Source organism: Stenotrophomonas sp. 2619 (assembly GCF_040548725.1).
GTDB classification, from domain to species: domain Bacteria; phylum Pseudomonadota; class Gammaproteobacteria; order Xanthomonadales; family Xanthomonadaceae; genus Stenotrophomonas; species Stenotrophomonas maltophilia_AP.
Genome location: NZ_JBEPSF010000014.1, coordinates 55813 through 113143 on the forward strand (window position 1 = coordinate 55813; position 57331 = coordinate 113143).

General features: G+C 67.5%; 50 protein-coding genes, 2 tRNA genes and 1 pseudogene (2 of these 53 running past the window's edge). 22 read left to right on the forward strand and 31 right to left on the reverse strand.

Going from position 1 to position 57331, the window contains the following annotated elements:
• On the forward strand, positions 1–148 hold the 3' end of the coding sequence (locus ABIA71_RS14620; protein WP_070426756.1) for a LysR family transcriptional regulator. The gene continues 746 nt to the left of window position 1, outside the view; the window shows 148 of its 894 coding nt (coding positions 747–894); the start codon falls outside the window, past its left edge; it ends in the stop codon at positions 146–148.
• A gap of 3 nt (positions 149–151) precedes the next feature.
• Here ABIA71_RS14620 and ABIA71_RS14625 read toward each other — a convergent pair whose 3' ends face one another.
• From ABIA71_RS14625 to cydD, 7 genes and pseudogenes are all read right to left on the reverse strand, one after another.
• Positions 152–1162 carry an aldo/keto reductase gene (locus ABIA71_RS14625; RefSeq protein WP_354286226.1) on the reverse strand — a complete coding sequence of 337 codons (1011 nt, stop codon included), beginning with the start codon at positions 1160–1162 and terminating at the stop codon, positions 152–154.
• A gap of 155 nt (positions 1163–1317) precedes the next feature.
• Positions 1318–1890 (reverse strand): carboxymuconolactone decarboxylase family protein, encoded by a 573-nt coding sequence (locus ABIA71_RS20870; protein WP_502961259.1) that lies wholly within the window; start codon positions 1888–1890, stop codon positions 1318–1320.
• Positions 1891–1983: 93 nt separating this feature from the next.
• Positions 1984–2472: pseudogene (locus tag ABIA71_RS20875) on the reverse strand ((R)-mandelonitrile lyase); the annotation flags it as partial.
• Positions 2469–3515, reverse strand: coding sequence for an alpha/beta hydrolase (locus ABIA71_RS14635; protein WP_354286106.1), 1047 nt, complete (start codon positions 3513–3515; stop codon positions 2469–2471). The pseudogene ABIA71_RS20875 and the gene ABIA71_RS14635, both read right to left, overlap by 4 nt.
• A 232-nt stretch (positions 3516–3747) precedes the next feature.
• Entirely contained in the window at positions 3748–4842 is a 1095-nt protein-coding gene (locus tag ABIA71_RS14640) for an alpha/beta hydrolase (protein WP_354286108.1), read from the reverse strand.
• 154 nt (positions 4843–4996) lie between these two features.
• On the reverse strand, positions 4997–6667 hold the full coding sequence (gene cydC / locus ABIA71_RS14645; protein ID WP_354286110.1) for a thiol reductant ABC exporter subunit CydC: 1671 nt from the start codon (positions 6665–6667) through the stop codon (positions 4997–4999).
• A complete protein-coding gene (gene cydD / locus ABIA71_RS14650) occupies positions 6664–8394 on the reverse strand; it encodes a thiol reductant ABC exporter subunit CydD (RefSeq protein ID WP_502961254.1) in 1731 nt (576 codons plus the stop codon). Before cydD ends, cydC begins: the two co-directional genes overlap by 4 nt.
• Before the next feature lie 230 nt (positions 8395–8624).
• Here cydD and ABIA71_RS14655 point away from each other — a divergent pair, with 230 nt between their 5' ends.
• The 10 genes from ABIA71_RS14655 to pgaD all read left to right on the forward strand — a co-directional run bounded on the left by ABIA71_RS14655 (position 8625) and on the right by pgaD (position 19485).
• Positions 8625–10208 carry a cytochrome ubiquinol oxidase subunit I gene (locus tag ABIA71_RS14655; protein WP_354286112.1) on the forward strand — a complete coding sequence of 528 codons (1584 nt, stop codon included), beginning with the start codon at positions 8625–8627 and terminating at the stop codon, positions 10206–10208.
• 15 nt (positions 10209–10223) lie between these two features.
• The gene (cydB, locus tag ABIA71_RS14660) at positions 10224–11378 is read left to right on the forward strand and encodes a cytochrome d ubiquinol oxidase subunit II (protein ID WP_038687450.1); all 1155 of its coding nucleotides are present in this window, start codon (positions 10224–10226) and stop codon (positions 11376–11378) included.
• Positions 11379–11436: 58 nt separating this feature from the next.
• A complete protein-coding gene (gene cydX, locus ABIA71_RS14665) occupies positions 11437–11550 on the forward strand; it encodes a cytochrome bd-I oxidase subunit CydX (RefSeq protein ID WP_038687448.1) in 114 nt (37 codons plus the stop codon).
• 56 nt (positions 11551–11606) lie between these two features.
• Positions 11607–11683 (forward strand) — tRNA-Pro (locus tag ABIA71_RS14670).
• A gap of 138 nt (positions 11684–11821) precedes the next feature.
• Positions 11822–11898: transfer RNA gene (locus ABIA71_RS14675), tRNA-Pro, on the forward strand.
• Between the two features lie 376 nt (positions 11899–12274).
• Positions 12275–13486, forward strand: a complete 1212-nt coding sequence (locus tag ABIA71_RS14680) for a CynX/NimT family MFS transporter (RefSeq protein ID WP_354286115.1) — start codon at positions 12275–12277, stop codon at positions 13484–13486.
• A 334-nt stretch (positions 13487–13820) separates the two neighbouring features.
• Positions 13821–15854 carry a poly-beta-1,6 N-acetyl-D-glucosamine export porin PgaA gene (gene pgaA, locus ABIA71_RS14685; protein ID WP_354286117.1) on the forward strand — a complete coding sequence of 678 codons (2034 nt, stop codon included), beginning with the start codon at positions 13821–13823 and terminating at the stop codon, positions 15852–15854.
• Positions 15855–15864: 10 nt separating this feature from the next.
• Positions 15865–17760, forward strand: coding sequence for a poly-beta-1,6-N-acetyl-D-glucosamine N-deacetylase PgaB (gene pgaB, locus ABIA71_RS14690; protein WP_354286119.1), 1896 nt, complete (start codon positions 15865–15867; stop codon positions 17758–17760).
• Between the two features lie 7 nt (positions 17761–17767).
• Positions 17768–19015: a poly-beta-1,6-N-acetyl-D-glucosamine synthase gene (gene pgaC / locus ABIA71_RS14695; RefSeq protein ID WP_354286121.1), complete on the forward strand. Its 1248-nt coding sequence runs from the start codon at positions 17768–17770 to the stop codon at positions 19013–19015.
• Positions 19012–19485, forward strand: a complete 474-nt coding sequence (gene pgaD / locus ABIA71_RS14700; RefSeq protein WP_354286123.1) for a poly-beta-1,6-N-acetyl-D-glucosamine biosynthesis protein PgaD — start codon at positions 19012–19014, stop codon at positions 19483–19485. Before pgaC ends, pgaD begins: the two co-directional genes overlap by 4 nt.
• Positions 19486–20104: 619 nt before the next feature.
• Here pgaD and ABIA71_RS14705 read toward each other — a convergent pair.
• From ABIA71_RS14705 to ABIA71_RS14755, 11 genes are all read right to left on the reverse strand, one after another.
• Positions 20105–21364, reverse strand: a complete 1260-nt coding sequence (locus ABIA71_RS14705; RefSeq protein ID WP_354286125.1) for a glutamate-5-semialdehyde dehydrogenase — start codon at positions 21362–21364, stop codon at positions 20105–20107.
• 116 nt (positions 21365–21480) lie between these two features.
• Positions 21481–22629: a glutamate 5-kinase gene (gene proB, locus ABIA71_RS14710; protein ID WP_502961255.1), complete on the reverse strand. Its 1149-nt coding sequence runs from the start codon at positions 22627–22629 to the stop codon at positions 21481–21483.
• Positions 22630–22643: 14 nt separating this feature from the next.
• Complete coding sequence (locus ABIA71_RS14715) at positions 22644–22904, reverse strand: YciI family protein (protein WP_354286128.1); 261 nt, start codon at positions 22902–22904, stop codon at positions 22644–22646.
• Between the two features lie 76 nt (positions 22905–22980).
• Positions 22981–24276 carry an argininosuccinate lyase gene (argH, locus tag ABIA71_RS14720; protein WP_354286130.1) on the reverse strand — a complete coding sequence of 432 codons (1296 nt, stop codon included), beginning with the start codon at positions 24274–24276 and terminating at the stop codon, positions 22981–22983.
• A 71-nt stretch (positions 24277–24347) separates the two neighbouring features.
• Entirely contained in the window at positions 24348–25304 is a 957-nt protein-coding gene (argC, locus tag ABIA71_RS14725; RefSeq protein ID WP_354286131.1) for an N-acetyl-gamma-glutamyl-phosphate reductase, read from the reverse strand.
• Positions 25301–25900 (reverse strand): GNAT family N-acetyltransferase, encoded by a 600-nt coding sequence (locus tag ABIA71_RS14730; protein WP_128097838.1) that lies wholly within the window; start codon positions 25898–25900, stop codon positions 25301–25303. Before ABIA71_RS14730 ends, argC begins: the two co-directional genes overlap by 4 nt.
• A gap of 5 nt (positions 25901–25905) precedes the next feature.
• Positions 25906–27231, reverse strand: a complete 1326-nt coding sequence (locus ABIA71_RS14735; protein WP_128097839.1) for an acetylglutamate kinase — start codon at positions 27229–27231, stop codon at positions 25906–25908.
• Positions 27232–27304: 73 nt separating this feature from the next.
• Positions 27305–28393, reverse strand: a complete 1089-nt coding sequence (locus tag ABIA71_RS14740; RefSeq protein ID WP_354286134.1) for an acetylornithine deacetylase — start codon at positions 28391–28393, stop codon at positions 27305–27307.
• Positions 28394–28473: 80 nt separating this feature from the next.
• Entirely contained in the window at positions 28474–29667 is a 1194-nt protein-coding gene (locus tag ABIA71_RS14745; protein WP_354286136.1) for an argininosuccinate synthase, read from the reverse strand.
• Between the two features lie 107 nt (positions 29668–29774).
• The gene (locus ABIA71_RS14750; RefSeq protein WP_038687420.1) at positions 29775–30785 is read right to left on the reverse strand and encodes an N-acetylornithine carbamoyltransferase; all 1011 of its coding nucleotides are present in this window, start codon (positions 30783–30785) and stop codon (positions 29775–29777) included.
• A 395-nt stretch (positions 30786–31180) separates the two neighbouring features.
• Positions 31181–31744 carry a hypothetical protein gene (locus ABIA71_RS14755; RefSeq protein WP_354286138.1) on the reverse strand — a complete coding sequence of 188 codons (564 nt, stop codon included), beginning with the start codon at positions 31742–31744 and terminating at the stop codon, positions 31181–31183.
• 191 nt (positions 31745–31935) lie between these two features.
• On the opposite strand from ABIA71_RS14755, the gene cysS reads away from it, so the two are divergent.
• From cysS to ABIA71_RS14770, 3 genes are all read left to right on the forward strand, one after another.
• On the forward strand, positions 31936–33306 hold the full coding sequence (gene cysS / locus ABIA71_RS14760; RefSeq protein WP_354286140.1) for a cysteine--tRNA ligase: 1371 nt from the start codon (positions 31936–31938) through the stop codon (positions 33304–33306).
• A gap of 121 nt (positions 33307–33427) precedes the next feature.
• Positions 33428–33877 carry a SufE family protein gene (locus ABIA71_RS14765; RefSeq protein ID WP_128096867.1) on the forward strand — a complete coding sequence of 150 codons (450 nt, stop codon included), beginning with the start codon at positions 33428–33430 and terminating at the stop codon, positions 33875–33877.
• Positions 33874–35127, forward strand: a complete 1254-nt coding sequence (locus tag ABIA71_RS14770; RefSeq protein ID WP_354286142.1) for an MFS transporter — start codon at positions 33874–33876, stop codon at positions 35125–35127. Before ABIA71_RS14765 ends, ABIA71_RS14770 begins: the two co-directional genes overlap by 4 nt.
• Positions 35128–35296: 169 nt before the next feature.
• On the opposite strand, the gene dksA is transcribed toward ABIA71_RS14770, so the two are convergent.
• Positions 35297–36535 carry an RNA polymerase-binding protein DksA gene (gene dksA / locus ABIA71_RS14775; RefSeq protein WP_354286143.1) on the reverse strand — a complete coding sequence of 413 codons (1239 nt, stop codon included), beginning with the start codon at positions 36533–36535 and terminating at the stop codon, positions 35297–35299.
• Between the two features lie 272 nt (positions 36536–36807).
• Here dksA and yidD point away from each other — a divergent pair, with 272 nt between their 5' ends.
• The 3 genes from yidD to ABIA71_RS14790 are packed head-to-tail and all read left to right on the forward strand — an operon-like array spanning position 36808 to position 39258.
• A complete protein-coding gene (yidD, locus tag ABIA71_RS14780) occupies positions 36808–37065 on the forward strand; it encodes a membrane protein insertion efficiency factor YidD (RefSeq protein WP_019182827.1) in 258 nt (85 codons plus the stop codon).
• A 1-nt stretch (position 37066) separates the two neighbouring features.
• Entirely contained in the window at positions 37067–38413 is a 1347-nt protein-coding gene (locus ABIA71_RS14785) for a dihydroorotase (protein ID WP_354286145.1), read from the forward strand.
• Positions 38413–39258, forward strand: a complete 846-nt coding sequence (locus ABIA71_RS14790) for a M23 family metallopeptidase (RefSeq protein ID WP_354286147.1) — start codon at positions 38413–38415, stop codon at positions 39256–39258. Before ABIA71_RS14785 ends, ABIA71_RS14790 begins: the two co-directional genes overlap by 1 nt.
• Before the next feature lie 195 nt (positions 39259–39453).
• Here ABIA71_RS14790 and ABIA71_RS14795 read toward each other — a convergent pair whose 3' ends face one another.
• The 5 genes from ABIA71_RS14795 to efp all read right to left on the reverse strand — a co-directional run bounded on the left by ABIA71_RS14795 (position 39454) and on the right by efp (position 43921).
• Complete coding sequence (locus ABIA71_RS14795) at positions 39454–40161, reverse strand: squalene/phytoene synthase family protein (RefSeq protein WP_354286148.1); 708 nt, start codon at positions 40159–40161, stop codon at positions 39454–39456.
• Between the two features lie 125 nt (positions 40162–40286).
• Positions 40287–40976 carry a phosphoglycolate phosphatase gene (locus tag ABIA71_RS14800; RefSeq protein ID WP_128097722.1) on the reverse strand — a complete coding sequence of 230 codons (690 nt, stop codon included), beginning with the start codon at positions 40974–40976 and terminating at the stop codon, positions 40287–40289.
• Positions 40960–41691, reverse strand: coding sequence for a bifunctional 2-polyprenyl-6-hydroxyphenol methylase/3-demethylubiquinol 3-O-methyltransferase UbiG (gene ubiG, locus ABIA71_RS14805; RefSeq protein WP_354286152.1), 732 nt, complete (start codon positions 41689–41691; stop codon positions 40960–40962). Before ubiG ends, ABIA71_RS14800 begins: the two co-directional genes overlap by 17 nt.
• Positions 41692–41707: 16 nt before the next feature.
• The gene (locus ABIA71_RS14810) at positions 41708–43051 is read right to left on the reverse strand and encodes a TRZ/ATZ family hydrolase (RefSeq protein ID WP_038687400.1); all 1344 of its coding nucleotides are present in this window, start codon (positions 43049–43051) and stop codon (positions 41708–41710) included.
• 300 nt (positions 43052–43351) lie between these two features.
• Positions 43352–43921, reverse strand: coding sequence for an elongation factor P (gene efp / locus ABIA71_RS14815; RefSeq protein WP_128097720.1), 570 nt, complete (start codon positions 43919–43921; stop codon positions 43352–43354).
• A gap of 100 nt (positions 43922–44021) precedes the next feature.
• Between efp and epmB the strand changes: the two genes are divergently transcribed.
• Positions 44022–45050, forward strand: coding sequence for an EF-P beta-lysylation protein EpmB (gene epmB / locus ABIA71_RS14820; RefSeq protein ID WP_159497290.1), 1029 nt, complete (start codon positions 44022–44024; stop codon positions 45048–45050).
• Positions 45051–45268: 218 nt separating this feature from the next.
• Here epmB and ABIA71_RS14825 read toward each other — a convergent pair whose 3' ends face one another.
• The 3 genes from ABIA71_RS14825 to ABIA71_RS14835 all read right to left on the reverse strand — a co-directional run bounded on the left by ABIA71_RS14825 (position 45269) and on the right by ABIA71_RS14835 (position 49144).
• Entirely contained in the window at positions 45269–47395 is a 2127-nt protein-coding gene (locus ABIA71_RS14825; RefSeq protein WP_354286154.1) for an EAL domain-containing protein, read from the reverse strand.
• Positions 47392–48315 carry a phosphate/phosphite/phosphonate ABC transporter substrate-binding protein gene (locus ABIA71_RS14830; RefSeq protein ID WP_502961256.1) on the reverse strand — a complete coding sequence of 308 codons (924 nt, stop codon included), beginning with the start codon at positions 48313–48315 and terminating at the stop codon, positions 47392–47394. The genes ABIA71_RS14825 and ABIA71_RS14830 overlap by 4 nt, the downstream gene beginning before the upstream one ends.
• A 61-nt stretch (positions 48316–48376) precedes the next feature.
• Positions 48377–49144 (reverse strand): RNA methyltransferase, encoded by a 768-nt coding sequence (locus ABIA71_RS14835; protein WP_354286157.1) that lies wholly within the window; start codon positions 49142–49144, stop codon positions 48377–48379.
• Positions 49145–49264: 120 nt separating this feature from the next.
• Here ABIA71_RS14835 and ABIA71_RS14840 point away from each other — a divergent pair, with 120 nt between their 5' ends.
• On the forward strand, positions 49265–50092 hold the full coding sequence (locus tag ABIA71_RS14840; RefSeq protein ID WP_038687391.1) for an inositol monophosphatase family protein: 828 nt from the start codon (positions 49265–49267) through the stop codon (positions 50090–50092).
• A 590-nt stretch (positions 50093–50682) separates the two neighbouring features.
• On the opposite strand, the gene htpX is transcribed toward ABIA71_RS14840, so the two are convergent.
• The gene (gene htpX / locus ABIA71_RS14845; RefSeq protein WP_354286159.1) at positions 50683–51549 is read right to left on the reverse strand and encodes a protease HtpX; all 867 of its coding nucleotides are present in this window, start codon (positions 51547–51549) and stop codon (positions 50683–50685) included.
• Positions 51550–51642: 93 nt separating this feature from the next.
• Here htpX and gluQRS point away from each other — a divergent pair, with 93 nt between their 5' ends.
• The 3 genes from gluQRS to phaR all read left to right on the forward strand — a co-directional run bounded on the left by gluQRS (position 51643) and on the right by phaR (position 54093).
• Entirely contained in the window at positions 51643–52527 is an 885-nt protein-coding gene (gene gluQRS, locus ABIA71_RS14850; protein WP_354286161.1) for a tRNA glutamyl-Q(34) synthetase GluQRS, read from the forward strand.
• Between the two features lie 73 nt (positions 52528–52600).
• Positions 52601–53341 carry an acetoacetyl-CoA reductase gene (gene phbB, locus ABIA71_RS14855; protein WP_354286163.1) on the forward strand — a complete coding sequence of 247 codons (741 nt, stop codon included), beginning with the start codon at positions 52601–52603 and terminating at the stop codon, positions 53339–53341.
• A gap of 227 nt (positions 53342–53568) precedes the next feature.
• On the forward strand, positions 53569–54093 hold the full coding sequence (phaR, locus tag ABIA71_RS14860; RefSeq protein ID WP_354286164.1) for a polyhydroxyalkanoate synthesis repressor PhaR: 525 nt from the start codon (positions 53569–53571) through the stop codon (positions 54091–54093).
• A 76-nt stretch (positions 54094–54169) separates the two neighbouring features.
• Here the strand turns inward: phaR and ABIA71_RS14865 are convergent, their stop codons facing one another.
• The 3 genes from ABIA71_RS14865 to mutL all read right to left on the reverse strand — a co-directional run.
• Entirely contained in the window at positions 54170–55054 is an 885-nt protein-coding gene (locus tag ABIA71_RS14865; protein ID WP_502961260.1) for a TraB/GumN family protein, read from the reverse strand.
• Between the two features lie 66 nt (positions 55055–55120).
• Positions 55121–56029: a DUF1684 domain-containing protein gene (locus tag ABIA71_RS14870; protein ID WP_502961261.1), complete on the reverse strand. Its 909-nt coding sequence runs from the start codon at positions 56027–56029 to the stop codon at positions 55121–55123.
• 41 nt (positions 56030–56070) lie between these two features.
• Positions 56071–57331 carry the 3' portion of a DNA mismatch repair endonuclease MutL gene (gene mutL / locus ABIA71_RS14875; protein ID WP_354286170.1) on the reverse strand. It continues 620 nt past the right edge of the window, so the window shows 1261 of its 1881 coding nt (coding positions 621–1881); its start codon lies off the right edge, out of view — the gene reads right to left on this strand; the stop codon is at positions 56071–56073.

Here is a 57331-nt window from a genome sequence, read left to right on the forward strand (position 1 = left end):
GCGCGCCCATGTGCAGGCAGGCACCCTGGTCCATGTTCTGCAGGACTGGTGCCCCTCCTTCCCCGGCTACCACCTGTACTACCCCAGTCGCAGGCAGTCGTCACCAGCGTTCACCGTGCTGCGTGATGCATTGCGCTATCGGGAGTGAGCGTTAGCGCACAGGCGCCTCCACGTCGCTGTAAGCCTGCACCGCTGGCGGAAGGCGCTCGCCCTGCACTGCCACCGCGGCAACTGCGGCATTGAGCTCCCGCAGCTCACCTGCGCTGAAGATCACCTCGCCTGCACCCAGGTTGTCCAGCAGATGCTCCATCTGGGTGGTACCGGGAATCGGCACAATCCAGGGTTGCTGTGCCATCAGCCAGGCCAATGCGATCCGTGCCGGCGTGGCCTGCTTTCGCGCGGCCCAGTCCCTGAGCAGGCGCACCAATGCCAGGTTATGTTCGATGTTCTGCGGGGTGAAGCGCGTTTCGATGCCGCGAATGTCACCTTCGGCAAAGCGTGTCCTGGCGTCTATCGCACCGGTCAGGAAGCCTACGCCCAGTGGGCTCCATGGCACGAATCCGATGCCCAGCTCGGCGCACGCAGCGAGCACCTGCTGTTCCGGTCCTCGCCAGAGCATCGAGTACTCGCTCTGCACAGCGGTCACCGGCAGCGCAGCGTGCGCGCGGCGAAGCGTCTTCAGGCCCATCTCGCACAGGCCCCAATGCAGCACCTTGCCCTCGGTCATCAGGTCCTGGATCGCACCGGCCACGTCTTCGATCGGCACCTGCGGGTCCACGCGATGCTGGTACAGCAGGTCGATGCGGTCGGTACGCAGCCGCGTGAGCATGCCCTCTACCGCCCGCTTGATATGCGCGGGCCTGCTGATCAGGCCCGGGCCACGCGCGCCGGTTTCCAGGTCGATGTTCCAGCCGAACTTGGTGGCGATCACCACCTCGTTGCGGAAGGACGCGACGCCTTCCCCCAGGATGCGTTCCACTTCATGCGGGCCATAGGCCTCGGCTGCGTCGTAGAACGTCATCCCGCGATCGAACGCGGCACGGATGATGCGGTGCATGTCGATGCGCGAGGGGATGGTGGTTTGGTAGGTGCGGCTCATGTTCTGCACGCCCAGCCCGATGCTGGAAACCTGCAGCGTTCCGAGCATGCGGCGGGCGTCCATTTTCTGCGCTGCAGCTGCGGGAGAGGCGTTGGCCGTGGTCCTAGCCAGCGCGCCGGTCAGCGGCAGCGCCGCCAGCGTAGCTGCGCCCTTCAGGATCGAGCGGCGTCGCGGATTGTTGGGCAGGGTGCTCATTGCGGTCTCCATGAACGACATGGTCAGGGCGAAGGCGGTGGGGTCTGTTCCAGCGCCTGCACTGCTCGGGCGGATGCGGCCGCGTAACCGCTATGGGCCAACAGCTGGGCCAGGTGGTGCAACTGTGCGCGGCTGAGGCCCACGCGCTGGCTGGCCGCCATATGCGAGCGCAACTGCGCCTCCACACCAGGCATCGTCGCCAGCGCGCCAACCGTGGCCAGTTCACGGCTCTGCCAATCCAGGTTGTCGCGCTCGAAGATGTCGCCGAACAAATGCGTCTGCAGGTACTGGTTGATGATGGGGGCGAAGTCCATGACCGGGCCGGTCACCGGGGCACCGGAGATCCGGGTCTGGTTGGCGGTGCCCCGAGCGCGCAGCGCATCGCCCACGGGCATCTTTCCGGTGGGCGGTTTTCCGGGTGCGGTGGCGACACCCTGCGCCTCACGTGCGCGTACCACGTTCATCAGCTCGCCCAGGGCATTGAGACTCTTTGGAAACCCCGCATAGGCATACAGCTGCACGAGCACTTCCTTTGTCTCACTCAACGTCAGGCCAGCATCCAGTCCCTGGCTCAACGCGGCATTGAGCTGGGGCATGTCACTGCTGGCCCCAGCGGCCGCAATCAGCGGGATAGCCTGCTGCTTCGGCGAAAGCGGCCCGGCAACGGGAGCGTGGATGCCCGCCGACGCCTCGCGATACTGGTCATCACTGACCTGCTCCAGCCACGCCACCGATTTGCCGTCCACCACCCCGGTCACTGCAAGGTGGGTCATTGCGCTGTGGGGCGCGGCGCCGTGCCAATGCTTGACCCCGGCAGGACACACCACCACATCCCCGACGTGTATCTGCTGCACCGGCTTACCCCATTCCTGGGTCAGCCCAACGCCGGAGGTAACCACCAGTCGCTGACCGGCGGGGTGGGTGTGCCAGGCCGAGCGCGCACCCGGCTCGAAGCTGACGTATGCCGAAGAAGCCTGCACCTCCTCGTCCGCCGGGAACAGCGGATCGACCCGCACCTTGCCGACGAAGGTCGCTGCCGGACCGGCAACGGACGACTGGGTTCCCGCTCGGGTGATCTGCTGCGTGGGTGGGTCGACCGCGCCGGCGAATGGTGCCGCCACGCTCAACGCCGCGCCCAGCAGCGCACTCTGCGCGGTTGATCTGCGAGGCGCGCTCATGGCGCAAGCGTCCGGCTGTAGAACGTGGTCAGCGAGGCGACGGCGGCATCCACGTACTTCGGCACCCAGTAGGTTTCGATATGCGTAGCGCCGTCCAGCAGCACCAGTTGTTTGTCGGAGGTACCGGTCGCCTTGGCGAAAGCGTCCTGGGTCATGTACAGGCTGTCAGCCTTGCTGCCGGCAATCATCAGCAGCGGCTGGTTGATGAGCTCGATCTGGTCGGTGGCGTCCCAACGCATCAGGTCCAGCAGGCTGCTGGTGGTGTAGCGGAAGGTGGCGTTGGGATGGGCGTGCGTCTTCCAGTAGTACGCATAGCCCTGCCGATACAGATCGAAGGGAAGCCTGGCGATCTGTGCGTCGGTGAGATTGGCGTCGCCGGAGTACAGCACTTCGCCGCCGGCAGCTTCCTGTGCCCGCGCATTCGAAGCCTGCTGCAGGCGCTGCTGGACGGTGTCCAGCTGCGAGTCGGCATAGCCGTTGCGGCGTACACGGCCAGAGTTGAACATGCTGATCGTGGCCACAGCCATGAACCGCTTGTCGGTCTGCGCGGCCGCCAGCGAATAGCCGCCGCCACCACAGATACCCAGCAAGCCCAGGCGCGTGGTGTCGACCCAAGGGAATCGACTGATGAAGTCCGCCATGCCGTGGATGTCTTCGATACGGTGGGAGGGCATATCCACGCTGCGGGGCTGGCCGCCGCTCGCACCCTGATAGGCCGCATCGGCGGTGATGGCGATGTAGCCCTGCTCAGCCAAACGCTGCGCGTACAGGCCGGCCACCTGCTCCTTGACCCCACCATTGGGGTGGGCGACGACGATGGTTGGGTATTTCCGCGCGGCATCGAAGTTGGCCGGCGTGTAGAAGTTCGCGGCGATCTCGATTCCATTCAGCGGATAGGACACCGAGTGGACGTTGACCTCGCTGGGCACATTCCGCGTGATCGCACCTTCGTAGGCCAGTGTGAAGGGGTTGAGCGTGTAGTCGGCGGCGGCCGCGTTGCCTGCCGCCAGGCCAAGAGACATCGCCAACAGCGTGGCGTGCACGATGTGCTTCATTCCAGTGCTCCCAGTTCGGACGTTACCCCTGCCGGTGCATGTGGCGCGCCCACGTTGGCGGGGGATCAGGCGTAAAACTAACCGCCGTGCACTCATGGAAAAAGAGCATCAGCCGGATATCACTCATGCATGAATGATATGAATTGTGGATCGGCGAGCGTCGCAGCACCGGCGCGCCACATGCCTTTGATGGCGCGATCACTGCACGACGCATTCCGGCTCAATGATCCAGATTCTTCTTCGCCAGAAACTCACTCACCAGATCGGCGATCTGAACGTTGTTGAGGTCCGAGAACAGGAAGTGGCTGTTGCCACGGATTCCCATGTCCGGCAAATGGATCAACGTCACGTCCCCACCCTGCCGATTGACCGCGTCGCGCCAGGCGCGGGCCATTTCCAGCCGCGCCCGCCAGCTGTCCTGCGCGGGCAGGTCAACGGGCTTGTCAGGGATGTTGTCGCCATACAGCACCAGAATGGGGATCCGCGTCAGCGCCTTGAACGCCTCGGGAGACACTACGGCGGGCGCGACGGTATCGAACGCACTGGGAATCGGTACCGGCGCATCGTCCTTGGCAAACACGAAGCTGCTACCGGGCTCGAAGGCGACGATCGCGCGAACATTCGGGCTCTTTATAGCCGTCATCCAGCCAGGGCCTCCCGCCTGCGAATGGGTGAACAGGATCGCAGGCCCTGTTTTTTGCAGCACAGCAGCTACCCCGTCAGAGACTACCCCGAGGTCGAACGGCCCCGTGTTCGGCGTGACCGAACGGAAAAACTGGTCCAGCGTGGCCTCCCCTGTCGGGAATTGACTGCCGCCGAAGTATGTCGGCCAGAGGCCAATTCGGAACTGGTTGAACCACATCTGATCGTCTGCCACGGGCTTCAGCGTGGACTCGACCATGCTTCGGCCGGCTTTGCCTCGCCGTGGCTGATCGATCAGGTAGGTGGTGAAGCGGCGGCGCAGGAACAGGTTCTGGAAGCCCTCGCGCCCGTCGGCAGTCGTTTCCCAACTTTTGGACGACTGGCCCGCACCGTGCCACATCACGATCGGTAGCGGACGCGCATTCACCGGCTTCTGGTAGAAGGCATAGACGTGATCACCGTGGTAGCTCTGGCCCTCCGGATTGGACGGTTTCAACGGATCGAACGTGCCAGGTTCCGTCTTTTCCATGCCACCTGCGAGGAAACTCCCCTGCGCCTCAATCTGCAGTGGCTCGTTGGCCATGGCGGTCGTGGCGCAGAGGGAAACCGCCATCCAGATCAGCGTGGAGGGGAAGCCAGGCACCATAGTGCGGAGGCGGGTGCGTGTCTGCATGGGTCACTCCGTGACAGATTGTCAGGGGAATCTACCCTCGGGTTCACCCTGGAAGAAGCGCGCACGCGCATATCACTCATGCATGGAGGGTATATATGCCATGTCTACGATATGGCAGTGGCGGTGGCGTGCCACTGCCCTTCGTGCCGCACTTCTACCCCAGCTTCCCGTCGCGCAACCTGTAGCTCCGATGCACGATGCCCTCCGGCAACACATCATGCGTAATCATCACCAGACTACGGCTCCCCAACGCCTCCACCATGTCATGCAGCAACGCATGCGCGGTATCCACGTCCAGCCCTTCCGTAGGTTCGTCCAGCAACAGAATCGGTGAACCGCGCAGCAGCGCCCGCGCCAGCGCCAGGCGCCGCGCCTGCCCGGCCGACATGGTGGCGCCGTTCTCGCCCACCCACGCCTGCAGCCCGCCAATCTGTTCGGCCCAGGCGCGCAGGCGCACATCGGCCAGCACCTGCCACAGCTGCGCATCCGTCGCCTGCGGATCGCCCAGCCGCAGGTTGTCGGCCACGCTGCCCGCAAACACCGGTGCGTTCTGCGGCAGCCAGGCCACCTGGCGGTGCCAGTCGGCCTGGGCGAACTGGCGGATGTCGACGCCGCCGTAGCGCACGTACCCCGCGTCGGGGTCCCACAGGCGCAGCAGCAGCGACGACAGCGTGGTTTTGCCACAGCCGCTGTCGCCCTGGATGGCGATGCGATCGCCCGGGCGCAACTGCAACTGCAGCCCGTCCAGCAATGCCCGCTCCTGTCCCGGCCAGCGGAACGCCACGTGCTCCACACTGAGCGTGGCCGGCTCGACGGGCACCGGCACCGGGTTTGCCGGCTCGGCCACACCGGCGGGCTGGTCGACAATCTGCTCCAGCCGCACCGCCGCCACCCGTCCGGACAACCACGACTGCCATGCCAGCCCGATGGCCGCCCACAGTTCCAGCAGCGCCACGGTGAGGAAGACCAGTCCCGCTGCCATAGCCGCATCGATCGCGCCGCGCTCGAAACCGCGCAGCGCCACCCACACCATGGCCACCAGCCCTGCCGCCGCACACACACCGTGCAGCGCATTGCCGCCGATCAACCGCACCCGGCGACGGCGGTCGCGCGATTTCAGCTGCTTGGCGGCCACCAGCACGCGCAGGTTCCAGTGCTCGCGCGCCTGCAGGGCGGTCAGGTCCGCCGCGCCTTCCAGGCCCTCGAAGGACTGCGCGCGCAGCTGTGCACGATGCAGCGCGCGGTCGCGCTCCTGGTCGCCGGCACCGCGCACGGTCAGCCACGGCACGCCCGCGCCGATCATCAGCGCCAGCACGCCCAGCAGCAGCGCCGCAGGCGGGTAGATGATGCCGGCGGCGATCACGCCCACCAGCGAGATGCCGCCCAGCGCCAGCAGCGGGCCGATGGCGCGCACCAGCAGGCCGTCCACTTCGCCGATGTCCGACATCAGCCGCGCCAGCAACTCCCCGGTGCGCACGCCGGCCAGGCGCGCCGGGGCCAGCGGCAGCGCGCGGCGGAAGAACCACACGCGCAGGTCGCGGGCGATGCGCAGGGTGACGTCGTGACCCACCAGCTTTTCGAAATAGCGTGAGGCGATCCGCGCCATGGTCAACCCGCGGATGCCCGCCGAGGGCGAGAAGAAGTTGAAGCCGCTGCCCAGCCCGGCCGCACCGGCCAGTGCGGCCGCGGTGAGGAAGCCACCGGACAGACCCAGCAATGCGGTGCCGGCCAGCATGGTGGTCCACAGCAGCAGTACGGTCAGTACCAGGCGACCGCGATGGCGGGTAAACACCTGCTTCAACGCGTCGATGTGCGGCGCACTCATGCCGGCACCTGCTGCGTGTTGCGGGTGCCGCTGGCGGTCAGCGTCAGGCGCGTATCGGCCCAGGCCATGGCGGTCTCGCTGTGGGTGGCGATGATGACGCTGCGGCCGCGTGCGAACGCGGCCAGCGTGCGCAGCAGGTCGGCCTCGGTGTCCGGGTCGAGGAAGGCGGTGGGCTCGTCGAGCAGCAACAACTGCGGGTCGCGCAGCAGCAACCGCGCCAGCCCGATGCGGCGCGCCTCGCCCCCGGACAGGCCGAAGCCGCGCTCGCCGATCACCGTATCCAGCCCATCCGGCAGGGCGGACGCGAAGCGCATCACCTGCGCCGCCTCGGCGACGGCGCGCAGGTGCGCGTCGGTGGCGCCCGGGTCGGCCAGGCGCAGGTTGTCGGCGATGCTGCCGTGGAAGAGGTAGGGGCGTTGCCCGGCATAGCCGATTTCCAGCCCGGGGCGCAGCACGATACTGCCCGACTGCGGCGGCAGCCAGCCGGCCAGCGCTTCCAGCAGGGTGCTCTTGCCACTGCCGCTGGGGCCGACCAGCGCCAGCCGCTGGCCGGGCTCGATCTGGAAGGACAGGCCGTTGATCACGTCGTGCTGCGCGCCCAGCGGGCGCAGCACCAGGTCGCGCACCTGCACCGGCGGCGCGTGCTGTTCCAGCAATTCGGGCGCACGCGCAACGGCGGCAGGGGCGTCGCCGCCCTCCTCCGCATCAGGCAGCTCACCAAGCAGGCGCTCCACCTCGGCGGCGGCGGCCAGCGCGTTGGCGCGGTCGTGGTAGTGCGCGGCCAGGCGCCGCAGCGGCGCGTAGAACTCCGGCGCCAGCAACAGGCAGAACATGCCCACGCCCAGTGTGGGCACCTGCGCGTGCAACGACATCAGGCCCAGGTAGCTCAGCCCGAAATACAGCGCGACCATGGCCACGCTGACCGAGGCGAAGAATTCCAGCACGGTGGACGACAGGAAGGCGATGCGCAGCACTTTCATGGTGCGCTCGCGCACGCCTTCGGCCGCGGCGGCCACCCCCTCCAGCTCGGCCTCGCCGCGCCCGTACAGGCGCAGCAGGCCCAGGCCCTTGATGCGGTCGGCGAAATGCCCGCTCATGCGGGCCAGCTCGCCCAGCTGCGCGCGCCCGGCCGCTTCTGCACCCCAGCCCACCAGCATCATGAAGAACGGCACCAGCGGCGCGGTGAACACCAGGATCAACGCGACTACCCAATCGGTCCAGGCCACCGCCAGCGCGATCAGCAGCGGCACCACCACTACTTCGATGCGGACCGGCTGATAACCGGCGTAATAGTTCTCGATTGCATCGGCATGGGCCAGCATCAGCTCGCCCAGCTCGCCGGTACGCTGTTGGCGCAGCCACAACGGCCCGCGCTCCAGCAGGCGCCGGTAGACCCGTTCACGCAGGGCCAGCCGTGCGGCATCGGCCACATCGCCGGCCGCGGCCTGGGTAGCGCTGCCCAGCAACGCGCGCGCGACCAGTACCGCCAGCAGGCCCAGCAGCACGGGGGTGGCATCTTCCAACGGCCGGTGCTGTACCAGCACCGCCTGGATCAACCAGGCGATGGCGGCGGCCTGACCGATCAACAGCGCCCCGGACACGCAGATGCACAGCGCAGCCATGCGCTGGCGCCCCCGCGCGGCCATGCCCAGCCCGCCCAGCCAGTGCAGGCGGCGACGGCGCAGGGCCGTGGTTTCAACAACAGTGGCGTCGGGGGGTATGCTCAAGGCAGATCACGCAGGGACACAGGGAGGTTTCCGTCGATTGTAGTGGGTGCCGGCATGGCCCCCGTGCGGCAAGCGGTCGCAGGCTGCCAGGAACGCATACGATTCCTTGGCAAGACCGCTCGTACATTGATCTGAATCAAGGCTATTTGAAGTTGCAGGTCACAGAATTCATCCCGTAGACCCCCCTTCCCGCCACCTGAAACGCAAACACCCAACGAGGTAGCCAGGCCATGATTGATCAGACAGTCGTAGAACTGTCGCGGCTGCAATTCGCTCTGACCGCGATGTACCACTTCCTATTCGTCCCCCTCACGCTCGGGCTGTCCTTCATGGTGGCCATCATGGAGAGCGTGTACGTCATGACCCGCAAACAGGTCTGGCGGCAGATGACCCTGTTCTGGGGCACGCTGTTCGGCATCAACTTCGCCATCGGCGTGGCCACCGGCCTGGTGATGGAATTCCAGTTCGGCATGAACTGGTCGTACTACAGCCACTACGTGGGTGACATCTTCGGCGCACCGCTGGCCATCGAAGGGCTGATGGCGTTCTTCCTGGAAGCCACCTTCATCGGCCTGTTCTTCTTTGGCTGGAAGCGGTTGAGCGCGGTCAAGCACCTTACCGTGACCTGGCTGATGGCGCTGGGCACCAACCTGTCGGCGGTGTGGATCCTGATCGCCAACGGCTGGATGCAGAACCCGACCGGTGCGGTGTTCAATCCCGAAACGATGCGCATGGAAGTGGTGGACTTCGCCGCGGTGCTGTTCAACCCGGTGGCGCAGGCCAAGTTCGTGCACACCGTCAGTGCCGGCTACGTGACCGGCGCCATCTTCGTGATGTCCATCAGTGCGCTGTACCTGCTGCGGGGCAAGTACAAGGACATGGCCCGCCGTTCGTTCGCGGTGGCGGCGGCCTTCGGCCTGCTGTCGTCGCTGTCGGTGGTAGTGCTGGGTGACGAAAGCGGGTACGCCGCCAGCGAACACCAGAAGATGAAGCTGGCGGCGATTGAAGCGATGTGGGAAACCGAGCGTGCCCCGGCCGACTTCACCGCCTTCGGCATTCCCAACCAGACCACCCACACCAACGATTACGCGATCAAGATTCCGTACCTGATGGGTCTGATCGCCACCCGTTCGCTGGACCAGCCGATCCCGGGCATCCTGGAACTGGTGGGCCGCGCCGAGAACCGCATCCGCGGCGGCCAGCTGGCGTACGGTGCGCTGGAACGCGTGCGCAAGGACAAGAACGACGTCGAAGCGCGCGAGATGTTCGACCGTCATTGGCAGGATCTGGGCCACGGCCTGCTGCTGAAGCGTTACCGCGAGGACATCCTCAACGCCACCCCGGAAGAAATCTCCAAGGCGGCGATGGACACGGTACCGCGCGTGGCACCGCTGTTCTGGACCTTCCGCATCATGGCCGGCCTGGGCTTCTACCTGATCGCCTTCTTCGCCCTGGCGTTCTACTTCTCGTGCCGCAACAGCTTCCAGGACAAGCGCTGGTTCCTGCGCCTGGCCGTGTGGTCGCTGCCGGCCCCGTGGATCGCAATCGAATGCGGTTGGTTCGTGGCCGAATACGGTCGCCAGCCGTGGGCGGTGGATGGCGTGCTGCCCACCTTCTACGCCGCATCGGGCCTGGCCCTGCATGAAATCCTGACCACGCTGGCGGTGTTCACCGCGCTGTACACGGTGCTGCTGGTGATCGAGGTCAAGCTGATGCTGAAGGCGATCCGCAAGGGTCCGGAAGAGATCCTGCCCACGCTGCAGGCCGACATCCGCCCCGTTTCCCACGTTGCCGCCGCCCCCGGCCAAGCCTGAGGCAGGAGAATCCAGATGGAATTCATTGCACTTGATTACACCACGCTCCGCGTGATCTGGTGGCTGCTGCTCGGCATCCTGCTGGTCGGCTGGGCCGTCATGGACGGGTTCGACCTGGGCGTTGGCACCCTGCTGCCGTTCGTGGCCCGTACCGATGACGAACGCCGGCTGGTGATCAACACCGTCGGTCCGGTCTGGGAAGGCAACCAGGTCTGGTTGGTGCTCGGCGGCGGCGCGATCTTCGCCGCGTGGCCGCCGCTGTACGCGGTGAGCTTCTCCGGCTTCTACCTGGCCGTGTTCCTGATGCTGTTCGGGCTGATCCTGCGCCCGGTCGCCTTCAAGTACCGCAGCAAGATGCCCGGCAAGCGCTGGCGCCAGAACTGGGACCGGGCGCTGTTTGTCGGCGGCCTGTTGCCGGCACTGATCGCAGGCGTGGCGGTGGGCAACGTGCTGGTCGGCGTGCCGTTCCACTTCGATGACAGCATGCGCATCTTCTACACCGGCACGCTGATCGGCCTGCTCAACCCGTTCGCCCTGGTGGCGGGCCTGGTCAGCGTGGCGATGGTGGTGTCGCACGGTGCGGCGATGCTGGTGCTCAAGACCGACGGTCCGGTGGCCGAGCGTTCGGCCCGCTATGGCAGCGTGGCTGCACTGGCGAGCTTCGTGTTGTTTGCCGCTGCCGGCGCCTGGGTGGCCTTCGGCCTGCCGGGCTACCAGATCACCTCGCAGGTGGTCACCGACGGTCCGACCAACCCGCTGTTGAAGACCGTAGAACTGGGCAGCGTCGCCGGCGGCTGGCTGCGCAACTACAGCAGCATGCCCGCCACCGTGGTGTTCCCGCTGATCGGCCTGCTCGGTGCCCTGGCCAGTGCAGTGCTGCTGCGTGCCCGCCGTGGCGGCCTGGCCTTCCTCGCCTCGGGTGCGTCCATCGCCGGCATCATCCTCACCGTCGGCTTTGCGATCTTCCCGTTCCTGCTGCCGTCCTCCAGCCAGCCCATCTCCAGCCTGACCGTCTGGGACAGTTCGTCCAGCCATCTCACGCTGTGGATCATGCTGCTGGCCACGGCCATCTTCCTGCCGATCATCATTGCGTATACCAGCTGGGTGTACCGCGTCATGAAGGGCAAGACGACCGCCGAAGAAATGGGCGACAACCCCAACGCGTATTGAGTGGTTTCATGCGTGCCGACCACCGGTCGGCACCACCCCCGAATGAAGGAGAGTGAACATGTGGTATTTCGCCTGGATCCTCGGCGCCGGCCTTGCTTCGGTCGTGGCCATTCTCAACGGCATGTGGTTCGAAGCCCGCGAAACCAGCCGACTGGACAACGAGCAACGCTGAAAGTGTAAAAAAGAGTTGCCGATACGGCCTTCACACCGTATTCTTGGCGGCTCCTTCGGGGTGTAGCTCAGTCTGGTAGAGCGCTACGTTCGGGACGTAGAGGTCGCAGGTTCGAATCCTGTCTCCCCGACCACTCAGGTGGTCGCATTGAAGCCTGGAAGCACGATTTCCAGGCTTTTGTGTCTAAGCCGTGGCAACGCGGCGCCGAAGGAAAGCAACACGGTCCCCCTTGCCGCCGAAGGGCGGGATCGATACAATAGGCGGCTCCTTACGGGGTGTAGCTCAGTCTGGTAGAGCGCTACGTTCGGGACGTAGAGGTCGCAGGTTCGAATCCTGTCTCCCCGACCATTTGATGGTCACATTGAAGCCTGGAAGACACATGTCCTCCGGGCTTTTTTGTGTCTGTTGATTGGGGCACGCCCCAGCCTGGATGGCATCGTCGCGTAGCGCCGGGCTCTGCCCGGCAGAATTGAACGATGGCGGCACTAGCAGCCGGACTAGCAGCCGGGCAGAGCCCGGCGCTACGCGGCCAGCCATTGATTTCCGTCCGGCCCGTTGGCACGACCCATTCATTTGGCGCAGGTACAATGCCCCGCTTCGGGACGCGCGCGGCGCGCGCCATTCCTCTTCGACCCCACGCAGCCCCCGGCCATGTGCCCGTGGCGGCGTTTCCGCACATCCGGCCCCCCACCGTGATCGCGCCACCTGCACGAGATCCACGCCCATGACCCCTACCGACCCACACGCCTCCTCCCTGCTGCGCGGACGCATGCTCGCCTTTGCCGCCATCCTGCTGGCCGCGCTCAACCTGCGCACCGCCGTCACCTCGGTCACCCCCCTGCTCGACCTGCTCGGCCAGACCTTCGGCTTCGGCACCACCATGACCGGCGTGCTCGGCATGCTGCCCACCGCCTCGTTCGCCCTGTTCGGCGTCACCACCCCCATGGTGGCCCGCCGCATCGGCCTGGAACGCACCGCCCTGCTCGCCATGGGCCTGGCCACCGTCGGCCTGCTACTGCGCTCCATGGCTGGCGGCATCGGCAGCCTGCTGTTCGGCTCCATCGTCGCCCTCGCCGGCATGGGCATCGGCAACGTCGTCGTCCCGCCCCTGGTCAAGCGCTACTTCGCCAACCGCGTCGGCACCGTCAGCACCCTCTACATCACCGTCCTGCAGATCGGCACCATGATGCCCGCCCTGCTCGCCGTGCCCCTGGCGCAGAGCGCCGGCTGGCGCGTGTCGCTGGGCATCTGGGCCATCCTCGCCCTGGCCGCCGCGCTGCCCTGGATGGCGCTGGCCCGCCGCCGCCCGCATCCGGACCCGCTCGACACCGCCGCCGACCCGGCCGCCCAGCCGCATGGCAAGGTCTGGCGCACCCCGCTTGGCTGGGGCATGACCCTCATGTTCGGCATGACCTCGCTCATGACCTACTCCATGTTCACCTGGCTGCCGCGCATCGTCGTCGAAGCCGGTGCCACCCCCGCCTTCGGCGGCATCATGGTCGCCATCTTCGCCGCCTGCGGCCTGCTGCCCTCGCTCACCATGCCCGCCTTGGCCGTGCGCCTGCGCAACCCCTTCCCGCTGGTCCTGATCGGCTTCTCGGCCTTCCTCATCGCCTTCGCCGGCCTGCTCTTCGCCCCCATGAAGGCGCCGTGGCTGTGGGCCGTCCTGCTGGGCATCGGGCCGTCCACGTTCCCGCTCGCGCTGACCCTGATCAACCTGCGCACCCGCACGCCCGCCGGCTCGGCGGCCCTGTCCGGCTTCATGCAGGGCGTGGGTTACGCCTTCAGCTGCCTGGGCCCGTTCCTGTTCGGCTGGCTGCACGAAGTGAGCGGTGGCTGGCACCTGCCGTTCGGCTTCCTGGTGATCTGTGCGCTGGTCCTGCTCACCGCGTCGTGGGTGGCCTGCAAGCCGCAGAAACTGGAAGACCAGTGGTAAGCGTCGCTTCTACACACCGCTTGCGCACCTGCTGACGTAGCGTGTCACTCACTGACCTGCCGGCAACGGCAGGCAGTCCGGGCCTGGATCTCTCCAGCGCGTTTCACTGAACGGCTTCAGTACGCAACGACCCCGGGGACATCGCCGTGGCGGCGGCCGGTCGGTCTTTGCATTCAGTACGTTATGACCTGTTTCGAGTCTTCCTCGACAGCTGGATGCCCATACGCCCGATTTAACAATTTGTAAACAATTGCGCAGTCAGGCAGGATTGGCATGTGATGTGCGTCACACTTTTCGCACACCATATTCTTTGAAGGGATGCACTGGGGGTTCCATGTACAACCATCGGCCGCTGGCGCTTTGCGTCGGCCTGGCATGCGCCACACTCTGTCTGACCAGCACCGGCGCACGCGCCGCCGCCACTGCGGATCAACTGGGGCAGATCAGCCAGTTCCGCGACCATGCCCAATGGCTGGATGCGCTGGCCGCGATCGAGCGGGCGCAGCTGCAATCGCCCGACGACGCGCTGCTGTACAAGCTGCAGGTCCTGACCCTGTCCGACATCGGCAATGCGCACCGCGCCTGGCAGCTGTACCAGGCCCGCCCGCAGCTGTTCGATGACGGCCAGAAGCAACGCTTCGAGGCCAACTACCTGGCCAAGCTGGTCGGCTGGAGCCTGGCCTACGGGGCCAGTGAAGACACCCGGCTGGACGAAGCCGAAAGCGCGCTGGCGCAGATGCAGCAGTATCTCGACCGCGACGGCAGCAGCGTGCAGGCCGCGCCGCTGCGCATCCGCTACGACCGCCTGATCCTGCTCAACCGGCTGGGCCGGCACACGCAGGTGCGCGATGAATACCGCAGCCTGCTGGCCGAAGGCCATCCGGTGCCGAACTACCTGATGGCCCCGATCGGCGATTCGCTGATGGCCACCCAGCATCCACAGGAAGCCATCCCCGTGCTCGAAGCGGCCATGAAGGCCGACCCCTCGCAGCCGCAGGTGCGCTCCGAACTGGCCTACGCCTACCTGGAAAGCGAACAGGCCGACACCGCCATCGCGCTGCTGCAGAAGTGGCAGGCCGACGAACCGGCCTGGCGCTGGACCAACGGCGCCAAGGCACCGCACGCCAACTGGCCGCGTTACGAAGCCGACCTCAACCTGGCCATGGTGCGCGCCTACAGCGGCGACCTGCCCGCCGCCCAGCGCGACCTGGAAAAGATGGTCGACATTGGCCCGGGCAACACCGGCACGCAATCTTCGCTGGGCAACGTCTACCTGATGCGCGGTTGGCCGCGCCGGGCGCTGGAGCGCTACAGCATGGCCAACACGCTGGACCCGCGCGATGTCCCGGCCCGCCTGGGCCAGTACGACGCCTACGTGGAACTGCAGCGCGACGACCTCGCCCGCCCGATCCGCGACACCCTGGTGGAACGGTACCCTGGCCAACCGTCAGTGCAGCGCCTGGACCGCAGCTGGCGCGCCCACCGCGGCTGGCAGTTGCATGCCTACGCCGAGGGCGGGCGCAGTTCCGGCGGCGGTGGCGCATCGCCATTGGGCAACGATGACGGCCGTTACGGCGTGGAAGTGCAGTCGCCGATCCTCGACGACCGCTGGCGCGTGGTGGCCTTTGCCGACCGCCGCAACGTCGACTTCCAGGACCAGACCATCAACCCGCTGCGGGTGGGCCTGGGCACGCGCTACCGCTATGGCCGCGCCGATGCCGAAGCCTTCGTCAACCGTGCCAACGACCACATCGGCGATACCGGCCTGAGCGCCGGCCTCGGCTGGCAGTTCAGCGACCAGTGGCACGTGGGCGTCACCGCCGCGCGCAACGACGCCGACGCCTCGCTGCAGGCACGCGTGTCGGGCATCACCGCCGACAGCGTGGCCGTGGCCGCGGACTACCGCCGCAACGAACGCACCCACTGGAGCATTGGCGCCAGCCAGTTCCGCTACGACGATGGCAATCGCCGCGATACCGTCACCACCGCCATCGAGCAGCGCCTGCTGACCCGCCCCACGCTGATCCTGGACGGCCTGGGCAGTCTCTACGCCAGCCAGGGCAGCCGCGACGACGTGCCCTACTTCAACCCGTCCGAGGACCACTCGGTGGAACTGGGCCTGCGCGTGGACCAGCAGTTGTGGCGCCACTACGAACGCCACTTCCGGCACCGCCTGACGGTGTCGGTGGGCCAGTACTGGCAGCAGGGCTTTGGCAGCGCGATCGTGCCGTCGGCCGAGTACCGCCACGAATGGCAGATCGGCGAAGGCCGGATCTTCGAGTACGGCGTGAGCTGGTCGCGACCGGTCTACGACGGACAACGCGAACGACACGTCGGCCTGGATGTCGGCCTGCGCTGGGGAGAATGAGATGGACCATATGGATCTGAAACGCTGGACCCTGGGGCTGCTGCTGGCGATGCTGGCCGTGGTCGCTCCCGCGCACGCGCAACCGCAGCCGGCGGTGCTGGACGCAGCCGACAACGGCCTGCTGGTGCTCAGCTACCACGACATCCGCGATGACGTGGCCACCACCAGCGACCTGGACGCCTATGCGACCAGCACCCAGAATTTCTCCGCCCACCTGGACTGGCTGTCCGCGCACGGCTACCACCCGGTGTCGCTGTCGCAGCTGATCACCGCCTCCCAGGGCGGCGCCCCGCTGCCGCCCAAGCCGGTGCTGCTGACCTTCGATGACGGCCTGCGCAGCGTGTACAGCAAAGTGTTCCCGCTGCTGCGCGCCTACAACTACCCGGCGCTGGTGGCGGTGATCACCGATTACGTGGACATGCCCGCCGGTCGCCAGATCGATTACGGCTACCGCCCCTTCACCCGCGATGATTTCCTCACCTGGGAACAACTGCGCGAGATGCAGAAGAGCGGGTTGATCGAACTGGCCAGCCACACCGACAACCTGCACCACGGCGTGCAGTCCAACCCGCAGGGCAACTCCACCCCGGCGGTGATCACCCGCATCTACGACCCGACCGCCAAGCGCTACGAAACCGCCGCCCAGTACGACGCCCGGCTGCGCGCGGACCTGCAGCTGAGCGTGGACCGCATCCAGAAGAACGTGGGCGTGTCGCCCAAGGCGATCGTGTGGCCGTATGCCGCCTACAACGCGCTGAGCAACGACATCGCCGAGCAGCTTGGCATGCCGGTGTCCTTCGACCTGGAAGGCCGCAGCACGCCGGTCACGCGTGACCTGCATGGCCTGGCCCGGTTGCTGGTGACCAACAACCCGACCGTGGTGCAGCTGGCCTACGAACTGCGCCGCGACGTCGAACGCGACGGCATGCGCGCCCTGCAGATCGACCTGGACGCGGTGTACGACGCCGACCCGGTGCAGCTGGCCAAAAACCTGGATGCGCTGATCGAGCGGGTCAAGAAGATCGGCCCCACCCACGTGTTCCTGCAGGCCTTCGCCGACCCGGACGGCAACGGCTCGGCCGACGCGCTGTACTTCCCCAACCGGCACCTGCCGATGCGCGCGGACCTGTTCAACCGGGTGGCGTGGCAGCTCAAGACGCGCGCCGGGGTGAAGGTGTTCGCATGGCTGCCGGTGCTGGGCTATGAGCTCAAGGACCCGGCCATCCGCAAGGCGCTGGCGATCGAGAGCCCCGAGCGCGACGGCATCTTCCGGCTGGACTTCACCCGCCCGAAGGTGCGCCGGATCATCGATGACATCTACGAAGACCTGGCAATCAACTCCTACTTCGAGGGGCTGCTGTTCCACGACGATGCCTACCTGCGCGACACCGAGCTGAGCCAGCTGCCGCCCGAAGGCGATGACGGTGCGCGCACCCAGGCGCTGATCGACTTCACCCTGGAGCTGCGCACCGCCGCGCAACGCTGGCGGCCCAAGCTGGCCACGGTGCGCAACCTGTACGCGCAACCGGTGCTGCAGCCGCAGAGCGCCAGCTGGTTCGCCCAGCGCCTGGACCTGTTCAACAAGGCCTACGACCACACCGCGTTGATGGCGATGCCGTGGATGGAAGGCAGCCGCAACCCGGAAAAATGGCTGGACAAGCTGGTGGTGGCGGTGCGTGCGCACGACCCGCAGCTGTCCCAGACCATGTTCGAACTGCAGACGGTGGACTGGCGTACCCAGAAACCGATTCCCGGTGAGCGCCTGCGTGCGCAGATCCGTCGCCTGCAGGCGCAGGGCGTGCGTCATTTCGCCTGGTACCCCGACGACTTCATCGCCGGCCGTCCGTCCACTTACGATGCGCGCGCGGCGATGTCCTCGCGCAGCTTCCCGTACGAGGAAAAGTGAGGCTGCCATGCATCCCTTCCTGTTCGCGCTGTTCCAGTTCGCCTTCTTCTATCCGATGGTGATGGCGTTTTTCTGGATGTCCGGCGGCCTGTACTACTTCTTCCGACGTGAGCGGAAGGCGCGCGATCGCAATGATCCGCCGCCGATGGACGCCTACCCGTTCGCGTCGATCCTGATCCCGTGCCACAACGAAGCGGACAACCTGGCCGACACGCTCGGTTCGGCGCTGCGCCAGAACTATCCGGACTTCGAAGTGATCGCCATCAACGATGGCAGCAGCGACGACACCGGTGCCCGTCTGGACGCGATGGCCGCCCTGCATCCGCGGCTGCGCGTGGTGCACCTGGACCGCAACCTGGGCAAGGCCAATGCGCTGCGCATGGGCGCCCTGGCGGCACGGTCGGAATACCTGGTGTGCATTGATGGCGATGCGATGCTGGAGGAGTACGCCACCCACTGGATGGTCTGGCACCTGACCAGTGGCCCGCGCGTGGGGGCGGTGACCGGCAACCCGCGCATCCGCAACCGCTCCACCCTGCTGGGGCGCCTCCAAGTGGCCGAGTTCTCCTCGATCATCGGCATGATCAAGCGCGCCCAGCGCGTGTATGGGCGCATCTTCACCATCTCCGGCGTGATCGCCGCGTTCCGCCGCAGCGCGCTGCACCGCATCGGTTACTGGGCCGACGACATGGTCACCGAGGACATCGACATCAGTTGGCGCCTGCAGCTGGACCACTGGGACATCCGCTACGAACCCAACGCGCTGTGCTTCATCCTGATGCCCGAAACGCTCAAGGGCCTGTGGCGGCAGCGCCTGCGCTGGGCCCAGGGCGGCGTGGAAGTGATGCTGCGGCATGGCAGCTCGCTGTTCCACTGGCGCAAGCGGCGCATGTGGGGCGTGCTGCTGGAGTACCTGCTGAGCGTGCTGTGGGCCTACACCATGCTGGCCATCATCGTGCTCTGGGCGCTGGGCAAGTTCATCCCCCTGCCGCAGGACCTGTACATCGCCACGCTGCTGCCGCAATGGCACGGGGTGATTCTGGCGCTGGTGTGCCTGCTGCAGTTTGCCAGCAGCCTGATCATTGATCGTCGTTACGAAACCCACATTGGACGCAACTACTTCTGGGTGATCTGGTACCCGATGGCGTACTGGCTCATCAGCCTGTTCACGACCCTGGTGGCCCTGCCGAAGACGCTGCTCAAGCGCCGCGGCAAGCGGGCGGTCTGGGTCAGTCCCGACCGGGGAATCCGATGAACACTGTCAAATCCACCCGCCGCTTCGACTCGCGCCTGATCCAGAAACCGCGCCAGCAGCCGCGTCTGCAACGCACCGCCTGGGGGTTTGTGACCCTGGCCTTCTGGGGGTTCTACTTCTACCTGTGGGCGCCGCTGGTGACGCTGATTTCCTGGCTGCTCGGCGGGCGTCTGGCCTGGCTGCAGCTGTACGAGTACAAGCAGACGCTCGATCCCTTCATCATCTTCGCGTTGCCGGTGATGCTGGTCTGCACGGCGGTGCTGCTGATTGCCTGGGCCGAGTACAACCGCATGCGGTTTGCCGGCAAGGAGCGCCGCACGCCGCATGAAGACACCACCCGCGAGGAGATCGCCCGCGACCTGGGCGCCAGCGCCGAACTGGCCGCGCTACTGGCCAGTAGCAAAGCGGTCACGCTGCACATGGACGACCATGCAAGGCCGGTGGGGCTGACGCGCCAGCCGCTGCTGTAAGGGGGGGGTCTCGGCAGGGCTGCGCCCTGCACCTGCCGAAGCTGAAGCCGGAGCCGGAGCCGGAGCCGGAGCCGGAGCCACGTCAACGGCCAATGCGGCTCTGGGTTTCTGCTGGCTGGGCGGGGCGGTGTGGGTGGGCAGGACACGCCGTAAACCCGTCCATGGGGGCTCGGCGGCGCCATCCATGGCGCCGACGGTCCTTCCCACCCACACCGCCCCACCCCCGACAGTTTCCTGGTGACGGTGGGGAGAGCCATGCCATGCGGGGACGAAGTCTTATCGATATTGATATCGATATCGATATCGAATAATTCGAATTGAAATCGAAGAGCATCCACGCATGGCGTGGATCTACTGTCAGATACGGGAATCTGTCGGAGGCGGGGTGGGTCCGGTTGCGGGGGTGTCCGCGGCATGGATGCCGCGGCCAAGCCCCCAGGGACGGGTTTACGGCGTCCCCCGCAACCGGACCCACCCCGCCATCCCACGGATGGCAAGCTTCTGCGGTTGCCGTTGCGGTTGCCGTTGCGGTTGCCGTTGCGGTTGCCGTTGCGGTTGCCGTGGCGGTTGCCGTGGCGGTAGCGGGTGCAGGGCGGCAGCCCTGCAAACAACAACACACCTACCGCGTCTGCCCTTCTCCGCGCACCACGAACCGTTCCACCGTCAGTGCTTCCAGACCCATCGGGCCGTAGGCGTGCAGGCGCGTGGTCGAAATGCCGATCTCCGCGCCCAGGCCCAGCTCGCCGCCGTCGGAGAACCGCGACGATGCGTTGACCATCACCACCGCCGAGCGCAACGCGTGCACGAACTGTTCGGCCGCCTGCGCATCTTCGGTAGCGATCACCTCAGTGTGATCCGAGCTGTACTGCTGGATATGGGCCAGGGCCTGGTCGAGGTCATCGACCACGCGCACGGCGATGATCAGGTCCAGGTATTCGGCGGCGTAGTCGGCGTCGGTAGCCGGCTGCGCATCGGCCAGCCACGCGCGCGCGCGCGCGTCGGCGCGCAGCTGCACCCCGCGCGCGCGCAGAGCCGTGTCGGCCAGTGGCAGGAAGGTGGCCGCGATGTCGGCATGCACCAGCAGCGTTTCCAGCGAATTGCAGGCCGACGGCCGGCTGCACTTGCCGTCCACCAGCAGCGCCAGTGCCCGTTCGAGGTTCGCCGCGCGGTCCACGTACAGGTGGCACACGCCTTTGTAATGCTTGATCACCGGCACCCGCGCATGCTCGGCCACGAAGCGGATCAGGCCTTCGCCGCCGCGCGGGATCGCCAGGTCGACCAAGTCGTTGAGCTGCAGCAGTTCCAGCATGGTCTCGCGGCGCAGGTCCTCGACCAGCGTCAACGCCGCGTCGGCCACGCCTGCCTCGCGCAGCGCGCGCTTGAGCGCGGCGGCAATGGCGGTGTTGGAGTGGATGGCTTCCGAGCCGCCGCGCAGGATCACTCCGTTGCCGGCCTTGATGCACAGCGCGGCAGCGTCGGCGGTCACGTTCGGGCGCGCTTCGTAGATCATCACGATCACACCCAGCGGCACGCGCACTTTCTGCACGCGGATGCCATTGGGGCGCACGTCGTCACGGGTGACCAGGCCCACCGGATCGGGCAGCGCGGCCACTTCACGCAGGGCCGCGGCGATGCCGGCCAGGCGCGTGGAGTCCAGCGCCAGGCGGTCGAGCATGGCGCTGCCGGTGCCTTTGTCGCGCGCGGCGGCCAGGTCGCGTGCATTGGCCGCCAGGATGTGCCCGGCATCGGCCTCCAGCGCGGCGGCCATCGCGTCCAGCAGCGCGGTCTTGGCGCTGGAAGACAGCTGCGCCAGCTGCTGCGCCGCGGTGCGGCAGGCCAGTGCCTGGGCGCGGATGTCGGTGGGGGGGCTGGCAACCATCTCATTATCCTCTGAAGTACAGGGTAGAGCCACGCCATGCGTGGCTGCAGGACGTCAAACGGGCCCAGGCTGCGCAGCCCTGCATGGCGTGGCTCTACCGTGGATGTTCTTACGCGTTACAGCACTACCAGGTCATCGCGGTGGATCACGTTGCCACCGTAGTTGTAACCGAGCACGCGCTCGATGTCGCGCGAGTGGTGGCCGGCGATGCGGCGGATGTCACTGGCCGAGTACTGGCTGACGCCGCGCGCCAGGCATACCTCGCCCTGCTCATTCCGCAGGCGCACTTCAATCATGTCGCCGCGGCGGAAATCGCCCTCGGCACCGCGCACGCCACCGGGCAGCAGCGAGGCCCCCTTGTCGCGCAGCGCGGCGGCCGCACCGTCGTCGATGAGGATCGCGCCGGGTTCCAGCGGGGCATGCCGCAACCAGTACTTGCGGGCGGCCACCCGGGTCTGTCCGGCGTGGATGCGGGTGCCGAACAGCCGACCCTGGGCCAACGCGCGCACCACCTCGCTGTCGCGGCCATTGAACAGGCAGGTGTCGATGCCGACCCGCCCGGCCTTGGCTGCCGCTTCGAGCTTGGTATGCATGCCGCCAGTACCGGCCCCGCTGCCGGCGCCGCCGGCCATGGCCAGCACCTCGCCGGTGAGCTCGGGCACGTCGTGGATCGGGCGGGCCTGCGGGTTACGGCGCGGGTCGGCACTGTACAGGCCATCGATGTCGGTGGCGATGAACAGCACGTCGGCATCGATCAACGCCGCGACCGTGGCGGCCAGGTTGTCGTTGTCGCCCAGCTTGAGCTCGTCCACCGACACGGTGTCGTTTTCGTTCACCACCGGCAACGCGCCCAGGCGCAGCAGCTCGTTGAGGGTGGCGCGCGCGTTGAGGTAGCGGCGGCGGTTGCGCAGGTCGTCGTGGGTGAGCAGCACCTGCGCCACCGGGCGCTCGAAGAAGCGCTGCCACAGGCCAATCAACTGCGCCTGGCCCAGCGCGGCCAGCGCCTGGCGCGCGGCCATCGCCGCACCGGCTTCCAGCGCGCGCGGCACGATCGCGCGGCCCGCGGCCACCGCGCCGGACGACACGATCACCACCTCGCGCCCGGCCAGTACGTTGGCCGAGACGAACTGGGCCAGGCCCAGTGCATGACGCGGCGACAGCCCGCCGCCATCGGCAGCCAGCAGGCTGCTGCCGACCTTGAGCACGGCACGCTTCCACGGCGGCAGCGTCTGTTCGAGAAACGGTGAGTGCACGGTGGGGCTCATCACGGCTGCATGCCTCAGCGGGTGGCCCATTCGTGGATGCTGGCGGTGGCACTGCCGTGCACCAGCAGCGGATCGGTGTCCACCAGCGCCTGCGCGGCGGCCAGGTCGGCCACGTCCTGCAGCACATAGGCGCCGCCGCTCTTGTCGGTGAAGCCGCCGGTGAGCAGCAGCTGGCCGCGCGCGCGCACGTCATCGAGGAAGCGTGCGTGCTCGGCGCCGACCTCGTCGCGGAACGCCGGGGTGCGGGTGACCAGTACCAGGTAGCAGATGTTCATCGGGTGTCCCTTCGGTTGCCGGGCAGCGCCGGGCAGTACAGTTGCAAAAACGGCGACCTTGCGGTCGCCGTCGTGATCACACCAGCGCGGCCCAGCGGGCGCGCAGTTCGTCCAGCCGCAGGTCGGCGGCCGCACCGGGCGACACGCGCGCGGCCAGGCTGCCTTCGGGCGTACGCCCCTGCCCTGCGCTGTCGGCCCCGGCCGCAGCGGCCTTGTAGGCTTCGCGGAACGGAACGCCGGCCACGGCCGCTTCAACCGCCACGTCGGTGGCATACATGCCCGAGTCGATCGCCGCGCGCAGCTTGTCGTCGCGCCATTCCAGGTTGGCCAGCAACGCCGGCAGCAGTTCCAGTGCGGCCAGGCCACGACCGAAGCCGTGGAAGATGGCGCCCTTGCTGCTCTGCAGGTCGCGGTGGTAGCCGGACGGCAGCGACAGCAGCTGCTCGATCTCGGTACGGGCGGCGGCCACGCTGGCGTGGGTGGCGCGCATCAGTTCGATCACGTCCGGGTTGCGCTTGTTGGGCATGATCGAGCTGCCGGTGGTGTACTGCGGCGGCAGCGCCACGAAGCCGAACTCGCCGCTGGTGAACAGCGACAGGTCCCAGGCGATGCGGCGCAGGTCCAGGGTGGCACCGCCCAGCGCTTCCAGCGCGGCCAGTTCGAACTTGCCGCGCGACAGCTGCGCGTAGATCGGCGACACCTGCATGCGCGCAAAACCGAGCGCGGCGGTGGTGTGGGCGCGGTCCAGCGGCAGGTTCACGCCGTACCCGGCGGCGGTGCCAAGCGGGTTGGCGTCGATCAGCGCGAAGGTGTCGTGGGCACGGATCGCGTTGTCGATGAAGGCCTCGGCCCAGCCGGCCCACCACATGCCCGCCGAGGACACCACGGCGCGCTGGATGTGGGTGTAACCCGGTACCGGCAGGTCCTTCTCGGCCTCGGCGCGGTCCAGCGCCACCTTGGCGATCTCCCGGCTCAGGCCGGCCACGTGCAGCAGCTTGTCCTTCAACCACAGGCGGGTGGCCACCAGGATCTGGTCGTTGCGGCTGCGCCCGGTGTGGATCTTGCGGCCGGCATCGCCCAGGCGCTCGGTCAGGCGGGCTTCGATCGCCGAATGGCAATCCTCGAAGCGCTCATCCAGCACGAATGCACCGCTGCGGAAATCGGCGCCCAGCACGTCCAGCTCGCGCAGCAGGCCATCCAGCTCGTCGCTGGACAGGATGCCGATGTGCTGCAGGCCCTGCGCGTGCGCCTTGCTGGCGGCCACGTCATACAGGAAGAACTCGCGATCCAGGATCACGTCATCGCCCGCCAGGAAAGTCTGGATCTTGGCGTCGACGGCGACGCCCGGCTTCTGCCACAGAAGGTCTGCCATGTCTTGCTCCGTTGGCGGAATCGCTCCGCCGGGTTGTGCGCGCACCGCTGCCGGTGTGCGCCGGAAAGGGTTCAGTGCGGGATCGCGGCCAGTTCGTCCAGACCCAGCGCCAGGTTGAGGTTCTGGATGGCCTGGGTGGCCGCGCCCTTGAGCAGGTTGTCCAGGGTGGCGACAACCACGACCCGTTTGCCGCCCGGGGCCACGTCGAAGCCACCGATCTGCACGCCATGACGGCCGGCGATCTGGCTGACCCACGGCGCCTCGTCGATGACCTCGATCAGCGCTTCATTGGCGTAGTACTGCCGGTACTGCGCGATCACGTCCTCGCGCTTGACCGGGGTGTTCAGCCACAGGTTGACGGTCATGGTGATGCCGCGGAAATGCGGTGCCACGTGCGGCATGAACTCCACCGGCACGCGCAGGTGCGCGGTGACTTCGCGCTCGTGCATGTGGTTGGTGAGCGCGTACGGCATCAGGTTGTCACGCAGCAGTTCCGGGTTGTTCTTGTCCGACGGGGTGGTGCCGGCGCCGGAATACCCGGACACGCCGAAGCACTGCGGCGGGCCGGCCAGCTGGGTCAGCAACGGGCTGATCGCCAGCTGCATCGCGGTGGCGTAGCAGCCCGGGTTGCTGATGTGCTTCTGGCCGAGGTAGTCGCCGCGGGTCAGTTCGGGCAGGCCGTAGTACCAGCTCGGCTCGAAGCGGTGGTCGGCCGACAGGTCCACGATCACCGTGTCCGGGCGGGCCGCGTCCAGCGCGGTGACGAACGGCGCGGCCAGCCCGTTGGGCAGCGCCAGGATCACGGCGTCCATGCCCTTGGCGGCGACCGCGTCGGCATCGAGGTTCTCAAAGTGCAGGTCACCCTGCCAGTCGGCGTGGTGATCGCTCACCCGCTGCCCGGCCAGTTCGCGCGAGGACACAAAGCCCAGCTGCAGGTTCGGGTGTGCGGCAATCAGCTTGATCAGCTCGGCGCCGGTATGGCCACGGGCGCCGACGATGCCGACGGTGTACGAGGGGGAACTGCTCATGCGTGTGCGTCCAGGCGGTGCTGCAGATGGCGCTTCACGCCCTGCCATTCCGCGTCGATGATGGAGAAGATGACGGTGTCGCGCGGGGTGCCGTCGGGGTGGCGCTTGTGGTTGCGCAGCACGCCGTCCTGCTTGGCACCCAGCCGCGCGATCGCGGTGCGCGAGGCGAAGTTGAACCAGCTGGTTTCGAACACCACGCTCAGACACGCCAGCCGTTCGAAGGCATGGGTAAGCAGCATCAGCTTGGTCTCGGTGTTGATGCCGGTGCGCTGCGCGTCCTGCCCGTACCAGGTGTAGCCGATGCTCAGGCGCGGCACTTCTTCTTCCATCGCGTAGTAGCGGGTGGTGCCCACGACCTCATCGGCCGCGTTGAGCACCACGAACGGCAACACCTTGCCGTCGGCCTGGGCCTGCAGCGCGGCCTGCACGTAGCCGGTCATGGTCTTGGCGCTGGGCACCTGGGTGTACCAGAGATTGGACAGCGTACCGTCGCCCAGCGCGCCGCGCAGACCGTCGATGTGCGCCATCTGCAGCGGCTCCAGCCGGGCGTGGGTGCCGGCCAGCGTGGGCACCTTGGTCCAATCGGCGTGATTCATCGGGTTCAGCCCTCCAGGCTCGGGGTGCGCAGGGCGCAGTGTTCAACGTAGGTACGGATGCGCTCGAAGCCGTCGGCGCCAAACCAGAACACCTTCCAGGTGCCCTGCTTGTAGCAGCCATCGGACTCGGCGTAGTAGAAGTGGTTGATCGGGTTGCCATTGCGCGAGCGCCAGAACAGCTGCGGGGTTTCCTCCAGCATCACGTTCCACACCGCGCGGCCCAGGCCTTCACCCTGCGCGTCGTCAAGCACCGCGAACTTGTCCAGGTACACGCCTTCGGCCTCGTCGGTGAGGATCACCGCGGCGCGGTAGTTCTCGCTGACATAGGCGCGCAGCAGCTTGGTCTTTTCAAAGTAATCCGGCACCAGGGTGCGGCCGAAGCTGGATTCGATCAGGCCTTTCAGGCGCGGCAGGTCCAGTGCGTCCCACGACGTGGCGCGCAGCACCTTTTCGCCCTTGCGCACCAGCGTGCCCGAGCCCTTGTGGGTGAACAGTTCCTTGGCCAGGTCCGACGGCCGGGTGATGGACACCGACGACTCCAGCGGCAACCGGTCCAGCAGGTCCTTGATCTGTTCGATCTTCACCCGCATGCCGCCGTGGATCCACGGCTGCTGCATCAGCTGGTCGTACTCGGTGGACAGGTTGATCGAGTCGATCACCTTGCCCTCTTCGTCGAGCAGGCCGCCGGTGCCGGTCAGGAAGATGATCTTGTACGGCTGCAGTTCCTGCACCAGTTCGTTGGCGGCAAAATCGGCGTTGACGTTCAGGATCTGCCCGCAGCGGGTTTCGCCCAGGCTGGTGATCACCGGGATCGAGCCGGCGCGCAGGCTGGCTTCGATCGGCGCCAGGTTGACCTTCTTCACCTCGCCCACCAGGCCATAGGTGGCCTGGTCCATGTACTCGGCTTCGAACACGCCACCGGTGATCGAGGTGGCGCGGGCGCCGTTCTGCTGCAGCGCTTCCACCAGTTGCAGGTTGGAGGCCTGGAACACCCGGCGCACGATCGCCAGGCCTTCCGGCGAGGTCACGCGCAGGCCGTTGACGGTTTCCTTGACGATGCCGGCCGCCGACAGTTCGGCGTCCAGCTGCGGGCCGGCGCCGTGCAGCACGATCGGGGTGAGCCCGACTTCCTGCAGGAACGACAGCGAGGAGGTCAGCGCGTCCAGGTCATCGCGCAGCACCGCGCCGCCGACCTTGACCACGGCAAAGCGCTTGGCGTCCAGCTGCGAGAAACGCTTGAGGTACTGGCTGATCTCCTTCGCGCTGGCCATGCTCGAAAGCAGGCGCACGATGGTCTGGCGGGTCTGGCGGTGGGGCTGGGAAGAAGGCATTTCGGTATCGTCACAGGCGGCCGGGGCCGCGATGGGGGTTCCGTCAGTGGGGAGCCACGACGGCGTCATTCGATCAGGCGCCGCGCGCGATGATGCGGTGCACGGATTCGGTGTAACGCTGCAGCTGCTCCAGCGTCACGAACTCATCGGCGGTGTGGGCCTGGGCGATGTCGCCCGGGCCGTACACCAGCGTGGTGTAGCCGCCGGCTGAGAACAGCGAGGCCTCGGTCCAGAAGTCCACCGCGTTGCCGATCGGAATATCCAGCGCATCGGCCACGTCGCGCGCGGCCAGGCGGCGGTTTTCCGCTTCGGCGATGTCGCCGGCCGGGAAACTGGGGCCCCGGAAGGTTTCGGTGAACTGCGCGGCGGCCGGTTCGGCGAACCCGGCGAAGGTGGCCAGCAGTGCATCGATGTCCATCGACGGCAGCGGGCGGAAGCCGAACCGTACTTCGGCGGCGGGCGCGATCATGTTGGCCTTGATACCGCCTTCGACCCGGCCGATGTTGAAGCGCAGGCCGGTCAGCCCACCGAAGCGTGCATGGGCCAGCGATTCCACATGGTCCAGCGCGCGGTTGCCCCAGCGCATGGCCTGGTGAAGCGCGCTGGCCGCCGCATCCTGCTTGCCCGAGGCATGCCCGGCGCGGCCGGTGAACTGCATCAGGACCGAACTGATGCCACGGTGCGCGAGCACCGCTTCGCTCATGGTCGGCTCGGCCACCAGCACCGCTTCATACGGAATGCCACGGGCCAGGAACGCGGCGATGCAGCGTGGATCGTTGGCTTCCTCGTCGCTGGAGAACAGGAACGCGGCATCGCCATCGCTGGCGTTGGCTGCGGCCACCAACGCCGCCGCAGCGCCCTTGATGTCACACACGCCCAGTCCGATCACGCGATCCTCGGCGCGCCGCATCACGTGCGGATCGGCCGTCCAATGCGGCGAGTCCGGCACGGTATCCAGGTGCACGTTGAACAGGTACTTCGGCGTGCCACGCACCGCATACAGGCTGACCGCACCGTCGCCATGGTCGATCACCTCCACGTTGAACCCGGGCAGGTTCGCACGCAGGTAATCGAAGATGCCGCCGGTGGTGATCGCACGCGGCGGGTTGCGCGTGTCGAAGGACACGAGCTGCTGCAGGTGATCGAGTGTCTGTTCAAGCATGTGTCTGAGTACCCGTAGGGTTCAAAATCGGTATCGGCGTTGCGCGGCGCCGGCCAGCGGCCGGCACCCGGTGAATCGCCTTAGCGGTTGACCTGCGCGTACAAGGTCGAGCTCATGCCAAACAGCTTGATGAAGCCTTCGGCTTCTTCCACGCCCCAGTCGGCCGACTGCGCATACGTAGCGCCCTTGGTGTTGAGCAGGTGCGGCGACTTCACCGCGACGGCATCGACGCGACCGCCACGGGTTTCCAGCACCACTTCGCCGTTGACCTTGGCCTGGGAGGACTTCAGGAAGGCCTCGATGTCGGTCTTCAGCGGGTCGTGGTAGAAGCCTTCGTACACCAGCTCCACCCACTTGCGCGCCACGTCCGGCTTGAAGCGGTTCTGCTGCTTGGTCAGCACGGCGTCTTCCAGCGCGCGGTGCGCGGCCAGCAGCGAGACCAGGCCCGGCGCTTCGAACACGATGCGGCCCTTCAGGCCGATCACGGTGTCGCCGGTGTACACGCCACGGCCCACGCCGTACGGGGCGAACAGCTTGTTGAGCTTGGCCAGGATCTGCTCACCCGGCAGCGCCTTGCCGTCCAGCTCGACGGCTTCGCCTTCGACGAACTTCAGGGTGACCGTCAGTGCCTGTTCCGGCCACTCGGCACGCGGTGCGCACCAGCCACGGGCACCCTCGCCCGGCGCTTCCCAACGGTCGATCTCGCCGCCGGACATGGTCAGGCCCAGCAGGTTCTCGTTGATGGTGTAGGCCTGCTGCTTGGCGCGCACGCCGAACCCGCGCTCTTCCAGGTACTTCTGCTCGTAGGCGCGGGTCTGGGTGTGTTCCTTCTGGATTTCGCGGATCGGCGCGACGATCTGGTAGTCGCCGAGCGCCTTCACGGCCAGGTCGAAGCGGACCTGGTCGTTGCCCATGCCGGTGCAGCCGTGGGCGATGATGTTGGTGCCCAGCTCGGCGGCGCGCTTGAGTGCGGCGTCCACGATCAGGTACCGGTCGGAGACCAGCAGCGGGTACTGGCCCTGGTAGCCTTCGCCGGCCCACACGAACGGCTTGACGAAGCCGCTCCAGATCGCCGGACCACCGTCGACGGTGACGTGGCTGGTGACGCCCAGTTCGGCGGCACGCTTCTCGATGAAATCGCGCTCTTCGTCATCCACGCCGCCGGTGTCGGCGAACACGGTGTGCACGTTGTAGCCGCGCTCCTGCAGGTAAGGCACGCAGAAGCTGGTGTCGAGTCCACCGGAGAAAGCCAGGACGATGTCTTTGTTGCTCATGGGGGTCAGGTCCAATTGGGGATAAAGATGCGGTGTAGAGCCGACCGTTGGTCGGCTGAAATATTCGATGCGTTGGTCGGCTGAACTATTCGATGCCCGTGTCGGCTTTACCGGCCGATCAACGCCGACATGATGGCCTTCTGCACATGCAGGCGGTTTTCAGCTTCGTTGATCGCGATGCACTGCGCCGAGTCCATCACGCCGTCGGTGGCCTTCACGTTGCGGCGCAGCGGCAGGCAGTGGCTGAACACGCCGTTGTTGGTCAGCGCCATCTTGGCTTCGTCCACGATGAAGTGCTGGTACTGGTCGCGGATCGGCTTTTCCGGTTCCCAGTTGCCGAAGAACGGCAGCGCGCCCCAGCTCTTGGCGTACACCACGTCGGCGCCGGCATAGGCGCTGGCGATGTCGTGGCTGACCTGCAGCGACCCACCGCTCTCGGCCACGTTCTGCTCGGCCCAGCCCATGTAGCGCTCGTCCAGGATGTAATCCGGGGTCGGGCACAGCAGGGTCACGTCCATGCCCATGCGGGTGGCGATGGTCAGCGCCGAGTTGGCCACCGCGGTGTTCAGCGGCTTGGGGTGGTAGGTCCAGGTCAGCACGTACTTCTTGCCGCGCAGGTCCTGGGTGCCGAAATGCTCCTGCAGCGCCATCACGTGAGCCAGTTCCTGGCACGGATGGGTGATGGTTTCCATGTTGATCACCGGCACCGGCGAGTACTTGGCGAAGCTCTTGAGCACGATGTCTTCGCGGTCCTTGGCCCAGTCGATGAACTTCGGGAAGGCGCGCACGGCGATCAGGTCGCAGTAGCGGCCCAGCACCTTGGCCACTTCGGCGATGTGCTCCTCGGTGTCCCCGTCCATCACCGTGCCCAGGTTGAACTCGATCGGCCATGCGTCCTTGCCCGGCTGCAGCACGATGGCGTGCCCACCCAGCTGGAAGGCGCCCAGCTCGAAGCTGGTGCGGGTGCGCATGGAGGGATTGAAGAACACCAGGGCAATCGACTTGCCCTTGAGCTCGTCGCCCAGCTTGTTGCGCTTGAACAGCGCGGCCTGGGTCAGCAGGGCATCCAGGTCGGTGCGGCTCCAGTCCTGGGTGTTCAGGAAGTGCTTCAGGGACATCGATCGATCCTTTGCGGCTGGTTTTCCACCGTTTCCGGCGGAGGTTGGGGGCGCCGGGGCGCGTTCAGGGCTCAACAAAACGTATACAGATGAAACTTTTCAGATCGTAGAAACGAAAAAACCCAGCGCGGGGGCTGGGTTTTCCGAACAGACAGCACGAAGCTCCGGTTACCCAGCGAAAATGTGGGGTTCCGGTCGGCGGGCACGCGACGTCATGCCCGTAGCCATACGGGCGGCGCTGGTGTCGTGCTGGAAGTCGGTGAGTTTCATGGCCGCCCATCTTTGCATGCACCCCGGGTGGGTGCAAGGCCTGAATGTCAATCGGGGGCACACACCCAGGCGGGGGTACGCCCTGTCACGGGGCCGGACGCCCCTCGCGAGGCCGGTGAGCCGTCTCAGGGATTGGCCGCGCCGCCCTGCTCGGCCCCGATCCACGGGGTGATCGAGACGCGGATCTTGAGCCGGTTGCCCGGATCTTCGGGCAGGCGCGAGCGGTACTTGGTGCCCTTGTAGACGTAATCCACGTCATAGGCGATCGGCCGGCGGAACTCGCGGCCTACCGGGATGATCCGGCATTCGCGGGTCAACAGCGGGCCGTTGTTGGCGGCCGGCGCGGGCGCTTCGGCCACCGGCATCTCTTCCTCGGTGCCGTCTTCGCGGCGGAAGATCGAGCGCACCGAGTCCATGAAACGGCCGAACCGGCCTTTGTCTTCCTGCGGCTCTTCCCCGGTGACGTTGACCGGGGCCAGGGTGCGCGTGGACACCGGCTCGCAATGTTCTTCAGTGCGGGTCGCGCGCAGGGTCTGGAACACCGGTTCGACGTTGAGCACCTGGGCGTAGTCGAACTTCACGTTCTCCACGATCACCACCCGGTTCCGGACCTCGCCGTCCTGGGCGCAGGCCACGGAGGCAGCACCGCCAAGCAGGCAGGTCAGGGTCAGCAACGAAGCGGATTTCATTGGCAACAGGGAAGTGGACAAGAGGGATAGTTTAGGCAGTGCCAGGCACAAGGGGCTGAACATTACCCTTCCGCGATGATTCTGCCCATAGCCCCCCTGCCCCGAGCCGGTTGCCGCGCGGCTCCGGCGCTGGGCGCCGATGTGATCTAAAATCGCGGGCTCGCCCCCTTTTGCCCCCAACCACCGCCCCCATGACCCTGCGCCTGCACAACAACCTGACACGCCAGCTCGAACCGTTCACCCCGCTCGATCCGACCTGTCCGACCCTGTATGTGTGCGGCCCCACGGTCTACAACTATGTCCACATCGGCAACGCCCGCGGCCCGGTGGTCTTCGGGGTGCTGGCCGACCTGCTGCGGCGCCGCTTCGGTGGCCTGCGTTACGCCCGCAACATCACCGACGTGGACGACAAGATCAACACCGCCGCGCGTGACCAGGGCGTGCCGATCTCGGCGATCACCGACCGGTTTGCCGCGGCCTACCGGGAAGACATGGCCGCGCTGGGCGTGGTGCCGCCGGACATCGAGCCGGAAGCCACCGCGCACATCCCGCAGATCGTCACCATGATCGAGCAGCTGATCGCGGCCGGCCACGCCTACGCCGCCGAAGGCCACGTGCTGTTTTCGGTCGGTTCCTATGCCGGCTATGGCAAGTTGTCGCGCCGCGACCCGGACGAAATGCTGGCCGGTGCGCGCGTGGACGTGGCCCCGTACAAGCGCGACCCGGGCGACTTCGTCCTGTGGAAGCCGTCCAGCGACGACCTGCCGGGCTGGGAATCGCCGTGGGGCCGGGGCCGCCCGGGCTGGCACATCGAATGCTCGGCGATGGCCGCCGCGCATCTGGGCCCGACCATCGATATCCATGCCGGTGGCGTGGACCTGCAGTTCCCGCACCACGAAAACGAGATTGCGCAGAGCGAGTGCGCGCACGGTGGCCAGACTTTCGCCCGGTTCTGGCTGCACAACGGCATGCTCAACTTTGGCGGCGCCAAGATGAGCAAGTCGATCGGCAATATCGAGCGCGTCCACGACCTGGTGCGCAAGCACGCCCCCGAGGCGCTGCGCTACGCGCTGCTGTCGGCGCACTACCGGCAGCCGCTGGACTGGTCCGACGCGCTGATCGAACAGTCCGCGCGCACGCTGGACCGGCTGTACGGCACCCTGCGCGACCTGGCGGCCGTGGAGGCCACCGCGGTCATCCCGGCCGAGATGGAAGCGGCCCTGGACGACGACCTCAACACGCCGCAGGCGCTGGCCGAACTGGCCCGCATCGCCGGCGAGGCACGCAAGGCCGCGCCGGCCGACCAGGCCCGCTGGAAGACCGCGCTGCTCGGCGCTGGCCTGGCGCTGGGCCTGTTGCAGCAGGATCCGGCCGCCTGGTTTGGCAACGCACCGGGCGACAGCGATGACGATGCGCGCATCCAGGGCTTGATCGACGCCCGCACCGCCGCCAAGCAGGGCCGCGACTTTGCCCGCGCCGACGCCATCCGCGACCAGCTGGCCGCTGAGGGCATCGCGCTGGAAGATACCGCCCAGGGCGTGCGCTGGGTGCGCAAGCGTTGATTCGCCGCCCGGCCAACCGCCGGGCGCTACCGCGACACAGATCCGGCCACGGATGGCCGGGTGTTCCCCCCGAACCATCACGGCCTGACCACGGAAGGCAGCTACCGGCCCGGAGTCCCCCATGACCCTTGCTTCCCCGTTCCCGCTTGAACCCACCGCTGCCGAGGCACAGGCGGCCATCGCCGATGAATTCGCCTTCTTCGGTGACTGGTCCGAACGCTACCAGTACCTGATCGACCTCGGCCGCAAGCTGCCCACCTTCCCCGACGCGTGGAAGACCGAAGAGCACCGCCTGCTCGGCTGCCAGTCGATGGTGTGGATCGTGCCCGAGGGCAACGCGCAGCAGCTGCGCTTCCACGCCATCAGTGACTCGGCGATCGTCTCCGGGCTGATCTACCTCGCCCTGCGGGTGTATTCGGGCCGTTCGGCGGCCGAGATCCTGGCCACCGAACCGAGCTACATCCAGGACATCGGGCTGTCCCGCCACCTGTCACCGACCCGCAGCAACGGCGTTGCGGCGATGCTGGCCTTCATCCGCGAGACCGCGCAGTCGCAGCACGCCCAGTCGTGAGTACCGACGCCCCTGCCGAGCCCGCCGAAAGCGCGCTGACCCTGCTGGCCCGTCCCGGCTTCTCGCTGCTGCTGGCCTACCGCATCTGCGCGATGCTCTCCTACCAGATCGTGGCGGTCACGGTGGGCTGGCACATCTACGAAGTGACCCGCAATCCGTTCTCGCTGGGCCTGGTGGGGCTGGCCGAGGTGCTGCCGTTCTTCTGCGTGGCCCCGTTCGCCGGCTACCTGGTCGACCACCTGCCCCGCCGCCGGCTGGGCATGGTCGCCGCCAGCGGCCTGGTGCTGACCGCCGTGGTGCTCACCGCCGTTGCACAGGGCTGGCTGCCGTTCCACGGGGTGTGGCCGATCTATGCGGCCATCGCCATGACCGGCATGGTCCGCGCGTTCCTGTCGCCGATCTACAACGCCCTGTTCGCCCGCGTGCTCGAGCGCCAGCAGTACGCGCGCGGTGCGGGCCTGGGCGCGGTGGTGTTCCAGGCCGGCATGGTGGCCGGCCCGGCGCTGGGCGGCCTGCTGGTGGCCTGGGGTGGCAAAGGCGTGGCCTACGGCGTGGCCGTGGCGGTCGCGCTGGTCGCGGTTGGCTGCCTAGCCGTGCTGCGCGTCTCCGAACCGGTGCACAGCGGCCCGGCCGCGCCGATCTTCAAGAGCATCGCCGAAGGCGGTCGCTTCGTGCTTGGCAACCGGATCATGGTCGGGGCGATGGCGCTGGACATGTTCTCGGTGCTGCTCGGCGGCGTGGTGGCGATGCTGCCGGCGTTCCTGCATGAAATCCTGCACCACGGCCCGGAAGGCCTGGGCATCCTGCGCGCCGCGCCCGCGCTCGGGTCGGTCTGCGTGGGCCTGTGGCTGGCCCGCCGGCCGCTGCAGCGCAATGCCGGCCGCGTGCTGCTGTTCGCGGTGGCCGGCTTCGGCCTGTGCGTGATCGGCTTCGGGCTGTCGCACAGCTTCTGGCTGTCGGCGCTGATCCTGTTGTTCTACGGTGCCTTCGACGGGGTGTCGGTGGTGATCCGCTCGACCATCCTGCAGCTGGCCACGCCGGAGGAAATGCGCGGCCGGGTGTCGTCCATCAACGGCATCTTCATCAGCTCGTCCAACGAACTGGGCGCGTTCTATGCGGGCACGATGGCCAAACTGTTGGGCCTGGCCCCGGCCGTGGTGCTGGGCGGTTTTGCCGTGCTCAGCGTGGCCGGCATCACCGCCTGGAAGAATCCGACGCTGCGCCGGTTGAACCTGCGGGATCTGCAGTAGGTACCGACCGTTGGTCGGTACGCCGTCATCGCACCACCGCGATGGGTTCCGACCCGCACATGCGACGCACCGTCAAGGCGCTGGCGGGTCACCCCTCACCCCTCGCCACCGAACCACAAAAAAACCCGGCCGAAGCCGGGCTTTTCACTATTCATCAACCACCAGAACCTCAGTCGCCCTGCTGCTTCTGCAGGTGCTCCCAACGTTCCTGGGCGTCGATGGTGCGCTCAGCGGTGAGACGCGCTTCCAGACGGTCCAGGCCGATCTCTTCGCCGGTGTCCACGCAGTAGCCGTAGTCACCGTCTTCCAGACGCTTCAGCGTGCTGTTGATCTTGCCGATCAGCTTGCGGTAACGATCGCGGGTACGCAGTTCCAGCGAGTTTTCGGTCTCGCGGGTGGCGCGTTCGGCTTCATCGCCGATGTCACGCACTTCTTCCTGCAGGTTGGCGATGGTCTGCTTGGATTCCTCGACCAGATCATTGCGCCAGTGCTGCAGGCGCTGGCGGAAATACTCCAGCTGCAGCGGGCTCATGTATTCCTCTTCCGCACTCGGCTTGTAGCCGTCGGGCAGGATCGGACGACCGGTGGCTTCGTCAGTCTTGTACTCCACCACCTTGACCTTGGTGCGCGGTGCCGGGGCGGACGAGCGCGCTGCCACGGCAACGGCGACCTTGCCGACCGGACGCGACACGGGCTTGGGGGCGGACTCGGACTTGGCGGGGGTTTTTGCAGGCGATTTCGAAACGGGCACGGGATTCTTGTTTTGCGGGGCCTTGGAGGCGGGGGCCGCTGCTGCCGGCGCCGGCGCGGACGCCGGTGGGGTAACAGGTTTGGCCGCGCTCTTGGCCGGGACAGACTTGGCCGGCGCCGGCGATGCCGGCGTCGGTGCGGACTTCACTACGGGTGCTGCAACCGGCTTGGCGGCCGGCTTGGTTGCCACGGGCTTGCTGGCGGTTTTACTTGCCTTCACCGGCTTGGCCGGCGGCTGCTTGGCCGCCACCTTCTTCGCCGGTGCAGGCTTGGAGGCCGGCGTGACAGCTGCCGGCTTCACGGATTTTTTCGCGACGGTCGTCGCCGGTGCGGCCTTCTTCACCGGCGCCTTGGCGACCGGCTTGGTCACCGCGGCCTTCTTGGCCACGACCTTCTTGGCGGGTGCAGCCTTCTTCACCGGCGCCTTGCTGACCACCGGCTTCTTGGCGACGGCTTTCTTCACCGCCTTGGCCGGGGTCTTGACGACCGGTTTCTTTACGGGTGCCGTCCTGGCCGCCGGTTTTTTGGATGCAGGCTTGCCAGCCGGCTTGGGGGCCGGTTTTTTGGCAACGGACTTGGCCGCCAACTTCTTAGCAACAGGCTTGGCGGTTTTCTTGGCGGCCTTGACGGCCTTCTTTGCAGTTTTTTTAGCAGCCACGAAACGCTCTTCCTTGGTTTCCCCGGGGCCCGGGAAAGCGGGCCTTTATAGCCTACCCGACCAGCAGCAGCAACCACACCGCCTACTCCGTTCAGCCCCGGAGTCGCAAGGCGTGGAGCCGGTCCGCCCGTCCAGCGGGGCCGGCTTGCGCAGTTCGGTACCTGACCCGGCCAACGGCCGGGGCGGCCCGCCACGCGCGTGGGCGCGGAGGGGACCAACGTCCCATCCTGCGACAAATGCGCCCTTCATGCCAACTGCCTTAAGATTGTCGGGTGATCTCACGCCTGCTCATTGCCCTGCTGCGCTTCTACAAGCGCTTCATCAGCCCGCTGTTGGGGCCGCGCTGCCGCTTCATGCCCAGCTGTTCTGAATACGCCATGCAAGCCATCGCCACGCATGGGCCCGCGCGCGGCAGCTGGCTCGCCGCGCGCCGCCTGGGCCGCTGCCATCCCTTCCATCCCGGTGGCATCGACGAGGTGCCGCCGCGCGCCGCGCACGACGCCGCCTGCCGCTGCACAGGAAAACACTGAAATGTCCTCCACGCTCATCGTCAACGCCCGCCTGGTCAACGAAGGCTCCATCCGCCAGGGCGACCTGCGCATCGAAAACGGCCGCATCGCGCAGATCGGTGCCAGCCTGGAGGCGCGCCCGGGTGAAACCGTGGTCGATGCCGCCGGCCGCTGGCTGCTGCCGGGCATGATCGACGACCAGGTCCACTTCCGGGAGCCGGGCCTGACCCACAAGGGCGACATCGCCACCGAGTCGGCCGCGGCCGTGGCCGGCGGGCTGACCAGCTTCATGGACATGCCCAACACCAACCCGCCCACGCTCAACGCCGAGATCCTGCAGGCCAAATACGACGCCGCCGCCGGCCGTGCGCGCGCCAACTACGGCTTCTACATGGGTGCCAGCAACGACAACCTGGAACACATCCAGTCGCTGGACCCCAAGACCGCGCCGGGCATCAAGGTGTTCATGGGCGCCTCCACCGGCAACATGCTGGTGGACAACCCGGAGACCCTGGACGCGATCTTCCGCGACGCGCCGACGCCGATCATCACGCACTGTGAAGACACCCCGATGATCGACGCCAAGGCCAAGGAGTACGCCGAGAAGTACGGCGATGCGCTCAGCGCCGAACAGCATCCGGACATCCGCTCGCGCGAGGCCTGCCTGAAGTCCTCCGAGCTGGCCGTGTCGCTGGCCAAAAAGCATGGCACCCGCCTGCACGTGCTGCACATCTCCACCGCCGACGAGCTCAAGCTGTTCGAGCGCGGCCCGCTGATCCGCGCCGACGGCAGCCGCAAGCAGATCACCGCCGAAACCTGCATCCATTTCCTGCGCTTTGACCGCAGCGATTACGCGCGGCTGGGCAACCTGATCAAGTGCAACCCGGCGATCAAGGAAGCCAGCGACCGCGAAGCGCTCACCCGCGCCGTGGCCGAGGACGTGATCGACGTGCTGGCCACCGACCACGCCCCGCACACCTGGGAAGAAAAGCAGAAGCCCTACCCGCAGGCGCCGTCGGGCCTGCCGCTGGTGCAGTACGCGCTGGTGGCCGCGCTGGAGCTGGTGCACGAAGGCAAGCTTGAAATCACCCAGGTGGTGCAGAAATTCGCCCATGCCCCGGCGCAGCTGTTCGATGTGAGCCAGCGCGGCTACCTGCGCGAAGGCTACTTCGCCGACCTGGTGCTGGTGGAGGACGTGCCGTTCACCGTGAAGCGTGAGGACGTGCTGTCCAAGTGCGGCTGGTCGCCGTTCGAAGGCATGACCTTCCGCTCGCGCATTGCCTCGACCTGGGTCAACGGCGAGCTGGCGTGGGACGGCGAGAAGCTGGTGGGCGCGCCGAACGGCCAGCGCATGAGCTTCGACCGCTGATGCGGGCGCGTGTGTTGGGCCTGGGCCTGCTCGCGGCGGGCGCCGTGGGCGTGGCCGCACTGCTGCCCTCCCCCGCTGTGGCGCAGGCCGACAGCCGGGTGGTGTTTCCGGCCAGCGCCTCGCAGGGCGCGATGGTGATCGGCAAGGTGCCGGCGGGCAGCGTGGTGCAGTACGCCGGCCGCACGTTGCGGGTGAGCGGCTATGGCAGCGTGGTGTTCGGGATCGGCCGCGATGAGAAGGGACCGCTGCAGCTCCAGGTGCAGCGCCCCGACGGCGGCAGTGACACGGTGAGCATCGCGGTGACCCCGCGCGACTGGCCGACCGAACGCGTCAACGGCGTGCCACCCAAAACGGTCAACCCGCCCCCGGCGATTGCCGAACGGATCAAGCGCGAGCAGGCCCAGGTGACGGCGGCGCGTGCGCGCGACGACGACCGCGCCGACTTCGCCAAGCCCTTCATCTGGCCGGTGCAGGGGCGCATCAGCGGCCGCTTCGGCAATGCCCGGGTGTACAACGGCCAGCCCGGTGCGGGCCATTCGGGGATGGACATCGCCGTCCCCACCGGCACGCCGGTCAAGGCCCCGGCCGCCGGCGTGGTCACCTTCGCCGGCCCGGACCTGTACCTCACCGGCGGCACGCTGCTGCTGGACCACGGCTTCGGGATCAGCTCGAACTTCCTGCACCTGTCCCGGATCGACGTGAAGGTGGGCGACCGGGTCGAGCAGAGCCAGGTGATTGCCGCGGTCGGGGCCACCGGCCGTGCCACCGGCCCGCACCTGCATTGGGGCATGAACTGGTTCGACACCCGCATCGACCCACTGCTGGTGCTCGAGCGCGGTAAGTAACCGGTAGTGCCGGCCGCTGGCCGGCTCCCCGCCATCCGTGCATCGCGCGAACGGCAGCCGGGCAGAGCCCGGCGCTACGGGTGCTGCAATCCGGCGCGCCGAGCAACCGGTAGTGCCGGCCGCTGGCCGGCTCCCCACCATCCATCCATCGCGCGAACAGCAGCCGGGCAGAGCCCGGCGCTACGGGTCGCCCGATCAGCCGCGGCCGGCCCACCACGTGCGCAACAGCGTGCGCATCGGCGTGACCTTCAGTTCGCGGCCCTGCGCACTGGCCTGCAGCCGCGTGCGCGCCAGCGAGGCGTACATGCGCCGTGCGCGCGGGCCGGGCACGCGGGCCGGCCACCGCGCCAGCAGCTGCTGCGCCCAGCGTTGCGCGGCATCGCCATCGCCGGCGGCCAGCAGCGAACGCGGCACGGCCGCGACACCCGCGGCATTCAGCCGCTGGGCCAGCGTCTGCACCAGCACCGGGGTGGCCACATCGCCGCGCGCGGGCGCTTCAAACATCACCGCTTCCACCGCGGCCACCGCGGCCGCGTACGGCTGCAGCACCTTGAATGCCTGCGCAGGGTCCGGCGCGGCCGCGCGGGCGTCGATCAGGTCCGGCAGCGCATCGGCCAGCGCGGTCCACGGCGCGCGCACCGGCTCCAGCAGCCGCCCCAACGGATGGCGTGAGCGCTGCCCGGCCCAGCTGCGCAGCTCTTCGCCCCACCACGCCAGCTTGGCGTCGGCCGGCATCGGGTCGCCACTGGTGTTGAGGATGTCGTCGAACTCCTGCAGCAGCGTGAACCACGCCACCACCAGGGCGCGCTGCGCCTCGGGCACAAACGGTTCGGCCACCGACCATTCCGGCCAGCGGGTGCGCCACTTGTCCAGGAAACTGTCGAGGGCACTGGAAGTTGTCACGGGGTGTTCCTTGCAAAGGGGCGGCACCCATCAACGGTGGGTACCTACCGGGGGTGCGCAGCGGCTCAGTGCCGCTGCGTGCCTGGGGTGTGGTGTGTACCCGCCAACGGCGGGTACCTGCCGGGTCAGCCGCGTGCGGGCGGCCAGGCGTCGGCGCGCTGCAGCTGCGCGGGGTGCTCGATCATGCGCTCGGCACCCCAGGCCAGCGGGTCGTCGGCGTCCAGCCGGTAGCCCCAGAGGGCAGCGACCGAGGCCATGCCCGCGGCGTTGGCCGCCACGATGTCGCGCTCGTCATCGCCCACGTAGATGCAGGTGGCCGGATCGACGTTCATGCGTTCGGCAGCGGCCAGCAGCGGCAGCGGGTGCGGCTTGCGCTGGGCCAGGGTGTCGCCGCCGATCAGCACGTTGCAGCGCGTGTCCCACCCCAGCTGCGGCACGATCAGCCGCGCCAGGTATTCGGGCTTGTTGGTGACGATGCCCCAGGCGCAGCCCGCCGCATCCAGCGCATCAAGCATGCCGGCCACGCCGTCGAACAGCACCGCGTGCTGGCCGATCAGGGCTTCATAACGCTGCAGGAACTCGGGCACCAGCGCATCGCGCTCGACCTGGCCCAGCTCCGGGAAGGCCACCGACACCATCGCGCGCGAGCCCTTGGACACCACCGGGCGCAACGCGTCCAGGCGGATCGGGGCGCGGTCGCGCGCGGCCAGCATCGCGTTGGCGGTGGCCAGCATGTCCGGCGCGCTGTCCAGCAGCGTGCCGTCCAGGTCGAACAGAACCGCGTGCGGAAAACCGGACTCAGACACCTGCGGCATCGTCCGGCTTGACCGCATGGGCCAGGTAGTTGATGTCGGTGCGGCTGCTCAGCCGCGCGCGGTTGCGCCACGGCTCGTAGGCCATGCCGCTGACATCGCGCAGGCTCAGGTCGGCTTCGCGCAGCCACTTGCCCAGCTCGGCCGGCTTGATGAAGTCCTGGTAGTGATGGGTGCCCTTGGGCAGCAGGCGCGCCACGTACTCGGCACCGACGATGGCCACCGCGAAGGCGGCCGGGGTGCGGTTGACCGTGGACAGGAACAGCTGGCCGCCCGGCTTCAGCAGTCGGTGGCAGGCGGCGATGATCGCGCCCGGGTCCGGCACGTGCTCCAGCATTTCCATGCAGGTGACCACGTCGAAACTGCCCGGCTGTTCGGCGGCCAGGTCCTCGGCGGCCTGCACGCGGTAATCCACCGTCACGCCCGACTCCAGGCTGTGCAGGCGCGCCACTTTGACCAGTTCCGGCGCCAGATCGATCGCGGTGACGTCGGCGCCTTCCTTGGCCAGCGCCTCGCTGAGCAGGCCGCCACCACAGCCGATATCCAGCACGCGGGCGCCGCGCAGGGGCACGCGCCGGGCAACGTACTGCAGGCGGACCGGGTTCAGGGCATGCAGCGGCTTCTGCGGGCCGTCGACGTCCCACCAGCGGTTGGCGAGGGCGGCGAACTTGTCCAGTTCGGCCTGGTCGAAATTGGTGGACGCGTGGGGGGTGTTCATGGGGGTCCTTGGTGCGTCAAGCACGGATGTGTCGGATGCGCTCGCGCCACTGGCGCGCGTTGGCGACGATCGCCGCGGTGTCCATGCCGACCAGTTCGCGCTGCACCAGCTTGGGCTGGCCGGCAATCCAGACATCGCTGACCTGGTGGCGGCCGGCTGCGTAGACAAGCTGCGAGAGCACATGGTGCAGCGGCTGGGTTTCCAGTGCGGACAGGTCCACGCAGACCAGATCGGCCTGCTTGCCCACTTCGATCGAGCCGATGCGGTCGCCGAAGCCCAGCGCGCGTGCGCCGCCCAGGGTGGCCGCGCGCAGCGTGGTGGCCGCGTCGAGCGCGGTGGCATCGTTGGCCACGGCCTTGGCCAGGATCGCCGCGGTGCGGTTCTCGCTGAACATGTCCAGGTCGTTGTTGCTGGCGCAACCGTCGGTGCCGATGGCCAGGTTCACGCCCGCACGCTGCAGCGCGCACGCCGGGCAGAAGCCGGAGGCCAGCTTGAGGTTGGATTCGGGGCAATGCACCACGCTGACGCCGCGCTCGGCGCACAGGTGGATTTCCGCTTCGGTCAGCTGGGTCATGTGCACCGCGATCAGGCGGTCGTTGACCAGGCCCAGGCGGTCCAGCCGCGCCAACGGGCGCTGGCCGTGCAGTTTGATCGAGTCGGTGATTTCCTGCGCGGTTTCATGCGTGTGCAGGTGCACCTGCATGTCCAGCTGGTCGGACAGCATGCGCACGCGTTCGAAATTGGCATCGTTGACGGTGTACGGCGCGTGCGGCGCGAACGAGGTACCGATCAGCGGGTCGTTGCGCCACTGGTCGTGCAGCTCGCCGGCCTTGGCGAAGTACTCGTCGTCGGTCTTGGCCCAGGCGGTCGGGAAATCGATGATCACCGCGCCGACCAGCGCACGGAAGCCGTGCTGCTTGTAGACGGCGGCCTGGACGTCGGAGAAGAAGTAGTTTTCGTTGGCACAGGTGGTGCCACCGCGCAGCATCTCGGCGATGGCCAGGGTGGTGCCGTCGGCCACGAATTCCGGGCCGATCACCGCCGCTTCCACCGGCCAGATGTGCTGCTGCAACCAGACCATCAGCGGCAGGTCGTCGGCGACGCCCCGCAGCAGGGTCATCGGGTTGTGGGTGTGCGCGTTGACCAGGCCCGGCATCAGCGCCGCGTCGGGGCGCGAGACGGTCTGCTTCGGCGCAAAACGCTCACGCGCCTCGGCCCGCGGCAGGATCGCGATGATCTCGCTGCCGCGCACGGCCACGGCATGGTCTTCCAGCACCACCGCATGCGGTTCGATCGGGACCACGTAACCGGCTTCGATCAGCAGGTCACAGGTTTCGGGAATGCGTGCGGTGTCGGTCATGCGTGCTCACTTGTCTGGGCGGACGGCCCGAAGGTGTGGGCGACCGGGACGCTCTGGAGGTACAGCCGACCGTTGGTCGGCTGTACCGGGTGCGGTGCTGGCCGATACGACAGCCGACCAACGGTCGGCTCTACCGGTATGGTGGTCAGCCGATGCTGCAGCCGACCAACGGTCGGCTCTACCGGTGCGGTGGTTGGCCGATGCTGCAGCCGACCACCGGTCGGCTCTACCGGTGCGGTGGTTGGCCGATGCCGCAGCCGACCAACGGTCGGCTCTACCGTAATCCGACCTTTGGTCGGATTACTTGCCTGCGCGTGCGGAGTATTCGCCCGAGCGGGTGTCGACCTTGATGATTTCATCCTGGTTGACGAACAGCGGCACGCGGACCACGGCGCCGGTTTCCAGGGTGGCCGGCTTGCCGCCGCCGCCGGAGGTGTCGCCACGGACGCCCGGATCGGTTTCGACGATCTTCAGTTCGACGAAGTTCGGCGGCTGGACGAAGATCGGCTCGCCGTTCCACAGGGTGACGATGCAGGACTCTTCGCCCTTCAGCCACTTTTCGGCGCCGCCCATGCCGGACTTGACGGCCTGGACCTGCTCGAAGGATTCCGGGTCCATGAAGTGCCAATACTCGCCGTCGCTGTACATGAAGTCCATGTTGGTATCGACCACGTCCGCCTTCTCCACGTCGTCGGTCGCCTTCATGGTCATTTCGACCACGCGGCCCGACTTGATGAAGCGGTACTTCATGCGGGTGAAGGCCTGGCCCTTGCCCGGCTTGACGTATTCGGTCTCGGTGATGACCGCCGGTTCATTGTTGACCAGGATCTTCATCCCGTTCTTGACATCGTTCATGCCCACAGTGGCCATGCTGAAACTCCTGAATGGGCAAACGCCGCGCAGGCGCGGCGAGCCGGATAGAATGGAAAACCCACCGGCACCGGTGGGGTGACTCGTTTTTCTGACCGACATGATAACCGCAGGCCCCCATTCCATGCAGCTTTCCGCCACGCCCCTGCCCACCCCCGTGCGCTGGCAACAGCTGTGGCGCCAGGCGGTACGCGACCCGCGGGTGCTGCTGCAGCAGCTGGGCCTGGACCCGGATGCCCTGCCCGTATCGGCCGAAGCGGCCAGCCAGTTCGCGGTGCGCGTGCCGCAGGGCTTCATCGCCCGCATGCGGCACGGCGACCGCCACGACCCGCTGCTGCGCCAGGTGCTGCCGATCAGCGATGAAATGCAGGTGGTGCCGGGCTTCAGCCTGGACGCGGTCGGCGACGGCCTGGCCAAGAAGGCCACCGGGGTCATCCAGAAGTATCGCGGCCGCGCCCTGCTGGTGACCACCGGCAGCTGCGCGATCAACTGCCGCTACTGCTTCCGCCGCCACTTCGACTACGGCACCGAGAACGCGGCGAAGGAAGGCTGGCGCGAGGCGGTGGATGCCATCGCCCAGGACCCGGACATCGACGAGGTGATCCTGTCCGGCGGCGACCCGTTGTCCCTGGCCACCCACAAGCTGGTCGAGCTGACCGATGCGCTCCGGCAGATCCCGCATCTGCGCCGGCTGCGCATCCACAGCCGCCTGCCGGTGGTGCTGCCCGAACGCGTGGACGAGGACCTGGTGCAGTGGCTGGCCAGCCTGCCCTGGCCGCTGGCGTTCGTGATCCATGCCAACCATGCCAATGAATTCGACGCCAGCGTGGACGCGGCGATGGCCCGCCTGCGCGGTGCCGGGGCCACCCTGCTCAACCAGGCGGTGCTGCTGCGCGGGGTCAACGACTCGCTGCAGGCCCTGCAGGACCTGAGCGAGCGCAGCTTCGCCGCCGGCGTGCTGCCGTACTACCTCTACCAGGTGGACCGGGTGGAGGGCGTGGCCCACTTCGAGGTCAGCGACGAGACGGCCAAGGCGCTGCACGCGCAGCTGACGACGCGGCTGTCGGGCTACCTGGTGCCCAAGCTGGTGCGCGAGATTTCCGGCGACGGCAGCAAGCGCCCGGTGTGAGGCGAGCGACCACCAACGGTGGCCGCCCCGTAGAGCCGGCTCTGCCCGGCTGATCCACCAACGCACGTAGAGCCGGGCTCTGCCCGGCTGATTCACGAACGCACGTAGAGCCGGGCTCTGCCCGGCTGATTCACGAACGCACGTAGAGCCGGGCTCTGCCCGGCTGATCCGGCAATGTAGATCCAGCCGGGCAGAGACCGGCGCTACGGGCTTGCGCCCTACACGCCGGCCTCGATCATCTCCACCACATCCGTGGCGCTGACCGGGTGGCTCAACCAGTAGCCCTGGCCCAGGTCGCAGCCGCGCTGGCAGAGCAGGTCGAACTGCACTTCCTGTTCGATGCCCTCGGCCACCACGGTGATGCCCAGCGCATGGGCCATGGCGATGATCGCCGTGGTCAGGGCCAGGTCGTCCGGGTCGCGCTGCATGTCGGCCACGAAGCTCTTGTCGATCTTGACCCCATCCACCGGCACCTGGCGCAGGTGGCTCAGGCCGGAGAAGCCAGTACCGAAGTCGTCCAGCCACACCTTCACCCCGGTGCGGTGCAGCTTGTCCAGCAGCGCCGCGGCCAGCATTTCATCGCCGATCACCGCCGTTTCGGTCAGCTCCAGGTGCAGCCGCGAGGCCGGCAGGCCAGTGTCGCGCAGGCAGTCGGCGACCAGGTTGGGCAGCTCGCCGCCACGCAGCTGGCGCGGCGATACGTTGACCGAGACAAACAGGCCGTCCCCGTCCACCCCATGCGGCCACTGCACCGCTTCCATGCAGGCCGCGCGCAGCACCTTCGGGCCGATCACCTCGATCAGGCCACTCTGTTCGGCCACTTCGATGAACACCGACGGCGGGATCGTGCCCAGCGTGGGGTGCTGCCAGCGCAGCAGTACCTCCACCCCCACCATGCGCCGGTCGCGGGTGCGGAAGATCGGCTGGTAGACCAGCCGCAGTTCGCCGCGCTCCCAGGCGCCGCGCAGCTCCTGCTCCATGTGCACCCGGCGCTCCACCGCATGGTCCATCGCACGGCTGTAATAGCGGTAGCAGTTCTTGCCGGCCACCTTGGCCTGGTACATCGCGATGTCGCCATTCTTCAACAGCGTGGTCGCATCGGCCGCATCGTCGGGGAACAGGGTCACGCCGATGGACGTACCCAGGAACAACTCGCGCCCCTGCACGAACAGCGGCTTGCCCAGTTCACGGACCAGGACCTCGGCCAGTTGGCGGGCATGGGCGGCCACGTCGCCGTCACCGAGCAGGATCACGAATTCATCGCCACCAAAGCGGGCCAGCAGCGCCTCGTCGCCCCCGGCCTGCGCCACGGCGGTACTGATGCGCTGGGCGAACTGCAGCAGCGCTTCATCGCCGGCCTCATGGCCCAGGGTGTCGTTGACGCGCTTGAAATCGTCCATGTCGGCAAACAGCAGCGCCAGCCGATGGTTGGAGGCGCGCGCGGCCATCAGCCGGTGATCCAGCGCCTCGCGGAACGCCAGGCGGTTGGTCAGCCCGGTCAGCGCATCGGTGTAGGCCATGTGCCGCACTTCGCGGTCGTGGCGGGCGATCGACTCGCTCATCCGGCCGAACGCACGCACCAGTTCGCCCACTTCGTCCTTGCGCGGGCTTTCATGCAGCGTCAGCTGGTAGTCGCCCGCCTCGATCTGGCGCGCGGCCCCGGCCAGCCAGCGGATCGGGGCCACCAGCGTGCGCTGCACGTAGATGATCATGCCCACGCCGATGCCGACCAGCAGCCCCAGCATCAGCAGAAGCCAGCCGAGGTGGCGCTTGCCCACCTGCTGCAGGCGTTCACCCAGGGTCTGGTTGGCGCGCTGCTCCATCGCCTGCACGTCATCCAGCGCCATCCCCACCCGGACCCCGCCGATGCGCTGGTTGCCGATCATGATCGGCATCGCGTTGTCGAGCACCTTGGGCGACTGCTGCACCACCAGCGCGCGCGCGGCGACCGCGCCGGCCGCCAGTGGGTCGCTCATGGGCCGGCCGAAGTCGATCACCTCGGCGGAGCCGTCGTGGATCAGCTTGCCGTCCTCGTCGAAGACCAGCACGTAGCGCACCACCTGCTGCCGCGAGGTGTTGCGCACCAGCGCGCCGACCTGCTCCAGGTCGTTGTAATACAGCGGGTTGGCCAGGGCGTCGGACAGTTCCCGCGCCAGCGCTTCACCGCGGCTGCGCACGCTGCGGTCGAACAGGTCATGGATGACGTTGCCACTGAGGTGCTGGACCTCATCCTGCATCGTCGCCTGGCGCCCAAGTACCACCGCGACGATGGCGATCACCACCAGCATCGCACCGCTCATCGCCAGCACGAAGCGTGCCTGCATTCCGGAACCCAACAGCCTCATTCCACTTCCATCCGCACGCGAGCCAAGCCTTGTTTGAGTTCATCCAACCGGTGCTGCATCTGCGCATCCACCCGATGGAATCCGGACGTACCAAAAAATGTCTGCAGCGCATCCTGCGCCTTGGGATCCGATGCCGCCTCCAGCAGCACCGCCTGCAACCGGTCGCGCACCCGTTCATCCAGACCGGCGCGCACCATTTCCACTGCGCGCGGGTACGGCTCGGTACGATGGATGACACGGAAATCACGGCGGAAGGTGGCCGGAATGCGATGCCCGTCGGTCCAGTCCACGCTGCTGACCGCCCCGGCGTCCACCACGCCCTTGTGAACCAGGGTGGCGATGTTGCCCTCCGAGCGTGCGAACACGTAGCCCACCGTATCGGGGGCGGCCGCATCGCGCGCCGAGAGCAGGATCTCCGGGGTCAGGCCCTGCTGCAACAAGGTCATCACCGGCACCAGGTAGGCACTGGTGGAGGCCACGTTCTGCAACGCCAGGGTGTGCCCCTTGAGGTCGGCCAGTGTCGCAATGGTGCTGTCGCGGCGCACAAAAAAGACGGTGTGGTAGTCACGCACGCCGCTGCGCTCGGTCAGCAGCAGGGGCTGGGCGCCGCTGCGCAGGCCCAGCGCCACCGCGGTGCCGGAGGTTTCAGTGACCCAGTCCACCCGGCCACGGCGCAGGTAGCTGGCCATCTGCTGGGCGTCGGGTGCCATCAGGATGCGGCCTTCGGTGATACCGACGTCGCGCATGCGCGGAACCACGTAATCGAGCAGGGGTTGCAGTTGCGCATAGTGTGACTTGGGGTTGTCGCTGATCCGGCCCAGTACCAGCACGTTGTCCGGTGCCGCTGACGCAGGTCCGGCCATCAGCACGATAGCCAGACACAGCAGACCTCCCTGCAGCAGCCATCGCAGACCCGGCACTCCCATCACTCCCCCCAAGGAATCCGAACAGCCTACCCGAAAAAGTGAGAACTGCGTCAGCTCATTCGGGCTTGGTGTTGGCCAGCCGCGCCATCCGCTGTGCGTCGGACAGGATGCCGCGCAACAGGCGGACTTCCTGTTCGCTCAACCCGGTACGCAGGAACAGGCGGCGCAGTTTGCGCATCGCCGATTCCGGGGCGCGGCCCTTGTGGAAGTCGATGTCGTCCAGGGTCTGGCCAAGCTGGGTGAACATGCCTTCGACCTGGGCATGGCTGGCCGGCTGCTCACGGAACTCGGGGTCGGCCGGCGCGGCGCCGGCAATGCCGCCCAGCACGGCCATGCGCGTTTCATAGGCCAGCACCTGCACGGCGGCGGCCAGGTTCAATGAACTGAAGTCGGGGTTGGACGGGATATGCACGGCCAGGTGGCACAGCTGCAGTTCCTCGTTGGTCAGGCCGGTACGCTCGCGGCCAAACACGAAGGCCACTTCGGCCGGTTCGGCGGCCTTGGCCAGGGCGCGCTGGGCGGCAACGGCCGGCAGCAGTTCCTCAAGCTGGACCCGGCGGGCACGCGCGGTGCAGCCCAGGACCAGGGTGCAGTCGGCGACGGCCTCGGCCAGGGTGGCCACGACCGGTGCGTCGCCGAGCACGTCCTCGGCGCCGGCCGAGCGCCGGAACGCTTCATCATCCAGCGGCTTTTCCGGTGCCACCAGGACCAGCCGGGACAGGCCCATGGTCTTCATGGCGCGCGCCGCAGCGCCCATGTTGCCGGGGTGCTGGGTGCCGACCAGGACGAATCGGATACGGGTAGGAGCGGTTTCAACGGACATGAACAGGCCAAACGCGAGCAGGACAGCCACAGATGGTAAACTGTGCGACCGGCCTCTGCGCCGGGACCGCTCTTTTCCCCCGCCAGTACCCCCACTCTGCCTTTCCGGGAGCTTTTCGCCATGCAGAAACCCGCCGTCACCGTCATGGTCAAGGCCGCCCGCCTCGCCGGCAACGTCCTGTTGCGCAACATCAACAAGCTGGAGGCGTTGAACGTCGTGCAGAAGGGGCGCATGGACTATGCCAGTGAAGTCGATGCGGATGCGGAAAAGGTCATCGTCAAGGAACTCAAGCGCGCCTATCCCGAGTACGGGATCATGGGCGAGGAAGGTGGCGTGCAGGGTGTGAACCGTTATATGTGGGTCATCGACCCGCTGGACGGCACCAGCAACTACCTGCGCGGCTTCCCGCACTACTGTGTGTCCATCGCGCTGGTCGAGAACGGCGAGCCGATCGATGCGGTGATCTTCGATCCGCTCCGCAATGAACTGTTCACCGCCAGCCGTGGCGCTGGTGCGGTGCTGAACGACCGTCGCATCCGCGTGGCCGACCGCAAGGACATGGGCGGTGCGATGATCCACACCGGTTTCGCCCCGCGCGAGCGCCAGCGCGCCAGTTCGCAGCTGAAGGCTGTGGATGCGCTGCTGGTGCACGCCGAAGATGTGCGCCGTACCGGTTCGGCGGCGCTGGATCTGGCCTACGTGGCCTGCGGCCGCGCCGACGCCTACTTCGAGGCCGGGCTGAAGGCCTGGGACATCGCCGCCGGCGTGCTGCTGGTCCGCGAGGCCGGTGGCCGGGTCTGTGACTACAAGGGCGCCACCCCGGCCCGCATGGACAGCCGCGGCCCGGAGACCCAGCAGATCGTGGCCGGCAACGTGAAGAACACCGACGTACTGCAGAAGGTGCTGGTCAACACCGGCTACGCCGCCGAGTTCGACGCCAAGTTCTGATCCGCCGCATCCTGCACCCTTCCAACAACGGCGCCCTCGGGCGCCGTTGTTGTATGTGGCGTACCGACTGCCCTGATAAAGCAGCCGCCAAGGCAACGGCAAAAGCACCATGCGCAGTGCATTCCCGAACTGGGCGGGTCGGTGGCCATGCGAAGCAAAAGCCTGGAATCCCGCAGCACAGCCTTGGAGCTGCGCGGGGGAGGTCCGCTTTGCGCCTCGCTGTTGCCCAGGCCACCGACCCTCTGTCAGGGGCTGGCGCGGGTGGGGGTGCGGCCCCCTGAGCCGCATGGATGCGGCGACGGAGCTTACATGGGTGAGGACGCATTGCTTGCGAGGCACTGCCTCGCATGCGTCCGAACGCCCAGCCGTCGGCGGCTGGGCCGGGCCGCGAAGCGGGACTTGCAGCGTGTCCCGTACCCCCACCCGGGCCAGCCAGCCCGCAGCAGACGATCCCCGTGGCGCTTTTGCTGCTTCGCTCACCGGCAGGCGCGGCCAAGCCCCGCGGTATTACGCCCGCAATCTGTGCCAGTCGATCCCAAACAAAACGCCCGGCCGAAGCCGGGCGTTCTGCGGTCTCAGCGCACCGTGGATCAGGCTGCGGTGCTGGCCTTCAGGGCGGCGATGCGCTCTTCCAGCGGCGGGTGGCTCATGAACAGCTTGCGGGCCGTCGAACCGGCGATGCCGAAGGCGGCGATCTGGGTCGGCAGCGTGCTCTGGCCGTGGTTGAGCTTCAGCCGCTCCAGCGCCGCGATCATCTTCTGGCGGCCGGCCAGATGTGCGCCGCCGGCATCGGCGCGGAACTCGCGGTGGCGCGAGAACCACATCGAAATCACCGTCGCGCCCACGCCGAACACCATCTCCAGCACGAACACGATGATGTAGTACGCAAAGCCACGGCCGCCGCCCTCGCGGTTGCCGGACAGCGCGCTGTCGATGAAACCACCCACGATGCGGGCCAGCACGATCACGAACGTATTCAGCACGCCCTGCAGCAACGCCATCGTGATCATGTCACCGTTGGCCACGTGCGCGATCTCGTGGCCCAGCACCGCCTCGGCCTCATCCTCGCTCATGTTGTGCAGCAGCCCCGTGGAGACCGCCACCAACGCCTTGTTGCGATTGGCACCGGTCGCGAACGCGTTGATTTCCGGGCCGTCGTACACCGCCACTTCCGGCATGCCGATGCCCGCCTCCCGGGCCTGCCGCTCGACCGTGGCCAGCAGCCAGCGCTCGGTCGGATTGCGCGGCTCGGTGATCACCACCGCGCCCGTGGAACGCTTGGCCATCCACTTGGACAGCAACAGCGAAATGAAGGAACCACCGAAGCCGAAGATGGCCGCCATCACCAGCAGGCCGCTCATCTGGTTGGGGTTCACGCCCAACAGCGACATCACGATGCCCGCCAGGACCAGCACGGCAAGGTTGGTCAGAAGGAAGAGAGCAATGCGACTGAACATGGGAAAATGACGCTCATTGGAGGTTGATGACTGCAAATCTGCGGGGACTTCAGGTTGAATTCAAGTCGCAAACTGACCGACGATTCATAGTTCATGGCTATTACCCCCTACCGCGGCCGCTTCGCGCCCTCGCCCACCGGCCCCCTGCACCCCGGCTCGCTGCTCGCCGCACTGGGCAGCTGGCTGCTTGCCCGCCACGCCGGCGGAGAGTGGTCGGTGCGCGTGGAAGACGTCGACCCGCCGCGCACCGTGCCCGGTGCCATCGACCAGCAACTGGCCGCCCTGACCGCGCTTGGCCTCAGCAGCGACGGCCCGATCGTGCGCCAAAGCCAGCGCGACGCCCTCTACCAGCGCGCCCTGGAGCGCCTGCTCGACGAAGGCACCGCGTTTGCCTGCCATTGCAGCCGCAGCGAGCTGGCCGACCAGCATGGCATCCACCACCATTGCGTGGCACGCGGCCCGCGCGCACAACCGGCCATCCGCCTGCGGGTACCGCCCGGCACCCGGATTGCCTTCCACGACGGCCTGCGCGGCCCGGTGGAACAGGACGTCCACGCCGACGTCGGCGACTTCGTGCTGCGCCGCGCCGATGGCTACTGGGCCTACCAGCTGGCCGTGGTTGTAGACGACGGCGCCCAGGCCATCACCGACGTGGTGCGCGGGGCCGACCTGCTCGACTCCACCCCGCGCCAGATCCTGCTGCAGCGCGCGCTTGGCCTGCCGAGCCCGGCCTACCTGCACCTGCCCCTGCTGCTGGACGCGCACGGCCGCAAGCTGTCCAAGTCCGACGCTGCACGCCCGCTCGACCCGGCCCACCCCCTGCCTGCCCTGCGCCAGGCCTGGGCGGCGCTGGGCCAGGACCCGGCCGTGGTGCGCAACGCTGCCAGCGTGGACGCGTTGCTTGCCAACGCCCGTGCCGGCTTCGATCCGGCCCGCCTGCCGGCCCACGACATCCCTGCACCCGCCGTGCCCGGCTGACGTCCCATTTGCCGCGGCGATGTTGCAGAATCCCCTTCCCCCTTGTTGGCACAGCCTTTCGGAGTAGCAGCCCATGACATCTCGCGTCGCACTGGTCACCGGCGGTACCGGCGGTATCGGTACTGCCATCTGCCAACGCCTGGCCGACCAGGGCCATCGGGTCGCCACCAATTACCGTGACCACGCCAAGGCATTGGCCTGGCGCGACATGATGCTGGCGCGCGGCTGCGACGTGGCGATCTTCCCCGGCGACGTCGCCGACCCGGACACCGCCGAGGCCATGGTCCATGCGGTGGAAGCCGCGCTCGGCCCGATCGAGATCCTGGTCAACAACGCCGGCATCACCCGCGACACCACCTTCCACCGCATGCGCGCCGACCAGTGGCACGACGTCATCAACACCAACCTCAACTCGGTGTTCAATGTCACCCGCCCGGTCATCGAAGGCATGCGCCGCCGCGGCTGGGGCCGGGTCATCCAGATCAGCTCGATCAACGGCCTGAAGGGCCAGTACGGACAGGCCAACTACGCCGCCGCCAAGGCCGGCATGCACGGCTTCACCATCTCCCTGGCCCGCGAGAATGCCGGCTTCGGCATCACCGTGAACACCATTTCCCCCGGCTACGTGGCCACTGACATGGTCATGGCCGTGCCCGACGAAGTGCGCGCCAAGATCATCGCCGACATCCCCACCGGCCGCCTCGGCAAGCCCGAGGAAATCGCCTACGCGGTCGCCTTCCTGGTCAACGAAGAAGCCTCGTGGATCACCGGATCGAACCTGGACATCAACGGCGGCCACCACATGGGGTGGTAAACGGGGCCGCGCCGAAACGCGCCGACCAACGGTCGGCGCTACGGAAAACGTTTGCAGGACTTTCTACGTCTGCAAAATACGCGCCATTCCCGAATGCTGCACCCGGCGCAAATCCATGCTGCGCAACATAAAACCGGTCCTATACCCCGCCGCATGGGCCTTCCGGCGGTTGCATGTGCTGCTGCACTGCGCCATGCTGCGCGCCTACTGTGATGAGTGACCGTTTCATGGCTGCGAACCGCATTATCAAGAAATACCCGAACCGTCGGCTCTACGACACCGAAATTTCCAGTTACATCACCATCGAAGACGTGCGCCAGCTCATCCTCGACGGCGAAGATTTCGAAGTGCGCGATGCCAAGAGCGGCGACGACCTGACCCGTTCAGTGCTGCTGCAGATCATCGCCGACCAGGAACAGGACGGTGAGCCGATGCTGTCCACGCAGCTGCTCAGCCAGCTGATCCGCTTCTACGGCGACTCCCTGCAGGGCTTCATGGGCAACTACCTGGAGCGCAGCATGCAGGTCTTCCTGGACCAGCAGCAGCAGTTCCGCCAGCAGATGGGCAACCTGCTCGGCCAGACCCCGTGGGCGATGATGAACCAGCTGACCGAGCGCAATCTGGAGCTCTGGCAGGACTTCCAGCGCAACATGGGCCCCGGCTTCGGCCCGCGCCCCGGTGGCACCTCCACCGGCACCGGGACCGGCAAGCCGGACACCCCGGCCCCCGGCGCCGGCAAGACCCGCCGCTGAGGCAACGCCCGGCACGGGGCAATGAAAAAGGCGCAGCCCCACGGCCGCGCCTTTTTCGTATCCGCCGCGTGCGCGATCAGCGCTTCGGCTTGGCACACCCGGTGCACACGCGCTCGACCGTGAAGCCCTTGGCCTTGAGCTTGGCCACCACGCCATCGTCGCCCAGCAGGTGCAGCGTGCCCACCACCACCAGCGTGCCGCCCTGCCCGGCCTGCAGGTACTGCTGCAGCTTGGGCACCCAGGCATCATTGCGATCGGTATTGATGCGCTTGTACAGCTGCGGGTACTGACCGCGCATCTGCGCCGCCATCGAGGTCCACAGCAGCTTGTCATCGCCGCGGCGCCACGCGTCGTGCAGCTTGCGCCCTTCCGCGTCAGCCTTGTCGGCCTGATCCAGCGCCTCGGCCACCATCTGCTGCTGCTCTGCCGCCGACATCCCCGACAGCACGCCTACCTGGGTGTCGATGTCCTCCAGCCCGGAGGTCGGCTTGCCGGCCGCCGCGGCACGCTGCATGAAGTGGCGATCCAGCCCCAGGTTCGGGTCCAGGCCCATCTTGGTGAACTGCCCCAGCGTGATGGTCAGCCCCACGAACCAGGGCTTCATACCCTGCAGTTGCGCCAGCGGCAGATTGTTCGCGGTGGCGTAGGCCTGCAGCTTGGTCCACGTCGCCGGGTCCAGGTCACGCTTGAGCTCGGTACCGTCGGTGCGCACCGCGGCCTGCAGCATCTTCTGGGTCAGCTGCGGCGACTGCATGTCCTGCGGCGACAGCTCGAACACCACCCGCTTGGAGGCGGCGAAGGCCTGGTCCACATCTGCTGCAAGCGGATAATCCTGTGCACGCAGCAGGTGGAACGAGCCCAGCAGATACACCCGGCTGTCGCCCGGGCCGGTCACCTTCCACAGCAGCGGCACCGGCGGGGTGGCCTTGGCCGCCGGGGCGTCACCGCGCGCCTGCACCATGCCACTGCCCAACAGCAGGCTGACCATCAACACCGGGGACAGCATTCGCGACAACATCGACATGGTTCAGGCCTCTCCTTCAGGGGCGTGGTAGGCCTGCTCGCCCGCGTCAATGCGCAGGTCCAGGCGGTTTTCCGGCGGTGCCAACGGGCACGTTGCAAACGGGGTGAACGCGCACGGGGGATTGTAGGCGTGGTTGAAATCCACCTGCACCTGGCCGGTCGCATCCGGCGCAGCCACGTCCAGGTAGCGCCCGGCCGGATAGCTGCCGTGCCCACTGGTGCGGTCGGCAAAGATCACGAACAGCTCGCGCCCGGGTTCGCCCAGCGCTTCCAGCCGCCAGGTGCGGCCGTCGCGTTCGAACTCCAGCGCGCCGGCATTGGGCATCTGCGTGGTCAGCCCGGTGATGTCCACGATGGGCAGGGTTTTGCCCGGCGCGTGCGGCACGAAGCGCGCGTTCACCCGCCACGACGGGCCGCCTGGCCAGTACTGCAGCCCGGTGAAATTGGCCCGGCTGGCCGCATCGGCATGCTTCACCCGCAGCGCATAGCGCTCGCCGCGATGGATCAGGCTCAACTGGCCCTTGCCGTCGTCGAAGGCGATCAAGGTCGGAGCGGGGTCGCGGTCACTGGCGAACCGGATGCGGCCGGTGAGCGGTTTGTCGTCCACCCGCAAGGCAGCGCCGCGCTCGGGCGTGAACCATACCGTGTCGCCGTCGCGTGCCACCATGCCCAGCTTGGCCGGCCCGACCGCCAGGCGGATGCCGCTGCCTGGCCCGCTGCCGATGTAGTGCGCCTTGTATTCCAGCCAATGCAGGCCCACCAGGCTGGTCCAGCCGTCGGCGGCATGCAGTTCTTCGTAGCGCTTCTGGCGCCACTGCTGCTGTTCGGCGGCGAACGCCGGATCCACCGCAGCGGCAACCGGTGGTGCAGCGTCTTTGTCCCCGCACGCGGCCAGTCCCAGCGCCAGTACCATCGCGCCCAGCGCCCTTCCCCACCTTCGCATGATTGTCCCCTTCAACGTCCGCGCAGGAACCAGCGGTCGATTTCCGCCAGTGAAAAACGCGCCCAGGTCGGTCGGCCGTGATTGCACTGACCCGAGCGCTCGGTGATTTCCATGTCGCGCAACAGCGCGTTCATTTCCGGCACCGTCAGTCGCCGGTTGGCGCGCACCGCGCCGTGGCAGGCCATCGTGGACAGCAACTCGTCGCGGGCGCTGGCGATGCGCCGGCTTTGACCGTGCTCGCGCAGGTCGGTGAGCACGTCACGCAGCAGGCCTTCCGGTTCGGCGTTGGCCAGCAGTGCGGGAATGCTGCGCACGTGCAGCGACCCCGGACCGGAGCGGGTGATCTCAAAGCCCAGCGCCACCAGCGTGTCAGCCTCGCGCTCGGCGGTGTCGGCATCGCGCTCGCCCACTGCCAGGGTGATCGGCACCAGCAGCGGCTGCGCGTGCAGGCCCATGCCGTCGTGTGCGGTTTTCAGGCGCTCGTAGCCGATGCGCTCGTGCGCGGCGTGCATGTCCACGACGATCAGCCCTTCGGCGTTCTCGGCCAGGATGTAGATGCCGTGCAACTGCGCCACGGCATAGCCCAGCGGCGGCACGCCGCTGTCGGCCGCGGTGGCCGGCAAGCCGTTAAAGCTGGGCATCGGCGGCAGCGCAGCGGACATGCCACCGGCAGGCGTGGCGTACAGCGCGGCGTAGGCCGACGGTGCATCGGCCACCTGCAGGCCCAACGGTGACTGCTGCGGACGCCACTGGCCGGCCATGCTGCCACCACCGCCACCACCACCGCCGCCCAGCGCGTAGCCGCCGCCACCGCCGGGCGCGCCATAACCTGCCGCAGTGCCCGGTGCGGTGCCGGGCAACGCGTTGGCATCGGCGGCACCTGCAGTGGCGGTCATGCCGGCGCGCGTTTCGGCCAGCGCTTCCTTCAGCGTGCGGTAGACGAAGTCATGGATCAGGCGTGAGTCGCGGAAGCGCACCTCGTGCTTGGCCGGGTGCACGTTGACGTCGACCCGGGTCGGGTCCAGTTCCAGGAACAGCACGTAGGCCGGCTGGCGGCCATGGAACAGCACATCGCCATAGGCCATCTTCACTGCGTGGGCCACGCTGCGGTCACGCACCGAACGGCCGTTGACGTAGAGGTATTGCTGGTCGGTACTCGCGCGCGAATAGTGCGGCTGTGCGATCCAGCCATGCAGGCGCAGGCCGGCGCCGCTGTGGTCCACGCGCAGCGCCTGCGCGGCAAAATCCTCGCCCAGGGTTTCGCCCAGGCGC

Bases quoted from the DNA above. Each gene is read 5' to 3' on its own strand.
- ABIA71_RS14625 (WP_354286226.1), bottom strand. From the start codon at position 1,162: ATGGACGCCCGCCGCATGCTCGGAACGCTGCAGGTTTCCAGCATCGGG.
- ABIA71_RS20870 (WP_502961259.1), bottom strand. From the start codon at position 1,890: ATGCCCCAGCTCAATGCCGCGTTGAGCCAGGGACTGGATGCTGGCCTG.
- ABIA71_RS14640 (WP_354286108.1), bottom strand. From the start codon at position 4,842: ATGCAGACACGCACCCGCCTCCGCACTATGGTGCCTGGCTTCCCCTCC.
- cydC (WP_354286110.1), bottom strand. From the start codon at position 6,667: ATGAGTGCGCCGCACATCGACGCGTTGAAGCAGGTGTTTACCCGCCAT.
- ABIA71_RS14655 (WP_354286112.1), top strand. From the start codon at position 8,625: ATGATTGATCAGACAGTCGTAGAACTGTCGCGGCTGCAATTCGCTCTG.
- cydB (WP_038687450.1), top strand. From the start codon at position 10,224: ATGGAATTCATTGCACTTGATTACACCACGCTCCGCGTGATCTGGTGG.
- cydX (WP_038687448.1), top strand. From the start codon at position 11,437: ATGTGGTATTTCGCCTGGATCCTCGGCGCCGGCCTTGCTTCGGTCGTG.
- ABIA71_RS14680 (WP_354286115.1), top strand. From the start codon at position 12,275: ATGACCCCTACCGACCCACACGCCTCCTCCCTGCTGCGCGGACGCATG.
- pgaA (WP_354286117.1), top strand. From the start codon at position 13,821: ATGTACAACCATCGGCCGCTGGCGCTTTGCGTCGGCCTGGCATGCGCC.
- pgaB (WP_354286119.1), top strand. From the start codon at position 15,865: ATGGATCTGAAACGCTGGACCCTGGGGCTGCTGCTGGCGATGCTGGCC.
- pgaC (WP_354286121.1), top strand. From the start codon at position 17,768: ATGCATCCCTTCCTGTTCGCGCTGTTCCAGTTCGCCTTCTTCTATCCG.
- pgaD (WP_354286123.1), top strand. From the start codon at position 19,012: ATGAACACTGTCAAATCCACCCGCCGCTTCGACTCGCGCCTGATCCAG.
- ABIA71_RS14705 (WP_354286125.1), bottom strand. From the start codon at position 21,364: ATGGTTGCCAGCCCCCCCACCGACATCCGCGCCCAGGCACTGGCCTGC.
- proB (WP_502961255.1), bottom strand. From the start codon at position 22,629: ATGAGCCCCACCGTGCACTCACCGTTTCTCGAACAGACGCTGCCGCCG.
- ABIA71_RS14715 (WP_354286128.1), bottom strand. From the start codon at position 22,904: ATGAACATCTGCTACCTGGTACTGGTCACCCGCACCCCGGCGTTCCGC.
- argH (WP_354286130.1), bottom strand. From the start codon at position 24,276: ATGGCAGACCTTCTGTGGCAGAAGCCGGGCGTCGCCGTCGACGCCAAG.
- argC (WP_354286131.1), bottom strand. From the start codon at position 25,304: ATGAGCAGTTCCCCCTCGTACACCGTCGGCATCGTCGGCGCCCGTGGC.
- ABIA71_RS14730 (WP_128097838.1), bottom strand. From the start codon at position 25,900: ATGAATCACGCCGATTGGACCAAGGTGCCCACGCTGGCCGGCACCCAC.
- ABIA71_RS14735 (WP_128097839.1), bottom strand. From the start codon at position 27,231: ATGCCTTCTTCCCAGCCCCACCGCCAGACCCGCCAGACCATCGTGCGC.
- ABIA71_RS14740 (WP_354286134.1), bottom strand. From the start codon at position 28,393: ATGCTTGAACAGACACTCGATCACCTGCAGCAGCTCGTGTCCTTCGAC.
- ABIA71_RS14745 (WP_354286136.1), bottom strand. From the start codon at position 29,667: ATGAGCAACAAAGACATCGTCCTGGCTTTCTCCGGTGGACTCGACACC.
- ABIA71_RS14750 (WP_038687420.1), bottom strand. From the start codon at position 30,785: ATGTCCCTGAAGCACTTCCTGAACACCCAGGACTGGAGCCGCACCGAC.
- ABIA71_RS14755 (WP_354286138.1), bottom strand. From the start codon at position 31,744: ATGAAATCCGCTTCGTTGCTGACCCTGACCTGCCTGCTTGGCGGTGCT.
- cysS (WP_354286140.1), top strand. From the start codon at position 31,936: ATGACCCTGCGCCTGCACAACAACCTGACACGCCAGCTCGAACCGTTC.
- ABIA71_RS14765 (WP_128096867.1), top strand. From the start codon at position 33,428: ATGACCCTTGCTTCCCCGTTCCCGCTTGAACCCACCGCTGCCGAGGCA.
- ABIA71_RS14785 (WP_354286145.1), top strand. From the start codon at position 37,067: ATGTCCTCCACGCTCATCGTCAACGCCCGCCTGGTCAACGAAGGCTCC.
- ABIA71_RS14790 (WP_354286147.1), top strand. From the start codon at position 38,413: ATGCGGGCGCGTGTGTTGGGCCTGGGCCTGCTCGCGGCGGGCGCCGTG.
- ABIA71_RS14800 (WP_128097722.1), bottom strand. From the start codon at position 40,976: ATGCCGCAGGTGTCTGAGTCCGGTTTTCCGCACGCGGTTCTGTTCGAC.
- ubiG (WP_354286152.1), bottom strand. From the start codon at position 41,691: ATGAACACCCCCCACGCGTCCACCAATTTCGACCAGGCCGAACTGGAC.
- ABIA71_RS14810 (WP_038687400.1), bottom strand. From the start codon at position 43,051: ATGACCGACACCGCACGCATTCCCGAAACCTGTGACCTGCTGATCGAA.
- efp (WP_128097720.1), bottom strand. From the start codon at position 43,921: ATGGCCACTGTGGGCATGAACGATGTCAAGAACGGGATGAAGATCCTG.
- epmB (WP_159497290.1), top strand. From the start codon at position 44,022: ATGATAACCGCAGGCCCCCATTCCATGCAGCTTTCCGCCACGCCCCTG.
- ABIA71_RS14825 (WP_354286154.1), bottom strand. From the start codon at position 47,395: ATGAGGCTGTTGGGTTCCGGAATGCAGGCACGCTTCGTGCTGGCGATG.
- ABIA71_RS14835 (WP_354286157.1), bottom strand. From the start codon at position 49,144: ATGTCCGTTGAAACCGCTCCTACCCGTATCCGATTCGTCCTGGTCGGC.
- ABIA71_RS14840 (WP_038687391.1), top strand. From the start codon at position 49,265: ATGCAGAAACCCGCCGTCACCGTCATGGTCAAGGCCGCCCGCCTCGCC.
- htpX (WP_354286159.1), bottom strand. From the start codon at position 51,549: ATGTTCAGTCGCATTGCTCTCTTCCTTCTGACCAACCTTGCCGTGCTG.
- gluQRS (WP_354286161.1), top strand. From the start codon at position 51,643: ATGGCTATTACCCCCTACCGCGGCCGCTTCGCGCCCTCGCCCACCGGC.
- phbB (WP_354286163.1), top strand. From the start codon at position 52,601: ATGACATCTCGCGTCGCACTGGTCACCGGCGGTACCGGCGGTATCGGT.
- phaR (WP_354286164.1), top strand. From the start codon at position 53,569: ATGGCTGCGAACCGCATTATCAAGAAATACCCGAACCGTCGGCTCTAC.
- ABIA71_RS14865 (WP_502961260.1), bottom strand. From the start codon at position 55,054: ATGGTGCAGGCGCGCGGTGACGCCCCGGCGGCCAAGGCCACCCCGCCG.
- ABIA71_RS14870 (WP_502961261.1), bottom strand. From the start codon at position 56,029: ATGGTACTGGCGCTGGGACTGGCCGCGTGCGGGGACAAAGACGCTGCA.